At 72.8% G+C, this 47,962-nt stretch carries 45 protein-coding genes and 1 pseudogene; 34 read left to right on the top strand and 12 right to left on the bottom strand.

All coding sequences use genetic code 11. The features are described 5' to 3' along the window. Positions 1-189 precede the first annotated feature (189 nt). Complete coding sequence (locus ACXJKB_RS19595) at positions 190-1,026, bottom strand: alpha/beta fold hydrolase (RefSeq protein WP_457191353.1); 837 nt, start codon at positions 1,024-1,026, stop codon at positions 190-192. A 137-nt stretch (positions 1,027-1,163) separates the two neighbouring features. Here ACXJKB_RS19595 and ACXJKB_RS19590 point away from each other — a divergent pair, with 137 nt between their 5' ends. From ACXJKB_RS19590 to dxs, 7 genes are read left to right on the top strand one after another with little or no spacing between them, the layout of a single operon-like run. After that, the gene (locus ACXJKB_RS19590) at positions 1,164-1,469 is read left to right on the top strand and encodes a thiamine-binding protein (RefSeq protein ID WP_457191351.1); all 306 of its coding nucleotides are present in this window, start codon (positions 1,164-1,166) and stop codon (positions 1,467-1,469) included. Continuing rightward, positions 1,459-1,863: a YjbQ family protein gene (locus ACXJKB_RS19585; protein WP_457191349.1), complete on the top strand. Its 405-nt coding sequence runs from the start codon at positions 1,459-1,461 to the stop codon at positions 1,861-1,863. Before ACXJKB_RS19590 ends, ACXJKB_RS19585 begins: the two co-directional genes overlap by 11 nt. A gap of 2 nt (positions 1,864-1,865) precedes the next feature. After that, positions 1,866-2,444, top strand: a complete 579-nt coding sequence (locus ACXJKB_RS19580) for a GNAT family N-acetyltransferase (protein ID WP_457191348.1) — start codon at positions 1,866-1,868, stop codon at positions 2,442-2,444. Between the two features lie 32 nt (positions 2,445-2,476). Next, positions 2,477-2,893, top strand: a complete 417-nt coding sequence (locus ACXJKB_RS19575; protein ID WP_204811200.1) for a hypothetical protein — start codon at positions 2,477-2,479, stop codon at positions 2,891-2,893. Between the two features lie 20 nt (positions 2,894-2,913). Next, entirely contained in the window at positions 2,914-4,179 is a 1,266-nt protein-coding gene (locus tag ACXJKB_RS19570; protein WP_457191345.1) for an NUDIX domain-containing protein, read from the top strand. Beyond that, entirely contained in the window at positions 4,176-5,111 is a 936-nt protein-coding gene (locus ACXJKB_RS19565; protein WP_457191343.1) for an SMP-30/gluconolactonase/LRE family protein, read from the top strand. Before ACXJKB_RS19570 ends, ACXJKB_RS19565 begins: the two co-directional genes overlap by 4 nt. Positions 5,112-5,127: 16 nt before the next feature. Then, complete coding sequence (gene dxs, locus ACXJKB_RS19560; RefSeq protein WP_457191341.1) at positions 5,128-7,032, top strand: 1-deoxy-D-xylulose-5-phosphate synthase; 1,905 nt, start codon at positions 5,128-5,130, stop codon at positions 7,030-7,032. Between the two features lie 5 nt (positions 7,033-7,037). On the opposite strand, the gene ACXJKB_RS19555 is transcribed toward dxs, so the two are convergent. Together ACXJKB_RS19555 and ACXJKB_RS19550 are read right to left on the bottom strand one after the other, a co-directional pair. Further along, the gene (locus ACXJKB_RS19555) at positions 7,038-8,108 is read right to left on the bottom strand and encodes a hypothetical protein (RefSeq protein WP_457191339.1); all 1,071 of its coding nucleotides are present in this window, start codon (positions 8,106-8,108) and stop codon (positions 7,038-7,040) included. Beyond that, positions 8,105-8,641 (bottom strand): SigE family RNA polymerase sigma factor, encoded by a 537-nt coding sequence (locus ACXJKB_RS19550; protein ID WP_457191337.1) that lies wholly within the window; start codon positions 8,639-8,641, stop codon positions 8,105-8,107. Before ACXJKB_RS19550 ends, ACXJKB_RS19555 begins: the two co-directional genes overlap by 4 nt. A gap of 57 nt (positions 8,642-8,698) precedes the next feature. Here ACXJKB_RS19550 and ACXJKB_RS19545 point away from each other — a divergent pair, with 57 nt between their 5' ends. Beyond that, positions 8,699-10,288, top strand: coding sequence for an amino acid permease (locus ACXJKB_RS19545; RefSeq protein ID WP_457191355.1), 1,590 nt, complete (start codon positions 8,699-8,701; stop codon positions 10,286-10,288). 291 nt (positions 10,289-10,579) lie between these two features. On the opposite strand, the pseudogene ACXJKB_RS19540 reads toward ACXJKB_RS19545, so the two are convergent. Together ACXJKB_RS19540 and ACXJKB_RS19535 are read right to left on the bottom strand one after the other, a co-directional pair. Next, positions 10,580-12,316 (bottom strand): annotated as a pseudogene (locus ACXJKB_RS19540) (3-hydroxyacyl-CoA dehydrogenase NAD-binding domain-containing protein); the annotation flags it as partial. 35 nt (positions 12,317-12,351) lie between these two features. Beyond that, complete coding sequence (locus ACXJKB_RS19535; RefSeq protein ID WP_457191335.1) at positions 12,352-13,578, bottom strand: thiolase family protein; 1,227 nt, start codon at positions 13,576-13,578, stop codon at positions 12,352-12,354. Positions 13,579-13,697: 119 nt separating this feature from the next. Between ACXJKB_RS19535 and ACXJKB_RS19530 the strand changes: the two genes are divergently transcribed. From ACXJKB_RS19530 to ACXJKB_RS19520, 3 genes are all read left to right on the top strand, one after another. After that, on the top strand, positions 13,698-14,645 hold the full coding sequence (locus tag ACXJKB_RS19530) for a PAC2 family protein (protein ID WP_457191333.1): 948 nt from the start codon (positions 13,698-13,700) through the stop codon (positions 14,643-14,645). Further along, a complete protein-coding gene (locus ACXJKB_RS19525; protein WP_457191331.1) occupies positions 14,645-15,511 on the top strand; it encodes an acyl-CoA thioesterase in 867 nt (288 codons plus the stop codon). The genes ACXJKB_RS19530 and ACXJKB_RS19525 overlap by 1 nt, the downstream gene beginning before the upstream one ends. 171 nt (positions 15,512-15,682) lie before the next feature. Further along, complete coding sequence (locus tag ACXJKB_RS19520) at positions 15,683-16,885, top strand: M23 family metallopeptidase (protein WP_457191329.1); 1,203 nt, start codon at positions 15,683-15,685, stop codon at positions 16,883-16,885. 25 nt (positions 16,886-16,910) lie between these two features. Here the strand turns inward: ACXJKB_RS19520 and ACXJKB_RS19515 are convergent, their stop codons facing one another. Continuing rightward, positions 16,911-17,792, bottom strand: coding sequence for a MaoC family dehydratase (locus tag ACXJKB_RS19515; protein ID WP_457191327.1), 882 nt, complete (start codon positions 17,790-17,792; stop codon positions 16,911-16,913). After that, positions 17,792-19,126 carry a 3-oxoacyl-ACP reductase gene (locus ACXJKB_RS19510; protein WP_457191325.1) on the bottom strand — a complete coding sequence of 445 codons (1,335 nt, stop codon included), beginning with the start codon at positions 19,124-19,126 and terminating at the stop codon, positions 17,792-17,794. Before ACXJKB_RS19510 ends, ACXJKB_RS19515 begins: the two co-directional genes overlap by 1 nt. Positions 19,127-19,263: 137 nt before the next feature. Here ACXJKB_RS19510 and ACXJKB_RS19505 point away from each other — a divergent pair, with 137 nt between their 5' ends. Continuing rightward, the gene (locus ACXJKB_RS19505) at positions 19,264-20,559 is read left to right on the top strand and encodes an acetyl-CoA C-acetyltransferase (protein ID WP_457191323.1); all 1,296 of its coding nucleotides are present in this window, start codon (positions 19,264-19,266) and stop codon (positions 20,557-20,559) included. Positions 20,560-20,581: 22 nt separating this feature from the next. On the opposite strand, the gene ACXJKB_RS19500 is transcribed toward ACXJKB_RS19505, so the two are convergent. After that, positions 20,582-21,193: a class I SAM-dependent methyltransferase gene (locus tag ACXJKB_RS19500; RefSeq protein WP_457191321.1), complete on the bottom strand. Its 612-nt coding sequence runs from the start codon at positions 21,191-21,193 to the stop codon at positions 20,582-20,584. A 152-nt stretch (positions 21,194-21,345) separates the two neighbouring features. On the opposite strand from ACXJKB_RS19500, the gene pyrR reads away from it, so the two are divergent. From pyrR to ACXJKB_RS19485, 3 genes are read left to right on the top strand one after another with little or no spacing between them, the layout of a single operon-like run. Next, positions 21,346-21,912 (top strand): bifunctional pyr operon transcriptional regulator/uracil phosphoribosyltransferase PyrR, encoded by a 567-nt coding sequence (gene pyrR / locus ACXJKB_RS19495; RefSeq protein WP_457191319.1) that lies wholly within the window; start codon positions 21,346-21,348, stop codon positions 21,910-21,912. Further along, a complete protein-coding gene (locus ACXJKB_RS19490; RefSeq protein WP_457191317.1) occupies positions 21,909-22,847 on the top strand; it encodes an aspartate carbamoyltransferase catalytic subunit in 939 nt (312 codons plus the stop codon). Before pyrR ends, ACXJKB_RS19490 begins: the two co-directional genes overlap by 4 nt. Next, positions 22,847-24,115, top strand: a complete 1,269-nt coding sequence (locus tag ACXJKB_RS19485) for a dihydroorotase (RefSeq protein ID WP_457191315.1) — start codon at positions 22,847-22,849, stop codon at positions 24,113-24,115. The genes ACXJKB_RS19490 and ACXJKB_RS19485 overlap by 1 nt, the downstream gene beginning before the upstream one ends. 288 nt (positions 24,116-24,403) lie before the next feature. Here ACXJKB_RS19485 and ACXJKB_RS19480 read toward each other — a convergent pair whose 3' ends face one another. Both ACXJKB_RS19480 and ACXJKB_RS19475 read right to left on the bottom strand, forming a co-directional pair. Beyond that, positions 24,404-25,075, bottom strand: a complete 672-nt coding sequence (locus tag ACXJKB_RS19480) for a DUF3060 domain-containing protein (protein WP_457191313.1) — start codon at positions 25,073-25,075, stop codon at positions 24,404-24,406. A 46-nt stretch (positions 25,076-25,121) separates the two neighbouring features. Further along, positions 25,122-25,922, bottom strand: coding sequence for a VOC family protein (locus ACXJKB_RS19475; protein WP_457191311.1), 801 nt, complete (start codon positions 25,920-25,922; stop codon positions 25,122-25,124). Between the two features lie 32 nt (positions 25,923-25,954). Here ACXJKB_RS19475 and ACXJKB_RS19470 point away from each other — a divergent pair, with 32 nt between their 5' ends. Next, positions 25,955-26,407 carry a VOC family protein gene (locus tag ACXJKB_RS19470; RefSeq protein ID WP_457191309.1) on the top strand — a complete coding sequence of 151 codons (453 nt, stop codon included), beginning with the start codon at positions 25,955-25,957 and terminating at the stop codon, positions 26,405-26,407. A gap of 31 nt (positions 26,408-26,438) precedes the next feature. Here ACXJKB_RS19470 and ACXJKB_RS19465 read toward each other — a convergent pair whose 3' ends face one another. Together ACXJKB_RS19465 and ACXJKB_RS19460 are read right to left on the bottom strand one after the other, a co-directional pair. Then, on the bottom strand, positions 26,439-27,683 hold the full coding sequence (locus ACXJKB_RS19465; protein WP_457191307.1) for an acetyl-CoA hydrolase/transferase family protein: 1,245 nt from the start codon (positions 27,681-27,683) through the stop codon (positions 26,439-26,441). Between the two features lie 40 nt (positions 27,684-27,723). Beyond that, positions 27,724-28,428 (bottom strand): hypothetical protein, encoded by a 705-nt coding sequence (locus ACXJKB_RS19460; RefSeq protein WP_457191305.1) that lies wholly within the window; start codon positions 28,426-28,428, stop codon positions 27,724-27,726. 227 nt (positions 28,429-28,655) lie between these two features. Between ACXJKB_RS19460 and ACXJKB_RS19455 the strand changes: the two genes are divergently transcribed. The 18 genes from ACXJKB_RS19455 to ACXJKB_RS19370 form a co-directional block, all read left to right on the top strand. Next, positions 28,656-30,320 (top strand): ABC-F family ATP-binding cassette domain-containing protein, encoded by a 1,665-nt coding sequence (locus ACXJKB_RS19455; RefSeq protein WP_457191303.1) that lies wholly within the window; start codon positions 28,656-28,658, stop codon positions 30,318-30,320. Between the two features lie 128 nt (positions 30,321-30,448). Continuing rightward, positions 30,449-31,594 (top strand): glutamine-hydrolyzing carbamoyl-phosphate synthase small subunit, encoded by a 1,146-nt coding sequence (gene carA / locus ACXJKB_RS19450; RefSeq protein WP_457191301.1) that lies wholly within the window; start codon positions 30,449-30,451, stop codon positions 31,592-31,594. A 1-nt stretch (position 31,595) separates the two neighbouring features. Beyond that, the gene (carB, locus tag ACXJKB_RS19445) at positions 31,596-34,922 is read left to right on the top strand and encodes a carbamoyl-phosphate synthase large subunit (RefSeq protein WP_457191299.1); all 3,327 of its coding nucleotides are present in this window, start codon (positions 31,596-31,598) and stop codon (positions 34,920-34,922) included. Between the two features lie 2 nt (positions 34,923-34,924). Beyond that, positions 34,925-35,998 (top strand): quinone-dependent dihydroorotate dehydrogenase, encoded by a 1,074-nt coding sequence (locus ACXJKB_RS19440; protein ID WP_457191297.1) that lies wholly within the window; start codon positions 34,925-34,927, stop codon positions 35,996-35,998. After that, positions 35,991-36,848 (top strand): iron-sulfur cluster-binding protein, encoded by an 858-nt coding sequence (locus ACXJKB_RS19435; RefSeq protein WP_457191295.1) that lies wholly within the window; start codon positions 35,991-35,993, stop codon positions 36,846-36,848. Before ACXJKB_RS19440 ends, ACXJKB_RS19435 begins: the two co-directional genes overlap by 8 nt. Next, positions 36,845-37,684 (top strand): nitronate monooxygenase, encoded by an 840-nt coding sequence (locus ACXJKB_RS19430; RefSeq protein WP_457191293.1) that lies wholly within the window; start codon positions 36,845-36,847, stop codon positions 37,682-37,684. The genes ACXJKB_RS19435 and ACXJKB_RS19430 overlap by 4 nt, the downstream gene beginning before the upstream one ends. Further along, positions 37,681-38,505, top strand: a complete 825-nt coding sequence (gene pyrF, locus ACXJKB_RS19425) for an orotidine-5'-phosphate decarboxylase (RefSeq protein WP_457191291.1) — start codon at positions 37,681-37,683, stop codon at positions 38,503-38,505. The genes ACXJKB_RS19430 and pyrF overlap by 4 nt, the downstream gene beginning before the upstream one ends. Then, the gene (locus ACXJKB_RS19420; RefSeq protein ID WP_457191289.1) at positions 38,502-38,948 is read left to right on the top strand and encodes a hypothetical protein; all 447 of its coding nucleotides are present in this window, start codon (positions 38,502-38,504) and stop codon (positions 38,946-38,948) included. Before pyrF ends, ACXJKB_RS19420 begins: the two co-directional genes overlap by 4 nt. 142 nt (positions 38,949-39,090) lie before the next feature. Then, positions 39,091-39,414: an integration host factor, actinobacterial type gene (gene mihF, locus ACXJKB_RS19415; RefSeq protein ID WP_191195682.1), complete on the top strand. Its 324-nt coding sequence runs from the start codon at positions 39,091-39,093 to the stop codon at positions 39,412-39,414. Beyond that, positions 39,411-40,034 (top strand): guanylate kinase, encoded by a 624-nt coding sequence (gmk, locus tag ACXJKB_RS19410; RefSeq protein WP_457191287.1) that lies wholly within the window; start codon positions 39,411-39,413, stop codon positions 40,032-40,034. The genes mihF and gmk overlap by 4 nt, the downstream gene beginning before the upstream one ends. A gap of 15 nt (positions 40,035-40,049) precedes the next feature. Continuing rightward, entirely contained in the window at positions 40,050-40,361 is a 312-nt protein-coding gene (gene rpoZ / locus ACXJKB_RS19405; protein ID WP_172261153.1) for a DNA-directed RNA polymerase subunit omega, read from the top strand. A gap of 13 nt (positions 40,362-40,374) precedes the next feature. Beyond that, positions 40,375-41,592 carry a bifunctional phosphopantothenoylcysteine decarboxylase/phosphopantothenate--cysteine ligase CoaBC gene (gene coaBC, locus ACXJKB_RS19400; RefSeq protein ID WP_457191285.1) on the top strand — a complete coding sequence of 406 codons (1,218 nt, stop codon included), beginning with the start codon at positions 40,375-40,377 and terminating at the stop codon, positions 41,590-41,592. A gap of 70 nt (positions 41,593-41,662) precedes the next feature. Further along, positions 41,663-42,865, top strand: a complete 1,203-nt coding sequence (metK, locus tag ACXJKB_RS19395; RefSeq protein WP_457191283.1) for a methionine adenosyltransferase — start codon at positions 41,663-41,665, stop codon at positions 42,863-42,865. Between the two features lie 94 nt (positions 42,866-42,959). Next, entirely contained in the window at positions 42,960-44,969 is a 2,010-nt protein-coding gene (locus ACXJKB_RS19390) for a primosomal protein N' (protein WP_457191281.1), read from the top strand. 172 nt (positions 44,970-45,141) lie between these two features. Then, positions 45,142-45,687, top strand: coding sequence for a peptide deformylase (gene def, locus ACXJKB_RS19385; protein ID WP_457191279.1), 546 nt, complete (start codon positions 45,142-45,144; stop codon positions 45,685-45,687). Between the two features lie 13 nt (positions 45,688-45,700). Further along, the gene (fmt, locus tag ACXJKB_RS19380; RefSeq protein ID WP_457191277.1) at positions 45,701-46,642 is read left to right on the top strand and encodes a methionyl-tRNA formyltransferase; all 942 of its coding nucleotides are present in this window, start codon (positions 45,701-45,703) and stop codon (positions 46,640-46,642) included. Continuing rightward, complete coding sequence (locus ACXJKB_RS19375) at positions 46,639-47,052, top strand: MmcQ/YjbR family DNA-binding protein (RefSeq protein ID WP_457191275.1); 414 nt, start codon at positions 46,639-46,641, stop codon at positions 47,050-47,052. The genes fmt and ACXJKB_RS19375 overlap by 4 nt, the downstream gene beginning before the upstream one ends. Further along, positions 47,045-47,962, top strand: a 918-nt coding sequence (locus ACXJKB_RS19370) for a transcription antitermination factor NusB (protein WP_457191273.1), incomplete at its 3' end; no start/stop codon positions are given. The genes ACXJKB_RS19375 and ACXJKB_RS19370, both read left to right, overlap by 8 nt.

The following is a 47,962-nucleotide window of genomic DNA, read 5'->3' as shown; positions in this document are numbered from 1 at the left end:
ACCATCGCTGACGAGCTCAACGACCGTCCCCGCAAACGCCTGGGCTACTACACACCCCGCGAACGCCTGACTACGTTGATCCAAGAAGATCTCAACCGCGTTGCAACGACTCCCTGAATCTGCCGACTCGGATCTTCCACGTTGTGCGCGCGATCCCCGGATATCCGGGGATCCCGCCGGCGAGCGCCGTCAGCGCGCCAGGAAGTCCAGCAGCGCCCGGTTGAACTCGTCGGCGTGGCTCACGTTGAAGCCGTGGGGCGCGTCCCGGACGACGACCAGCTCCGAGCCGGAGATCGCCTCGTGGGTGCGCCTGCCCGAGCCCTCGAACGGGACCGTGGCGTCGCTGTCGCCGTGGATGACGAGCGTCGGCACGGTCACCTGGGTGAGGTCGTCGCGGAAGTCCGTCGTGCCGAAGGCCTCCATGCACCCCAGCGCGGCCTTCTGGTCGCTCTGGTGGCACATCGCGATTGCCTCCTGGCGCTGCTCCTCGGTGACCTTGAGGTCGCCGCCGGCGGAGAAGAAGTCGCGGGTGAACCCGTCGAAGAACGTCGTCCGGTCCTCCTCGAGGCCCTTCGTCATCTCCGCGGCGGCCTCCTCGGTCAGCGGGCCGTCCGGGTTGTCGTCGCCCTTCAACAGGTACGGCGGGACGGCGGCCGCGAAGACCACCGAGTGGAGCCGGTCCTGGCCGTGGCGGGCGACGTAGCGTGCCACCTCGCCGCCACCCATCGAGAAGCCGACGAGGGTGACGTCGGTGAGCTCGAGTTCGGAGAGGATCCCGTCGAGGTCGTCGGCCAGCGTGTCGTAGTCGTAGCCCTTGGACGGCTTGTCGCTGCGCCCGAAGCCGCGGCGGTCGTAGGCCACGACGCGGTAGCCGGCGGCGCTCAGGGGACCCACCTGCTCGCTCCACGACTCGCCGGACAGGGGCCAGCCGTGGATGAGGACGACCGGGCGGCCGGAGCCGCCGGAGTCCTCGACGTGGACCTTGGTGGAGCTCAGCAGGCCGGAGCTTGCGGTGACGTCAGGCACGCGGTGTCCCTTCGTTGGGGCCCTCCGGGGGAGGGCCGGTCACTGGTGCTTCGAACGTAGGCACGGTTCCGGATGGGTCGTTCCACCCGCCGGGGTGGCCCGGGCAGGCCGGGCGGCGGGTGCCCTAGCGTGGCGGCATGATCGTCGCCTTCTCCCTGTCACCGATGTCCAGCGACCCGACCGGTTCGGTCACCGACGCGGTGGCGGCCGCCGTCCGGGTCGTCCGCGAGTCCGGCCTGCCCCACGAGACCAACGCGATGTTCACCAACATCGAGGGGGGGTGGGACGAGGTGATGGCCGTGGTCAAGCGGGCCGTCGACGCGGTCTCGGCGGCCTCACCGCGCGTCGGCCTGGTGCTCAAGGCCGACATCCGACCCGGCTACGACGGCCAGCTGACCGCGAAGGTGGAGCGCATCGAGGAGGCGCTGCGCGATGCACAGTGAGACCCGCAGCTATCGCACCGGCAGCGACGAGGTCGTGCTCGACCTGACGCAGGACGCCGTCGAGTTCGTCGCCGACCGGGGGGACGGGCTGCTGCAGGTGTTCGTCCCGCACGCGACGGCCGGCATCGCGGTGATCGAGACCGGCGCCGGGTCGGACGACGACCTGCTGGCGGCCCTGCGCGACCTGCTGCCCCCTGACGACCGGTGGCGCCATCGCCACGGCTCCCCGGGCCACGGTCGCTCGCACGTGATGCCCGCGATCGTGCCGCCCCACTGCACGGTCCCGGTCCTGGGCGGGCGGCTCACGCTCGGGACCTGGCAGAGCATCTGCCTGGTCGACCTCAATGTCGACAACGACGAGCGCGAGGTGCGCTGGTCGTTCCTGGAGGGATGACCGTGGACGTCACTATCCGCGAGGCCGGCGACGTCGACACCCCGGCGGTGGAAGCGGTCGTCGAGGCCGCCTTCGGCGACCATGGTGCCTCGGTCAACGACGTGATGGCGCTGCTGCGCGGGGTCGAGGACATGGCGGTGGAGCTCGTCGCCGAGTCGGACGGCGAGGTCGTCGGCTGCGTCGCCCTCTCACGCGCGTGGCTGGACGCCCGGGAGCGGCTTGTCGACGTCCTGGTGCTGAGCCCCCTCGCCGTGGCGCCCGACCACCAGCGGCAGGGGATCGGCGGCCGCCTGCTCGCCCAGGTCCCCGACGTGGCCGAGCGGCTCGGTGCACCCCTGGTCTTCCTCGAGGGCGCCCCCGACTACTACGGCAGCCACGGCTGGAGCGCGGCCTCGGTCCACGGGCTCGAGCGCCCGTCCCGTCGCATTCCCGAGCCCGCCTGCCAGGTCCTCCTGCTGGGCAGGCACGAGCCGTGGATGACCGGTCGCCTGGTCTATCCCGACGTCTGGTGGCGGCTCGACCTGGTCGGGCTGCGCGACCCTGACCTCGCCGAGATCGAGAAGGCGCTGGGGTCAGGCTGAGAGATCGAACATCTGTTCGATATACTGGGGTGGTGTTCCCCGCCCCCCAACCCCGCCAGCGGCCGACGCCGCCGCAGGGCCACGCGGGCGTCGCGCCCCCGGGCTGGCCGCGGCAGGTGCGACCCCCCGATGCGCCCGACTGGGAGGTCACAGCGGCCAGCTGGCTGCTCGACCTGTGCCCGCCCGACTACCGCCGCTTCTCCGGCCTGCGCCGGCACGTCGTGGTCCTCGCTCGTTTCGCCGTGCTCCACGTCGAGGCACAGCAGCTGGCGACCCGCCGCGGGCTCAGCGAGATCCGCGGTGACCTGAAGGACGTGGCTGACGAGGCGGTCGTCCTGGCGGCGGTGCAGACCTTCCAGCTCGAGGACGCCCGCCTGCTCGGCGTACGACGCGAGGTGGGGCTGGTCGAGGACGCCCTGCGGGGGCGTCGCTACCGCGTGCGGATGTGAGCGGTCGCTAGGGTCGCCCGATGCACAGGTTCGCCGCCGTCGCCGTGATCGATCCGCGCGGGCGGCTGCTGATGCAGGAGCGCGGCGACGACGCGCTGCACGAGCCCGGTCGCTGGGGCTACCCCGGGGGCGACCTCGAGGCCGGCGAGGACTTCGTCGACGCGGCCGTCCGCGAGCTCACCGAGGAGACGGGTCTCGTCGTGGACGCCCGCGACCTGGAGTCGCTGGGGGTGCGGCAGTTCCGGAGCGACGGTTGCGGCGGGGACGACGAGTTCGAGCTGTTCGCCGTCCGCACCGCCGCCGCGGCGTCCGAGGTCACGTGCGGCGAGGGCGTCCGGATGGCCTTCGTCGACCTCGCTGACGTCGCCGACCGACCGCTCCACCGGGCGACGCGGCTGACCCTCGACGCGGTGCGCGAGTGGCACGCGGTGCCACCTCCCGTCGACTTCGTCCAGGTGGCCCTCGTCGACCCCCGCGGGCGCGTGCTCATGCAGGAGCGCGACGACCGTGCACCCGCGTGGCCGGACATGTGGTGCCTCCCGGGCGGCGGGCTCGAGCACGGTGAGCAGCCGGTCGACGGGGCGGCGCGCGAGCTGGCGGAGGAGACCGGCGTCGTGGTGGACCCTGCCGACCTCGACGACCTCGGCCGGTTCACCCAGTCGACCCACCGCTATGGCGTCTTCGCTGCGCGTACGACGCTGGGGGACGACGACGTCGAGTGCCACGAGGGCCGGCAGATGGTCTTCGTCGCCCCCGAGCGGCTGTCCGGGCTCGACGTCATCCCGGCCACCCGCCTGGTGGAGCCCCACCTTCGGGACTGGACAGCGGCCCATCCGTTCGACCGTGGACCCGACCCGAGGCGCTTCGCCGGGATCATCCTCGTCGACCGCCGCGGCTGGATCCTGCTGCAGGAGCGCGACGAGTTCCCGCGCATCGACCCGGAGAAGTGGGGCCTGGCCGGCGGCCACGTCGACCCGGGCGAGGACTTCGAGCCTGCCGCCCACCGTGAGCTCGAGGAGGAGACCGGCGTACGCCTGCCTGCGGGCGGGCTGCAGCTGTTCCGCGAGTTCGTGGTCGACCACCGCGAGGCCTACGGCACGTGGGACGTCATGCAGGTCTTCGTGGCCGCCACTGACCTGACCGACGCCGACATCGACTGCCGCGAGGGACGCCAGATCGTCTTCGTCGACCCGGCGGTGGCGCGCGGGCTCGACCTCAGCTCGGCGGCCACCGACATCGTCCCGGCCTTCCTCGACAGCGACGTCTACGCCAGCATGGCGCCATGACCGCCCAGACCCTCACCGTCCACCCCGTCCCGTCGATGGGGGCGGAGGACGTGCTCGTCGCGCCCGACGGCACCGTCTTCACCGGCACCGAGGACGGCGCGATCTGGGCGCTCGACCCCGCGACGGGAAGCACCCGCCGGGTCGCCGACACCGGCGGTCGCCCGCTCGGCATCGAGCTGCTGCCCGACGGCGACCTCCTCGTCTGCGACGCGAAGCGGGGCGTGCTGCGGGTGTCGCCCACGACCGGCGCCGTCGAGGTGCTCGTCGGCGAGGTCGGCGGTGAGCCGATGAGGTTCTGCAACAACGCCGCGGTCGCCGGTGACGGCACCGTGTGGTTCAGCGACTCCTCGCTGCACTACGGCGTGGAGCAGTGGAAGGACGACTTCGTCCAGCACACCCGCACCGGTCGGCTGCTGCGCCGCGACCCCGATGGCTCGGTCGAGGTGGTGCTCACGGGGCTGGCGTTCGCCAACGGCGTCGCCCTCGCCGCCGACGAGTCCTTCGTCGCCGTGGCCGAGTGCCGCGGCCGCACGGTCGTACGCCTCTGGCTGGCCGGCCCGCGCGCGGGGGAGCGCGACCACCTCGTCACGGACCTCCCGGGCTACCCCGACAACATCAGCCGGGGCAGCGACGGGCTGATCTGGGTCGCGGTCGCGAGCCCGGTCGACGGCCTCGTCGAGCGGCTCGGCACGGCCCCGATGCCGCTGCGCAAGGCGGTCACACGGATCCCCGAGGCGCTCCAGCCCAAGCCCGCGCGGACGATCCGGGTGCAGGCCTACGACGACGACGGCCGGCTCGTCCACGACCTCGACCTGCCGGGCCCCGAACGCGGCGCCGGCTACCACATGGTCACCGGCGTCCGGGAGCACGACGGCAGGCTCTGGCTGGGGAGCCTCCACGAGCCGGCGGTGGCGGTCCTCGACCGTCCATGAAATAGACTCTCGCCCCATGGCTCTCCTCGACTCGATCGGCTCCCCGAGCGACCTCCGCGGGCTCTCCGCGGAGCAGCTCGACGAGCTCGCTGCCGAGATCCGCGACCTGATGATCCGCACCGTCGCGACGAACTCTGGGCACCTCGGCCCCAACCTCGGCGTCGTCGAGCTGACGCTGGCCATCCACCGGGTCTTCGACTCCCCGCGCGACCGGGTCGTCTTCGACACCGGCCACCAGTCCTACGTGCACAAGCTCGTGACCGGTCGTCACGCCGACTTCGCCACCCTGCGCAAGGAGGGTGGAATCAGCGGCTACCCCAGCCAGGCCGAGTCCGACCACGACATCGTCGAGAACTCGCACGCCTCCACCGCGCTGTCCTACGCCGACGGGCTGGCCAAGGCCTACGCCATCCGCGGTGAGGACCGGCACGTCGTCGCGGTGATCGGCGACGGCGCCCTCACCGGCGGCATGGCGTGGGAGGCCCTCAACAACATCGCGATCGCGAAGAGGAGCCGCCTCGTCATCGTCGTCAACGACAACGAGCGCTCCTACACCCCGACCATCGGCGGGCTCGCCACCGCGCTCACCTCGCTGCGCACCAACCCGCGCTACGAGCAGGTCCTCGACCTGGTCAAGAAGCGGCTCAACGCCGTCCCCGGCGTCGGGCACGCGGCCTACGACGCGCTCCACGCCGTCAAGAAGGGGATGAAGGACGCGCTCGCCCCGCAGGGGCTGTTCGAGGACCTCGGCCTCAAGTACGTCGGACCCGTCGACGGCCACGACCGCGCCGCGATGGAGCAGGCGCTGACCAACGCGAAGCGCTTCGACGGCCCCGTCATCGTCCATGCGCTCACGCGCAAGGGCCAGGGCTACGACCCCGCCCTGCGGCACGAGGCCGACCAGTTCCACGCCCCCGGACCCTTCGACGTGCAGACCGGTGCGGAGAAGCCCAAGGGCAAGATCTGGACCGACCACTTCTCCGAGGCGATCGTCGACCTCGGCGCCCGCCGCGAGGACGTCGTGGCGATCACCGCGGCGATGATGCACCCCGTCGGTCTCGACGTGTTCGCCGAGAAGTACCCCGAGCGCACCTTCGACGTCGGCATCGCCGAGCAGCACGCCGTCACCTCTGCCGCCGGACTGGCGATGGGCGGCCTCCACCCCGTCTTCGCGGTCTACGCGACCTTCCTCAACCGCGCCTTCGACCAGGTCCTGATGGACGTCGCGCTGCACAAGTGCGGCGTCACGTTCGTGCTCGACCGCTCGGGTGTCACCGGCGACGACGGCGCGAGCCACAACGGCATGTGGGACATGTCCATCCTCCAGGTCGTCCCCGGCCTGCGGCTCGCCGCGCCCCGTGACGTCACGCGGCTGCACGAGCTGCTCGACGAGGCCGTCCTTGTCGACGACGCCCCGACGGTGGTCCGGTTCCCCAAGGGCCCGCCGCCCGCGGACGTGCCGGCGATCGACCGGGCCGGAGGCGCCGACGTGCTCGTCCGCTCGGGCGACCGCGACGTGCTCGTCGTCGCGGTCGGCTCGATGGCGACCACGGCCGTCGAGGTCGCCGCGCGGCTCACCGACCAGGGCATCGGCGTCACCGTCGTGGACCCGCGCTGGGTCAAGCCGGTCGACCCCGCCCTGATCGACCTCGCGCGCGAGCACCGGCTCGTGGTGAGCATCGAGGACAACGGGCGCGTCGGCGGCTGCGGCGCGACGCTCCTGCAGGCCCTCAACGACGCCGGCGTGCGTACGCCGTTCCGCCTGCACGGCATCCCGCAGGAGTTCCTCGACCACGCCAAGCGCGACGTGATCCTGGCGCGCATCGGCCTCGACGCGCAGACCCTCGCCCGGTCGATCGTGGAGGACGTCACCGCCCTCGACAGCAGGCCCAGCGTCGTCGAGGTCGACCACACCGCCTGATCAGCTCACGGAGCGGCGAAGTGCAGGCCGGCCGGCAGCTGGAACTCGCCGAGCGCCGGCAGGTGCTCGCCGGGTGCGCAGGCGCCGGTGAGCGCGTCGCAGGTCAGGAGCCAGCCGTCCATCGACGCCTCGTCGTCCATGCCGTCGAAGGCGAGCGTCGCCACGGTGGTCGGGTCGAGCCACTGGTAGCCGACCGCCCACTCGTGGCCGTGGTCCAGCGTGACTCCCCGGCCCGTCGTCGTGTCGACGACCTTGCCGATGTCCGCGTCGTCCAGCGACAGCAACCCGGCGTCGGGGGAGAGGTCGGCGAACTCGCGCGCTGACACGTGCAGGGTCGTGCCCTCGCGTTCGAGGAGCACCGTCCGGCCCGGGGCGGTGCGGACCAGGGTGCCGGACTCGGCGTCGAGGACCACCGCGCGCGGGTCCGTGTCGATGGTGCGGTAGCTGCTCGGCGTCGACGGCTGCCAGGCGTACACCCCGGCCGAGTCGGCGAGGTAGACCTCGGCGCCGTCGATCGCCGTCACCCGCGGCCGCTCACCGGGGAGGGCCGGCCCCCGGACGGTGGCCCCGTCGGACACGTCGTAGCGCTCGACCCGTCGGTCGGCCCCGACCCAGGCGACGAACGTGCCGTCGGACACGAGCTCGGCGAGGTCGGTGTCCGGCGCCATCGTCTCGCCGACGACCCGGTCGCGACCGTCCTGCCACAGGTGCACGCGGTGGCCGGGATCCGTGTAGACGACGTCGTCGCCGACCCAGACCCAGGCCCGGACCTCGGCGGCGAGGTCGACGGACTCCCCGCCGGCCGTGTGCAGCGTCCGCCCGGTCGTCCAGGTCAGGGGCTGGACAGCGGCCGGGGGACTGCCCGCGACCTGCCCGTCGTCCCCGCCCCGGGTGCCGAGCAGCGCGGCTCCGGAGACCACGGCCACGACGGAGGCCGCAGCTACGCCTCCGACGAGGGCGGCGCGCCGGCGGCGTACGACTCGCTCGCCGTCGCGGGCGATGGCGGCCAGGTCGACCTCCGGCGCCTCGAGGTGGTCGGCACGGTCGCGCATCAGGTCGTTCAGCAGCCCGGTCATCGGGTCACCTCCAGCGGGTCGGGGGGGAAGAGGTCGGGGTCGGCGATCCGGTCGCCGAGGCGCGTGCGGAGAGTGCGGAGGCCGGTGGAGACCTGGCTCTTGACGGTGCCGACGGCACAGCCGAGGACCGCCGCGGTCTGGACCTCGGTGAGGTCCTCGTAGAAGCGGAGCACGATCGCAGCACGCTGCCGCGGCGGCAGGGCCTGCAGCGCCTGCCAGAGCAGGTCCCTGGTGGCCACCTCGTCGTCGTGACCGGCCCCGACCCGCTCGGGCACGGTGTCGACGGGACGCTCGCCCCAGCTGCGGCGGCGGTACCAGGTGATCGCCGTGGTCGTGATCGCCTTGCGCGTGTAGGCGTCGGCCTTGCTCGGGTCGCGCAGTCTCGGCCACGCGACGTACGTCTTGGTGAGCGCCTCCTGGAGCAGGTCCTGGGCGAGGCCACGGTCACCGACCAGGAGGTACGCCGTGCGGTGCAGCGAGGCCGACCGGGCGGCGACGAACTCGGCGAAGGCTGCCGGATCTCGTCGTGGCATCGCTGGGTCCTGACTGCTCGGGGGTGCTCACCCCTACCGACGATCCCAGCACCCCGGATGGTTGGGTCACCCGCGACACGCGAGACCGGGAGGCGCGGGAGGGCCGGTCGGGTCTACCTTGCAAGGATGAGTCTCTTCCGGACCAAGTCAGTCGAGCAGTCGATCGCCGAGACCGAGGAGCCGGAGCACCGCCTCAAGAAGAACCTCGGTGCCCTCGACCTCACGATCTTCGGTGTCGGCGTCATCATCGGCGCCGGCATCTTCGTCTACACCGGCCTGGTCGCCGCGACCAACGCCGGACCGGCCATCTCGTTGTCGTTCCTCATCGCCGGCCTGGCCTGCGCGCTCGCGGCCCTCTGCTACGCCGAGTTCGCCTCGACGGTGCCCGTCGCGGGGAGCGCCTACACGTTCTCGTACGCCACCTTCGGCGAGCTGATCGCCTGGATCATCGGCTGGGACCTCGTGCTGGAGTTCACGGTCGGTGCCTCGGCGCTGGCCGTCGGCTTCTCCGGCTACCTCACGGCCCTGCTGGACGGCACTCCGCTCGAGATCCCGGCGACGTTGACCTCCGCCAGCGACGGCGTCGTCAACCTCCCGGCGATCGTGATCACCCTGGTCTGCGCCTCGGTCCTGATCGGCGGCATCAAGCTCTCCAGCCGGGTCAACCAGATCGTGGTGGCCATCAAGCTGAGCGTCGTCGCCCTCGTCATCATCGTCGGCATCGCGCACGTCAAGACGTCCAACTACACCCCCTTCATCCCGCCGAGCCAGCCCTCCTCGGGCGCGGACGCCTCCGCCTGGAAGACCCCGCTGATCACCTCGATCTTCGGCCTCGAGCCGGCGGTCTTCGGGATCGCCGGGGTGATCGCCGGTGCCGCCATCGTGTTCTTCGCGTTCATCGGGTTCGACGTCGTGGCGACCACCGCCGAGGAGACCAAGAACCCGCAGCGCGACGTCCCGATCGGGGTGCTGGCGTCGCTCGCCATCGTGACGGTCCTCTACATCGCGGTCTCCCTCGTCATCACCGGCATGCAGAACTACCGCGACATCGACCCCGATGACGCGGCACCCCTCGCGACGGCGTTCGAGAACGTCGGGTTGCACTGGATATCGGACCTGATCGCCATCGGGGCCACCATCGGGCTGACCGTCGTCGTGCTGATCCTGATGATGGGCCAGACGCGGGTCGCCTTCGCGATGGCGCGTGACGGTCTGCTGCCCGTCGGCCTGGCCAGGGTCCACCCGACGTTCGGTACGCCGTACCGCATCACCGCGGTGACCGCGGTCATGGTCTCGGTGCTGTCCGGCTTCGTGCCGTTCGAGACGCTGGGCGACCTGGTCAGCATCGGCACGCTGTTCGCCTTCATGCTCGTCAGCGTGGGTGTGCTGATCCTGCGCCGGACGCGCCCCGACCTGCACCGCTCGTTCCGGGTGCCGGGGATCTACGTCGTCGCCACCGCGTCGGTGCTGCTGTGCGGATACCTGATGCTCAACCTGATCGCCGAGACCTGGTTCCGCTTCCTGGTCTGGATGGCCATCGGGCTCGTCGTCTACTTCGCCTACGGCCGCTCCCACAGCCGGCTCGGACGCGGGGACTACGACAAGCACACGCGTCCTGCCGACGCCGCTGCCGACCCCAGCTCCTGACGTCGAGCCGGCGCGTCCTGGCGCCGAACTGACGTCGAGCATGAAGGTCAGCCCGCCGTTCCAGAACGAGAACCCGGCCCCGGTGATCATCGCCAGGTCGATGTCCTGCGGGGCGGCGACGACGCCCTCGTCGAGCATCAGGCGCGCCTCCTCGGCCAGGCCGGACAACGTCTGCTCCCGCACCTCCTCGGCGGTGAGCACGACGGGGGACGACGGCTTCTCGAGCAGCTCCTCCACCTCGGGGTCGAGGCGACCGTCGGGGCCGTAGTAGGCGCCCTTCCTGGCCGCGACGACCCTTTCGAGGGCGGGGGAGACGTAGAAGCGGTCGGGGAACGCACCCTTCAGCGTCTCCACGTTGTGCAGCGCGATCGCCGGCCCCACCAGACCGAGCAGCTGGTGAGGCGGCATCGGCGCGATGCCGGCGAAGGCGCTGTCGGCGACGCCGACGGAGGTGCCCTCGTCGACGATCCGGCCGACCTCGCTCATGAACCGGCCGAGCAGCCGGTTGACGATGAACGACGGGCTGTCCTTGACCAGGATCGTCGTCTTCTTCAGCGCCTTGCCGGTGGCGAACGCCGTGGCCAGCGTGGCGTCGTCGGTGGCGTCGCCCTTCACGATCTCCAGCAGCGGCATGACCGCGACGGGGTTGAAGAAGTGGAAGCCCACGACCCGCTCGGGGTGCTCGAGGTCGGCGGCCATCTCGGTGATCGACAGCGACGAGGTGTTGGTCGCCAGCACGCACTCGGCGCTCACGACCTTCTCGACGTCTGCGAAGACCGTCTTCTTGACCGACATCTCCTCGAAGACGGCCTCGATCACGAAGTCGGCGTCGCCGAAGGCGACCTGCTTGTCGGTCTCGCCGGAGACCAGCGCCTTGTGGCGGTTGGCCTTGTCCTGGTTGATCCGGCCCTTGGCGAGCAGCTTGTCGATCTCGGCGTGGACGTAGGCCACGCCCTTGTCGGCGCGCTCCTGGTCGAGGTCGGTCAGCACGACGGGCACCTCGAGGCGTCGTACGAAGAGCAGCGCGAGCTGGCTCGCCATCAGGCCGGCACCCACGACGCCCACCTTGGTCACCGGGCGGGCGAGCGACCTGTCGGGCGCTCCCGCCGGCCGCTTGGCCCGCTTCTGGACGAGGTCGAACGAGTAGAGCGAGGCCAGCAGCTCGGCGGTCTGCGACATCGCCTCGAGGGCGTCGTCCTCGGCCGCGAAGCCGGTGTCGCGGTCGGTGTCACGCGCTGCCGCGATGAGCTCGACCGCCTTGGCCGCGGCGGGGGAGCCGCCGCCGGTCTTGGCCGCGACGATGCCGCGGGCGCGCTCGATCGCCGCGTCCCACGCCTCGCCCCGGTCGACCTCGGCGCGCTCGACGACGGTCTCGCCGCGGAGCACGGAGGCCGCCCAGAGCAGGGACTGCTCGAGGAAGTCGGCACCGTTGAAGACCGCGTCGGCCAGCCCGAAGTCGTACGCCGCCTGCCCGCCCAGCGTCCTGCCCTGGTTGAGCGGGTTCTCGACGATCAGCGTCACGGCCTTGTCGGCACCGACGAGGTTGGGCACCAGCCACGCGCCGCCCCAGCCGGGGACCAGGCCGAGCATGACCTCGGGCAGGCCGAGGGCCGGCGCGGAGTCCATCACGGTGCGGTAGGTGCAGTGCAGCGCCACCTCGAGGCCGCCGCCGAGGGCGAGGCCGTTGACGAGGCCGAACGACGGCTTGCCGCCGTCCTGCAGCTTGCGGAAGACCGCGTGCCCGAGCTCGGCGACCGTTCGCACGGCGTCGGGGCCGCCGCCCTGGATCGCGTTGAGGTCGGCGCCGGCAGCCAGGATGAATGGCTTGCCCGTGACCGCGATCGCGTCGATCGTGTCGTCGGCCAGCGCCGCGTCGATCGCGGTGTTGAGCGCGAGCAGCGAGGCCGGTCCGAACGTGTTGGGCCTGGTGTGGTCCTCGCCGTTGTCGAGGGTGATCAGGCCGATGGACGCGCCCGGCAGGCTGACGGTCCGCAGGTGGGCCTGCGTGACGCGCTCGGCGTCGGACACGATCGCCTGCGCGCGCTCGAAGATGCTGACGTCGTTCACTTGGACTCTCCCATCGAGTCGGGGGTCGCGGCCGCACCGGTCCAGTGGGGGTTCTCCCAGATCACCGTGCCGCCCATGCCGATGCCGATGCACATGGTGGTGAGGCCGTAGCGGACCTCGGGACGCTCCTCGAACTGGCGCGCCAGCTGGTTCATCAGGCGTACGCCGGACGAGGCGAGCGGGTGCCCCATCGCGATCGCGCCGCCGTAGGGGTTCACCCGCAAGTCGTCGTCGGCGATGCCGTAGTGCTCGAGGAAGGCGAGCACCTGCACGGCGAACGCCTCGTTGACCTCGAAGGCCCCGATGTCGTCGATCGTGAGGCCGGCGAGCCGCAGCGCCTTCTCGGTCGCCGGGATCGGGCCCGCGCCCATCACCTCGGGCTCGACGCCGACGAAGGCGTAGGTGACCAGGCGCATCTTCACGGGGAGGCCGAGCTCGCGCGCGGTCTCCTCGTCGGCCAGCAGCGCGGCGGTGGCGCCGTCGTTGATGCCCGCGGCGTTGCCGGCGGTGACGTTGCCGTGCGAGCGGAAGGGGGTCTTGAGGCTCGCGAGGGACTCCATCGTCGTCTCGGGGCGCATCGGCTCGTCGGTCGTGGCCAGCCCCCAGCCGGCGTCGGCCGAGCGGGTCGCGACCGGCACCAGGTCGGGCTGGATCTTCCCGGCGTCGTAGGCGGCCTTCGTCTTCTGCTGGCTGCGGACGGCGTACGCGTCGACGCGCTGCTTGGTGATCGTGGGGTAGCGGTCGTGGAGGTTCTCCGCGGTCTTGCCCATGACGAGCGCGTCGGGGTTGACGATGCGCTCGGACAGGATGCGCGGGTTGGGGTCGACGCCCTCGCCCATCGGGTGGCGGCCCATGTGCTCGACGCCGCCGGCGATGGCGACGTCGTAGGCGCCGAACGCGATGCCCGAGGCGGTGTTGGTCACGGCCGTCATCGCGCCGGCGCACATGCGGTCGATGGAGTAGCCGGGGACGCTCTGCGGCAGGCCCGCGAGCAGCGCGGCGGTGCGACCGATGGTGAGGCCCTGGTCGCCGATCTGGGTGGTGGCGGCGATGGCCACCTCGTCCACCCGCTCGGGCGGCAGGGACGGGTTGCGCCGGAGCAGCTCGCGGATGCTCTTGATGACGAGGTCGTCGGCGCGCGTCTCGGCGTACTGGCCCTTGGCCTTGCCGAACGGGGTGCGTACGCCGTCGACGAAGACGACCTCACGCTGTGGTCGGGACACTGGCTACTCCCAGGCTATGAGGGGGACAGGGTGCGCTCACGTTACCCCTGAGTAACAATGCCTGCCCACCAGGGCGGGTGTGTGTCGGGTCACGGACGGCGACTCACTAGGCTCTAGCCATGGCCGACCGACTCGTGCACATCGTCGACGACGCCGAGGTGCTCGCCGATGCCGGTGACCTCACCCTCGTCGTCGTCCTCACCGGCTTCCTCGACGCGGGCAAGTCCGCGGAGCTGGCTGCTCGGCACCTGTCCGACCTGGCGGAGGGCAAGGTGGTGGCCACCTTCGACGTCGACGCGCTGCACGACTACCGCGCCCGCCGGCCCCCGGTGACCTTCGTCCGCGACCACTACACCGACTACGAGGCGCCCCGGCTGGTCGTCCGCGCGCTGCGCGACACCGGCGGTACGCCGTTCCTGCTGCTCGCCGGCCCCGAGCCCGACATCCGGTGGGAGGCCTTCGCCCGCGCCGTCCGCGAGGTCGTCGAGCGCTTCGACGTCAGTCGGGTCGTGAGCATGGGCGCCGTGCCGATGGCCGTGCCGCACACCCGGCCGATCGCCATCACGCCCCACGCCAACCGCCCCGACCTCGTCCCCGGCGAGAGCCCGTGGCAGGGCGAGCTCCGTGTCCCGGCGAGCGCGCAGGCGCTGCTGGAGATCCGGCTGGGGGAGTGGGGCATCGATGCCCTGGGGTTCGTCGCCCACATCCCGCACTACCTGGCGCAGATGGAGTACCCGCAGGCCGCGCTCGTGCTGCTCGAGCACCTCGAGATCGGCGGCCACCTCACCATCGACCTCGGCGAGCTCCGGGAGGCGGCCGAGATCACCGAGGCCGAGGTCGACCGCTACCTCTCGACCCACGACGAGGTCGGCGACGTCGTCCGAGGGCTCGAGCAGCAGTACGACTCCTTCCGCGAGGCGGAGGCCGCCGGCAGCTCGCTGCTGGCCAGCGACGGCACCCTGCCCACCGGCGAGGAGATCGGCCGCGACTTCGAGGCGTTCCTCGCCGACCTCGACGACCAGTCCAAGGACAACGGCGACGACGCCGGCGGCTGGGACGGCCGCTGATGGCGGGCAGCGCCGACGAGCTGGCGACCCTGCTCGACCTCGAGCGCCTCGAGGTCGACCTCTACCGCGGTGCGCAGGCGCGCACCGAGCGCCAGCGGGTGTTCGGCGGACAGGTGGCTGCGCAGGCGGTCGTCGCCGCCACCCGCAGCGTCGAGAGCCAGTACGTGCTGCACTCGCTGCACTCCTACTTCCTGCGCCCCGGTGACACGACCGTGCCGATCGTCTACGACGTCGAGCGGATCCGCGACGGGCGCTCGTTCGTGACCCGGCGGGTGTCGGCGCGCCAGCACGGCCGGCCGATCTACTACATGACCGCCAACTTCCAGATCCCCGAGCCGGGCCTCGAGCACCAGGACCGGATGCCGGAGGTTCCCAGCCCCGAGCAGGGGATGCCGCTGGTGGAGCTCGCGCGCTCGCGCGGCCCCGAGGCCGCCGAGCAATGGGAGCGGGAATGGTCGGCGCTCGACATTCGCTACGTGGGGATCACCGGCCAGGGGCTCCCCGAGGATCCCGATCAGCCGGCCCGGGCCCGGCTCTGGATCAAGGTCGACGGTGAGCTCTCCGACGATCCGACGGTCCAGCAGGCGGCGTTCACCTACGCCAGCGACCTCACGCTGCTGGGCGCCGCCCTGGTGCCGCACGGCATCCACATCGCCTCGCCGCGGCTCCAGCCCGCGTCGCTCGACCACACGATCTGGTTCCACCGGCCGTTCCGCGCCGACGAGTGGTGGCTCTACGACCAGTTCTCGCCGTTCGCCGGTGGCGCTCGCGGCCTGGCGCTGGCCCGGGTGTTCTCGCAGTCGGGCGAGCTCGTCGCGACGGTGGCCCAGGAGGGCCTGATCCGGCTGCGCGACGACCGCGCATAGCATTACATCCATGTAGTTCTCGGCATTTCGCTGACGGGCGTGTCGCGCGCCCATAACCTGTGATCGCTCGTGTGGCGTCTGGGACTGCGGTGAACCCATGCAACTGGTGGGACAACGGCACGGACCGGTGGCGCCCGTCCCATCCCTCCGCCGTGTCGAGGACGCTCACCCATGGGTCCGACCCCCCGAACGACCGCGCTCGTGGCAGCCGCCGCAGCGCTGTCGCTGCTCGCCCCGCTGGCCCCGGCTGCCGCGCGGCGCTCGCCGGTCACGGCGTACCAGATGCCCTTCCCGTGCGGGGAGACGTGGAGCGGTGCCACCCGGGTCGGCCACAGCCCCAGCCGCTACGCCATCGACTGGAACCGCAACCCGGACCTCGGCGCCCCGGTCGTGGCGGCCGCCGCCGGGGTCGTGACGACGGCGCAGGCCACGCCCACGGGCGGCTACGGCCGCTGGGTGGTGGTCGACCACGGCAACGGGGAGACCTCGCTCTACGCCCACCTCGCCAGCGTCGTGGTCGCCCTCGGCCAACGCGTCGACCAGGGCGCGATGATCGGCACGCTCGGCGACAGCGGCAACTCCTCGGGCTCGCACCTGCACTTCGAGGAGAAGGTCGGCCGCAGCGTGGTCCCGGCCGTGCTGAACGGCGCCGCCTACCGCGACGGCGCCCAGACGTCGGTCAACTGCGTCGACGTGCCGCTCGCCGGGGACTACACCGGCGGCCGGGTGTCCGAGGTCGCCGTCTTCCGCCGCGCGAAGAAGTCGTCGTTCGTCTTCAACTCGGGCGCGACGGTGCGGTTCGGCAAGGCGTACGACGAGCCGCTGCTCGGCGACTGGAACGGAGACGGGCAGCTCGACGTCGGGGTGCGCACGCCGAAGGTGAGCAGGTTCAAGCTCAAGACCCCGACCGGCATCGTGAAGATCAGGTGGGGGCTGCCCTCGGACATGCCGGTCAGCGGCGACTGGGACGGCAACGGCACCACCGAGATCGGCGTGCGCCGGCCCTCCGAGGGCACGTTCCACCCGCGGATGGCGGACGGGACCTCGACCCCGGTCTGGCTCGGCGACGCCGACGACCTGCCCGTCACCGGCGACTGGGACGGCAACGGCACGACCGACCTGGGTGTCTTCGACCAGGCGACTGCCACCTTCACGCTGCGCAGCGTCAACGCCTCGGGGCTCTCCGTGCTCGAGGTCGTCCAGTTCGGCGCGGCGGGCGACCTGCCGGTGACCGGCGACTGGAACGGTGACGGGGTGACCGACCTCGGGGTCTGGTCGCCGGGGTCGGCGACGTTCACCCAGGGCCTCGGCCGCGCGCCCACCTCGGCCCGCGGGGTGCTGAGGACGATCCGGTTCGGCAACCCCCGCCGCTGACGCGCGCGGCGGAGGAGCGTCGGCCTCAGGCCGGTGTCGTCCGACCGAGCAGGTGCGGCGAGCCGTCCCTCGGGTTGGTCATCGCGAAGGCCCAGCCCGGGCCGTCCTGGTGGGCGGAGTAGCGCACCGTGCTCGGCAGGAGCACCGGCTTCTTGAACGCCACCTCGACGGTGACGGCGTCGGGCAGCCGGTTCTCGATCGCGGCGACCGAGCGTGCCAGGGTCCACATGCCGTGGGCGATCTGGCGCGGGAACCCCAGCGCCCTCGCGGTCAGCGGGTGGAGATGGATCGGGTTCGCGTCGCCCGACACGGCGGCGTACGTGCGCCCGAGGTCGGCGGGCAGGCTCCACTCGACGCCGCCGGTCGGCGGGTCCGGCAGCTCGAGGCCCGGCTTCGCATCGCCGTCGACGGACCGCCCGCGCCGCAGGTAGGTCGAGGTCGACTCCCACGCGGTCTCGCCGCCACCCGACACGGTGGTGGTGAAGTCCAGCAGGACGCCCCTGGCGTGCGGGCGCGGCGTGGCGACCGAGGTGGTGACGTCGAGCGCCTCGCCGACGCCGATGGCGCGGTGCGCCGTGATCGCGTTCTCGACGTGGACCATCCCGATCGCGGCGTAGGGGAAGTCCGCGTCGCTCATGATCGCCATGTGGAGCGGGAACGCCAGCAGGTGCGGGAAGGTCACGGGTACGACGTCGCGGCGGGGGAAGCCGCAGGCGGCGGCGTAGGCGTCCACGCGGGCACGCTCGACGACGACCGCCTCGCGGGAGTAGGCGAGACCGGTGAAGTCGCGCGCGGCCCCCTTGCGGATCCCCGGCAGCCGATTGACGCCCGGCACCGCCGGCAGCGCCGCGCGGACGAGCGTGGTCAGCCCGCCCGGCTCGCCGGTGAGGGTCTTCGGCGCCGTCATCAGGCGCCCAGCATCATCTGGCCGCAGACGCGCACGACGTTGCCGTTGACCGCGCCTGAGCCGGCGCTCGCGAACCACGCGATGGTCTCGGCGACGTCGGCCGGCAGGCCGCCCTGCGACATGGCGTTGAGGCGCTGGCCGACCTCACGGGTCGCGAACGGGACGGCGGCGGTCATCTGCGTGATGATGAAGCCGGGCGCGACGGCGTTGACGGTGATCCCGTCGGGGAGCTCGTCGCGCAGGCTGTCGACGAGGCCGATGACCCCGGCCTTGGAGGTCGCGTAGTTGGTCTGGCCGACGTTGCCGGCAATGCCCGCGATCGAGGCGACGCCCACGATGCGGCCGCCGGCGTTGACGACGCCCTGGTCGAGCAGCTCGCGGGTGATCAGCTCGGGTGCGGTGAGGTTGACGGCGACGACGCTGCTCCAGCGGTCCTCGGCCATGTTGGCCAGCTTCTTGTCGCGGGTGATGCCGGCGTTGTGGACCACCACGTCGACGCCGCCGTGGTGCTCGCGCAGGTGGTGGACGATGCGCTGCGGGGCGTCCTTGGCGGTGATGTCGAGGACGAGGTGGTCGCCGTCGAGCTCCCCCATGAGGGTCTGCAGCTCGCTGGCGGCCTGCGGCACGTCGACCCCGACGACCGTCGCGCCGTCGCGGTGCAGGACCCGGGCGATCTCCTCGCCGATGCCGCGGCTCGCGCCGGTCACGAGCGCGACCTTGCCGGCCAGGGGGCGGGTCCAGTCGGTCACCTCGTCGGTGGTCACGGAGCCGTGGGCACCGATGCGGACGACCTGGCCCGAGACGTAGGCCGACTTGGGGGACAGGAGGAAGGCGAGAGTCGAGGCGATCGCCCCGTCGGCGGCAGGAGCGACGTACACGAGCTGGACGGTGCCGCCGCGGCCGATCTCCTTGCCGAGGGAGCGGGTGAAGCCCTCGAGCGCGCGCTGGGCGATCCGCTCGGACCCGGTGCGCTGCTCGGGCGGCGTGCCGATCACGACCACGCGCGGGCAGGACTCGAGGCGGCGCATGAGCGGGGTGAAGAACTCCTGCAGGGCGACGAGACCGGCGGTGTCGGTGATGCCGGTGGCATCGAAGACCAGAGCCTTGGCGCGCGTGCCCTCCTCGAGCGTGGTGGCGGACGCGATGCCCAGCCCGTCGAGGGTGGTCGGGAGGGTCTCCGCCAGGCGTCCTTCGCCGCCGAGAACGACGAGCCCGTCCACGAGCGGCGACCCGTCGGACCAGCGCTCGAGCCGGGTGGGGTCGGGCAGCCCGAGGTTCTTGACGAGCAGCTTGCCGATCGGGGTGGACACGAAGCCCTGGTAGCGGTCGCTCATGGTCGCGGTGTTCCCTTTCGCTGGTGGGACGGGACGGTGGTGTCGATGTGTAACGCGTGTTGTAACTCCGAGTCCACTTTTCGTGACGTGCCCCTCAGGTCGTTGGCCGGGGGCGACTCTCCGGCAAGGATAGGAACATGCAGCCCACCACCCGCCCCGTCGCCGTCGTCGGCGGCAACCGCATCCCGTTCGCCCGGTCCAACACCGTCTACGCCGGCGTCTCCAACCAGGAGATGCTGACCGCCGCCATCGACGGCCTCGTCGACCGGTTCGAGCTGCGCGGCGAGCGGCTCGGCGAGGTCGTGGCCGGGGCGGTGCTCAAGCACTCGCGCGACTTCAACCTCACCCGCGAGTGCGTGCTCGGCTCCCGACTCGCGCCCGAGACTCCCGCCACGGACATCCAGCAGGCCTGCGGCACGGGGCTGCAGGCGGCGATCCAGGTGGCCAACAAGATCGCGCTCGGCGTCATCGACGCGGGCGTCGCCGGCGGCACCGACACCACCTCCGACGCGCCCGTCGCGATCAGCGACAAGCTGCGCCGCAAGCTGATGAAGGTCAACTCGGCCAAGGACACCGCGAGCCGGCTCAAGGCGCTCGGCGCGATCCGTCCCGGCGACATCGGCCTCGACATCCCCCAGAACGGCGAGCCCCGCACGAAGCTCTCGATGGGCGAGCACGCCGCGCTCACGGCGCTGGAGTGGCGCATCACCCGCGAGGCGCAGGACGAGCTGGCCGCCCGCTCCCACCACAACCTCGCGCGCTCCTACGAGGAGGGCTTCCACGACGACCTCGTCACCGCGTTCCGCGGCGTCGAGCGCGACAACAACCTGCGCCCGGACTCCACGGTCGAGAAGCTCGCCACCCTCAAGCCGGTCTTCGGCAAGGGCGCAGCCGCGACGATGACCGCGGGCAACAGCACCCCGCTTTCCGATGGCGCCTCGGCGGTGCTGCTGTCCAGCGACGAGTGGGCGCAGGAGCGGGGGCTGCCGGTGCTCGCCCACCTCGTCGACGCGGAGACCGCAGCGGTCGACTACGTCAACGGCCACGAGGGCCTGCTGATGGCGCCGGCGTACGCCGTCCCGCGGATGCTGGAGCGCAACGGGCTCACGCTCCAGGACTTCGACTACTACGAGATCCACGAGGCGTTCGCCTCGCAGGTGCTGTCCACGCTCGCGGCGTGGGAGGACCCGGTGTTCTGCAAGGAGCGGCTCGGCCTCGCGGCACCGCTCGGCTCGATCGACCGCGAGAAGCTCAACGTCAACGGTTCGTCGCTCGCGGCCGCACACCCCTTCGCCGCGACCGGCGGGCGGATCATCCCCGTCGCGGCCAAGCTGCTCGCGCAGAAGGCTGAGTCCACCGGTACGGGGGGCCGGGCGCTGATCTCGATCTGCGCCGCCGGCGGGCAGGGCGTCGTCGCCATCCTGGAGCGCTGAGGTCGCGGTCGGCCCCGTCGGATCAGGTGCGGGTGAGCCGGAACCACTCACCGCTCCTGGCGTTCGACGCTCGGGTGGGTGAGGTCGCGTCGGTTGATCCGACGCCCGACACAGCGGTCACGGTCCAGCCTCGGTAGGCCCGCTCGATGTCGTGACGCACGGCCTGCTTCGGGCGCACGGGAAAGGCCCGCGGTCCGCCCGTGCGCATCAGGACGGTGGCGTCCGGCGCGGCGAGCTCGGTGACGCCGCCCGCCACGAGGGTGCGACCTGCGTCGTCGAGGCTCTGGAAGCAGCCGATGTCCAGGAAGAGGTCGAACCGGCTGCCGACCCCGGAGTGGACCAGGTGACGCACGTCGCCGATGACGAAGCGCGCGTCGTCGAGGCCGTTGCGGCGCACGGCGGTGTCGATGGCCTGACGCACGTTGTCGACCCCCATGGCGTCCCAGCCGCGATCGAGAAGGAGCTTGGTGTTGGCGCCGCGGCCACAGCCGAGGTCGATGGCCCGACGGACCCGGTCGGGCCGCAAGGCCTCCTCACGGTCGAGGAGGTGCTCGAGGGTGGGCCGGTCCTGGCGGCTCGCCTTCTCCCACGGGATGATCCCGGCGCGATATGCGGTGGCGTAGCCGATGCTCATGTGGAGTTCCTGACCTGCGTGAGCGGAAAGTGCCGCTCCCTTCGAGCGTACTCCCGTCACGGCTCCGGACCCGCCCGGCTGCTAGGGTCACCAGCGATCGACATCCTTTAACGAGCCGTCCCGTGAGGCGGAGAAGGAGGTCCGGAGCGCAGATGCCTGCCCCCGACGACACCGTCCCTGACATCAGTGGGAGGACGGAGCGCACCGTCCTCGACGCCCGTGACATCTCCCGGGCGCTGACCCGCATCTCGCACGAGCTGCTCGAGCGCAACAAGGGCGCTGCCGACCTGGTGCTGCTCGGCCTGCACACCCGCGGCGTGCCGCTCGCGAAGCGCGTCGCGGAGAAGATCGCGGCCGTCGAGGGCGCTCCGGTCGCTGTCGGCGAGCTCGACGTCACGATGTACCGCGACGACCTGCGCTCGCAGCCGACCCGGCGCGCCCACAAGACGGCGCTGCCGCCCGGTGGGATCGACGGGAAGGTCGTCGTCCTCGTCGACGACGTCCTCTTCTCCGGCCGCACCATCCGCGCCGCGCTCGACGCCCTCGCCGACCTCGGCCGGCCCGGCGCCGTACGCCTCGCCGTGCTCGTCGATCGCGGGCACCGCGAGCTGCCCATCCGCGCCGACCACGTCGGCAAGAACCTGCCCAGCGCCCTGGCCGAACGCGTCAGCGTGCGCCTGGCCGAGGTAGACGGCACCGACGAGGTGACCATCTCGTGAAGCACCTGCTCTCCATCGACGACCTCTCCACCGACGAAATCCTGCAGCTCTTCGAGACCGCCGCCGACATGCACGACGTGCAGAGCCGCGAGGTCAAGAAGCTGCCGGCGCTGCGGGGCCGCACGGTCGTCAACATGTTCTTCGAGGACTCCACCCGCACGCGGTCGTCGTTCGAGATCGCCGGCAAGTGGCTCTCCGCCGACGTCATCAACGTCAGCGCCAAGGGGTCGAGCACGTCCAAGGGCGAGAGCCTGCGCGACACGGTGCTGACCGTCTGCGCGATGGGCGTCGACGGTCTCGTCATCCGCCACCCGGCCAGCGGGGCCGCCGTCCAGGTCAGCCAGTGGGTCGACGCCGCGGTGGTCAACGCCGGCGACGGGATGCACGAGCACCCGACCCAGGCGCTCCTCGACGCCTACACGCTCCAGCGCCACCTCGGCTCGCTCGAGGGCCGCCACGTCGCGATCATCGGCGACCTGACCCACAGCCGGGTCTTCCGGTCCAACGTGCAGTGCCTGACCCGCCTCGGCGCTCGCGTGACCGTCGTCGCGCCGCCGACGCTGATGCCCAGCGGGATCGGCGCGTGGTCGGCCGCGGCCGGCTTCGAGACGTCGTACGACATCGACGCGGTCCTGCCGGAGGCCGACGCGGTGATGATGCTGCGCGTCCAGCGCGAGCGGATGTCCGGTGCGTTCTTCCCGAGCGCGCGGGAGTACACGGTCGGCTACGGCCTGACCCGCAACCGGTTGGCCCTGCTCAAGCCGGACGTCCCGATCTGCCACCCGGGACCGATGAATCGCGGCCTCGAGATCGCCGCCGACGCCGCCGACGCGGCGCAGTCGGTCGTGCTGGAGCAGGTCTCCGGCGGCCTGGCGATCCGGATGGCCGTGCTCTACCACCTGCTGGCCGGGGACACCCGGGGAGGAATTGCCTGATGTCGCTGGTGATCAAGGGAGCCTCGCTGCTCGGCGAGCAGACCTGGGACCTGTACGTCGACGACGCGGGCGTCCTCGTCGACGAGGCGCCGTCCGGCGCGGAGACCATCGACGCCGACGGCCTGGTCGCCCTGCCCGGGCTCGTCGACCTGCACACCCACCTGCGCGAGCCCGGCCGTGAGGACGCCGAGACCATCCTCACCGGCTCGCAGGCCGCCGCGCTCGGCGGCTACACCGCGGTGTTGGCGATGGCGAACACCTCGCCCGTCACCGACACCGCCGAGGCCGCCACCCGCGTCTGGGAGCTCGGCCGCGAGGCGGGGCTGGTGCACGTGCAGCCGGTCGGCGCAGTGACCCGTGGCCTGGCCGGCGAGGAGCTGGCCGAGCTCGGGCTGATGCACCGCTCGCGCGCGGCCGTGAAGGTCTTCTCCGACGACGGGAAGTGCGTCCACGACGCGCGGGTGATGCGCCGAGCGCTGGAGTACGTCAAGGCGTTCGGCGGCGTCGTCTCGCAGCACTCGCAGGACCCGACGCTCGCCGGTCCGGCCGCCTGCTGCCACGAGGGCGAGCTGTCCGGCCGGCTCGGGCTGCCCGGCTGGCCGGGGATCGCCGAGGAGGTGGTCGTCGCCCGCGACGTGATGCTCGCCCGGCACACCGGCTCGCGGGTCCACGTGGCCCACGTGTCCACCGCCGGCTCGGTCGAGGTGCTGCGGTGGGCGAAGGCGCAGGGCATCGCGGTCACCGCCGAGGTCACCCCGCACCACCTGCTGCTCACGACCGACCTGCTCACCGGCTACGACCCGACCTACAAGGTCAACCCGCCGCTGCGCCCGCAGGAGGACGTCGACGCGCTCCGCGAGGCGCTCACCGACGGCACGATCGACGCCGTCGCGACCGACCACGCGCCGCACGCTCGCCACGATAAGGAGCACGCGTTCGTCGACGCGGCCTTCGGGATGCTCGGGATCGAGACCGCGCTCGGCGTGGTCCGCACGGCGCTGCCCGACCTGTCCTGGACCGACGTCGCCCGGGTGATGTCGACGGCTCCCGCGCGGATCGCGGGACTGACCGACCAGGGGCGGCCGCTCGAGCCCGGCTCGCCGGCCCACGTCGTGCTCGTCGATCCCGACACCGCCGTCACCGTCGACCGCGACGCCTCCGCGTCGCTCTCGCGCAACAACCCCTGGCACGGGCGCAGCCTCACCTCTCGGGTCGTGCACACCGTGTACGGCGGGCGGGTGACCGTTCGCGACGGCGCGCTGGCCTGACCCGGCGTACGTCCGCCTTTGCCGGTGAGTCGCCCAGAGACTCAACGTGCATCCCGGGCGTGTCGGGGTCGGGGTCGCGTCCCCTGGCCGGTGAGTCGCCCACAGACTCAGGGGCCATTGCGGGTGTGGGTGGCGGCAGATGACGTGGTCGGGGGTCGCGCACCTGCGATGTGCCGCCACCCTCGGGGGACGGGCGGCGATACGCCGCCACCCTCGGGGACGGGCGGCGATGTGCCGCCACCCTCGCGGCTGGGCCGCGGCCGGGCAGCGTGCCGGCGCCGCCCAGGCTCAGCGGCGGCGCCGGGGGCGGAGGTCGAGGACGTTGGCGTCGCCGCGGTCACGGAGCGTCGTACGACCGCGCGTGACCGTGACGGCGTTGCGGTCGCCGGTGAGCACGAGCTTGTCGGCACGTCGCAGCCCGACGACGTTGTCCGAGCCCGTGATCCGCGTGCGGTAGGCCTTGCGGGCGGTCACGGCGTCGGCGCCGCGCAGGCGGGCCAGGTTGACGACGTCGGCGGTCAGCGTCGACGAGGTGCTGGACAGCTCCGCCAGCTCCACGAGGCCCGCGACGGTCACCGTCGTGCCGGGGCCGCTGACGACCAGCGACCGCACGGACGGGGTGGCGAGGCTGTTGCCCGCACCGGTCACCTCGACGTCGAGGAGTGGCTTCGCGGTCACCGCGGTGCCCGTGCCCTCGAGGACGAGCCGGGTGGCTGCCGGCATCGTGATGGTCGCGTGGTCGGCGCTCACCCGGACGACGCCGCATGTGCCGCGCAGGTCGTAGGCCACGTCGTCCCAGGCCAGCACCGTCTCGGCGCCGACCTCGCACTGGACCGGCAGGACGGGCGCGACGGCCTGCGCGGGGGCTGCGCCCGTCGCGGCGGCGGGCCCGAAGGTGGGCGCGGCGACGAGCCCGGCGGCGAGCGCGAGGACGGGCAGGACGCGGTGGGGGGAATTCACATACCGACAGTACGCACGGCGGAGTCAGCGTGGGCCGTGGGGTCTGTCACACGCCGGCGACGCGCCCGGTGGCCGGGTCGCGGTCGGTCAGGCAGTAGACCTGGCCGCCCGGCGCGGTGAGCACGGTCCAGAACGCGTTCACCGAGACGACCTTCGCGCCCAGGCGTACGTGCTCCTGGGCGTCGGTCTCGCGGTGAGCCGTCGCGAGGTCGGGGTGCGCGCGGACCGGGCCGTCGGGCTCGTCGAGGCGCTGGAGGAGGAGACGCACCCGCCCGTCCTCGACCAGCCGGACGAAGTGGGGGAGGCTCTCGACCTGCGGCTCGCGGCCCGTCAGCTCGGACCAGAACGCCACCTCGGACTCCCAGTGGACGGCCGGGACGTCGAGGCACACCTGGTCGAGGACCGTCGTCCCGTCGCGGACCAGGGTCGGCTCCCCGTCGAGCAGCGTGTGGCAGAAGACCAGGCCGCCGGGGGAGCGCACCACCTCGACGTCGTGGTAGCGCCAGGCTGCGGTGGCACCGAGGTCGCCGGCCCGCGCGACGGTCGCCGGGCGATCGGTCGAGTCGAGGTCGAGGTGCACACCGGCCGGGCCGTCCACGGCCTGCAGCTTGACGTACGCCGATCCCGCCGGCGGCAGCAGCGTCAGGAACTGGCCCTCCTCGCCGCGCCGCGCGGACGGCGGCCAGCCGGTCACGGCCGACCAGAACGCGACGGCCTCCTCGTAGGCGTCCGCGGGCGTGTCGAGGAAGACCTGGATCCACTCGGGTCTGGCGCTCGTCCCGGGGTCCCCGCGGCCTTGTCCGGGGGAGCGGAGCGGGGGAGAAGAAGGTCGTGGGGTGTTGCTCATCCCGGGATCCTCACACGTCGTAGGGTCGGATGATGGCCACCCCTCCAGCCAGCCACGCCCATCCCGCCGACTTCCCGCCGGTCGTCCCGCAGCTGCTGCACGTCGTGCTCGACGCCCGCGACGCGCGCCGGGAGGCCGAGTTCTGGCGGATGCTCCTGGGGCTGGTCTACCGAGCGGTCGACGAGGAGCCAGAGGACGGCGACGACGACGCGGACTGGCTGGTGCTCACCCACCCGGACGGCCGGCGGGCGCTGGCGGTGCAGGAGGTCGAGCAGCTGACAGCGAGCCGCTGGCCCGAGCCCGGGCACCCGTCGGTGTCGCACCTCGACACCACGGTCCCGTCGCGGTCCGCGCTGGACGCCGTGCACGACCTGGTGCTGGAGCTGGGCGGCGAGCTGCGCCTGGACCGCACCGACGACCCGGAGGAGCCGCTGCGGGCCTACGCCAGCCCGGAGGGGCACATCTTCTGCGTGTTCGTCGCCTGAGGCCGGGCGAGCCGGCCACCGGGACGCGTGGTCAGGCCAGCCCGAGCCCGCGTGCCTCCTCCCAGAGGTCGTCGCGGACGCTCGGGTGGGCGGCGTGCTCGATGAGGTTGCGGGCCTGCTCGCGCTCGCTGCGGCCCCACATCCAGGCGATGCCCTGCTCGGTGACCACCGCGCCGTGCTGGAACGACGTCACCGGCTCGTCGACGAGCGGCACGATCGTGGAGACGTCTGCTCGGGGGTGCCAGCTGCGCAGGGCGAGGAACGCCCGCCCGCCGGGTGAGTGGCTGGCGCCGACGGTGAAGTCGGTCTGTCCGCCGAAGCCGCTGTAGATGCGGGTGCCGATCCGGGACGCGTTGGCCTGGTCGAACAGGTCGACCTGCAGGGCGGTGTTGATCGACGTCATCGCCGGTTGCTGGGCGATCGCGGCGGGGGAGTTGGTCGTCTCCGTGCGCAGCATCCGCACGCGGGGGTTGTCGTCGACCCAGTCGTAGAGCTGCTGGCTGCCGAACACGAACGACGTACGCAGTGGGGTGCCACGGTCGAGCGCACCCGCCTGCTCGAGGACGAGGACCCCGTCGCTGAACATCTCGGTCCACACCTTCAGCCCCCGCCGCTCGAGCACGCCGGCGATCGTGGCGTCCGGCACCTCGCCGATCCCGGCCTGCAGGGTCGCCCCGTCGCCGATCTCGGCGGCGACGCGGGAGCCGATCAGCCGTGCGTCGTCGCTCGGCGGGCGCGCGACGTGGGTGGTCAGCGGGGCGTCCACCTCCACCCCGAGGTCGACCGCGTCGAGCGGCAGCACCGCGTCGCCGAAGGTCCACGGCATCCGCGGGTTGAGCTGGGCGACCACGAGCGCACCCCGCTCCCGGGCCGCCTCGATGGCAGCCGGCAGGACGTTGACCTCGAGCCCGAGCGACACCTGGCCGTCGCGCGGGGTCGTGGTGTGCACGACGACGACGTCGGGGGCCAGCGGCCCGTGGAAGAGCCGCGGAACCATCGACAGCCGGCAGGGGACGTAGGCCAGCCGCGGGTGCCGCCGGAAGCCGGGACCCACGAACGTCGTCTCCGGGACGACGCCGTCGTGGATCGGCAGGTCGGACTGGGCGTTGAGGGCGTGGAGGCGGGCCGCCGGGAGCTCGGCCAGCACGGGCCCGAGCACGGTGACCGGTGAGGCGAAGTTGCCGCTGGTGACGACGCGCGGCACGTGGCCCGCCGCGAGGCCGGTGCAGTGCTCGGCAACGGAACGGACGGCCTGATCGAGGTCGACGACGCGCATGTCCCCAGAGTGGCAGCCCGCCCCGTGCAGGGGGTGCGGATCAGGCGCGCTTCTTGAGGCGTACGACGTTGTTGGCGCCGCGCACCGAGACCTTGGTCCGACCCTTCGTGACGACGGCCTTGTTGTTGCTGCCGACGATCTTCAGGACGGGGAGCCTCGCCAGCCTGACGCTGTTGTTGGCGCCGCGCACCAGCACCTTCGACGCCGTGGTCGCGGAGAACGTCGCGTTGCTGCCCTTGATGGTGACGGGGCCGACCTCAGTGGCCTTCACGACGTGGTTGCCGCCCTTGACCAGCAGGCGGTCGATCGAGTCGGCCCGGACCGAGTTGTTGCCCTCGACGACGGAGGTCCGCCCGATCTGGCCGGCGAAGGTCGCCTCGTTGTTGCCCCCGGTCATGGCGACGTCGCCGGCACTCGGAGCCACGAGCGTGTTGTTGCCGCCGGCGTAGGTGACCGTGCCGACAGGGCCGGTGGCGGTGATCTCCAGGTTGGCGCCGCTGACGGCGAGGGAGGTGGCGGCTGGCAGCGCGACCGTGATGTTGGACGCCTCGATGCGCACGTCGGTGCACACCCCAGTGAGCGTCACGTCGTCGAGGGTCGGGGCGATCGTCACGGGCCCTCCCGCACAGTCGAGCACCACCGACGCGGCGCGCGCGGGGGAGGTGGCGCCGACGAGCGCGGCGGAGACGACGAGGGCGGAGGCCGCTGCAGCGGCGCGGGACAGGACGGGCGTCATGGTCTTCACGGGCGCGATCTGCCCCGCGACGCCGTGCGGGAAACGAGGGGGCAGGCAAAATCCCGTCTGCTGGGCAGGGGCCGGCCGACGATCAATTCGGTTGGCCGTCCAGGGTGGGACCGCCTAGGCTGGTCCGCATCATGTGGATCCAGGACTGACCCGACTCGCGTCCGCGGCGGCGCAACAGTGCGCCCGAGGCCCGGCGAGTCCTCCCTGATCCTCCGAAGGACGTCCGCATGCCTGCCTCCCACTCCTCGTCAGCCGCCGCTCGCCAGCCGGACGCTGCCACCCCCTCAGGTCTCGCGCCGCTCGTGGTCTCCGGACTGTCGGTCACCTACCCCGACCGCACGGTCCTGTCCGGGGTCGACCTGCTCGCCCAGCCGGGCCGCCGCATCGGGCTCGTCGGGGAGAACGGCGTCGGCAAGTCGACGCTCCTGCGCGCGGTCGCCGGGCGGCTGCCCGCCCAGGCCCGGGTGTCGGGATCGGTCACCGCCCCCGACGACCTCGTGCTGCTCGGCCAGGAGCCCCCGTTCCGCGACACCGCCACGGTCGCCGAGGTGCTCGCGATGACCCTGGCGCCGCTGCGGACGGCCGTCGCTGACGTCGAGCGGCTCGCCGCCCTGGTGGGCACCCCCGACGGCGACGCGGCGTACGGGCGCGCGCTCGAGGTGGCGATCGCGCACGACGCCTGGGACGCCGACCGGCGCGCCGAGGTTGCAGCGGCGCGCCTCGGGCTCGCCGACATCGGGGTCGACCGGGTCGTGGGGACCCTCTCGGGCGGCCAGCGCACCCGGCTCGCGCTGGCCACGATCATGACCACGCGCCCGTCCTGCCTGCTGCTCGACGAGCCCACCAACCACCTCGACGACGGCGCGATCGAGGTCCTCACGGGCTTCCTGCGCGAGCTGCCCGGCGTCGTGGTGCTGGCCAGCCACGACCGGGTGCTGCTCGACGACGTGTGCACCGACCTGGTCGACCTCGACGCGGGCGAGCTGGGCACCGACGGCATGGGCGGGCGCCGCTTCGGCGGCGGGTGGTCGGCCTACGAGGCCGCGCGCGCCGACGCCCGCCGCCGCTGGGAGGAGACCTGGGCCGCGCAGCAGGAGGAGATCGCGCGGCTGCGCGACGCCACCCGCATCGGCACGTCGTCGATCGCCCACGACCGCGGCCCGACCGACGGTGACAAGTTCATCTACTCCTTCAAGGGCGGGCGCGTGGAGCAGACCCTCGCCCGGCGCAAGAAGGACGCCCAGCGACGGCTCGAGGTCGCCGAGCGCGAGCAGGTGCGCAAGCCGCCCGCGCCGCTCGCCTTCCGCGGCCACCTGACGGCCGCGGCGACCGGGCGGCTGGTGCAGGCCCGCGGGCTCGAGGTCTCCGGGCGGTTGCGGGTGGAGCGCCTCGACCTCGCGGCAGGGGAGCACCTGCTGCTGACCGGGCCCAACGGGTCGGGCAAGTCGACGCTGCTGGGTGTGCTGTCCGGCCGGCTGGTGCCCACGGGCGGCACCCTCGACGTCTCGGCCCGCACCGTTCGCGAGCTCACCCAGGACCCGGAGGCGACCGACCGCAACCGCTCCGCGCTGGCGACGTACGACGACGCGGTGCGGCACCTGCCCGACGCCCCGGCGTTGCGGGAGCTGGGCCTGCTGCACCCGCGCGACCACCGCACGCCCGTCGGCAGCCTGTCGGTCGGGCAGCGGCGGCGGCTCGGCCTGGCGGTCGCGATCGCCGCCGCCCCCGACCTCCTGCTGCTCGACGAGCCGACCAACCACGTCTCGCTCGCCCTGGCCGGGGAGCTGGAGGAGGCGCTCGCCACCGCGCCGGGAGGTGTCGTCCTCGCCTCGCACGACCGCTGGCTGCGCCGCCGGTGGGACGGCCCGGAGCTGGCGCTCACGCCGTGGTGAGGCCGCCCGGGCACGCCGTCTCGACAGGCCGACACGATGCCGGAGCGGAGCGGCGTCGCTGGTAGGGTCGGCGACGGCTCGAACATCCTTTAACGATCCGTCCCGTGAGGCGGAGAAGGAGGTACGGCATGGCTCTGCCTGCCAGGAATCAGACCGCAGCGATCATGGTCCTCGAGGACGGTCGCACCTTTCGCGGTGAGTCGTTCGGAGCCGAGGGCGAGACCTTCGGCGAGGCGGTCTTCTCCACCGGCATGTCCGGCTACCAGGAGACGCTGACCGACCCCAGCTACCACCGCCAGGTCGTCGTGATGACGGCCCCGCACGTCGGCAACACCGGCATGAACGACGAGGACACCGAATCCTCCCGCATCTGGGTCGCCGGCTACGTCGTGCGCGACCCGGCCCGCGTCCCGTCCAGCTGGCGCAGCGTGCGCAGCCTGGACGACGACCTGCGCGACCAGGGCGTCGTCGGCATCAGCGGCGTCGACACCCGTGCGCTGACCCGTCACCTGCGCGAGCGCGGTGCGATGCGCGTCGGCATCTCCACGACGGAGACCGACCCCCAGCGCCTGCTGGCGCGGGTGCTGCAGTCGGGCGAGATGGCCGGCGCCAACCTCAGCGAGGCCGTCAGCACGCAGGAGGCCTACGTCGTCCCCGCCGTCGGCGACAGGCGCTTCACCGTCGCCGCCGTGGACCTCGGCATCAAGTCGAACACCCCGCGGATGATGAGCGAGCGCGGCATCGAGGTGCACGTCCTCCCGGCGACCTCGACCATCGAGGACGTCCGGGCGGTCAGCCCCGACGGGCTGTTCTTCTCCAACGGTCCGGGTGACCCCGCGGCCACCACGGGACAGGTGCAGCTGCTGCAGGACGCGCTTCGCGCGGGCATCCCCTACTTCGGCATCTGCTTCGGCAACCAGCTCTTCGGCCGCGCCCTCGGCTTCGGCACCTACAAGCTGAAGTACGGCCACCGCGGCATCAACCAGCCGGTGATGGACCGCACCACCGGCAAGGTCGAGATCACCGCCCACAACCACGGCTTCGCGGTCGATGCCCCGCTCGAGGGCTCGACGACGACCGAGTTCGGCGAGGCGTCCGTCAGCCACATGTGCCTTAACGACGACGTCGTCGAGGGACTCGAGCTCCGCGACGCCGACGGCCGGCTGACGAGCTTCTCGGTCCAGTACCACCCCGAGGCGGCAGCCGGCCCGCACGATGCGGCGTACCTCTTCGACCGGTTCAGCGATCTCATGTCCGACAGGAAGGACGCCTGACATGCCCAAGCGCACCGACATCCAGAGCGTCCTGGTCATCGGGTCCGGGCCGATCATCATCGGCCAGGCCTGCGAGTTCGACTACTCCGGCACCCAGGCGTGCCGGGTGCTGCGTCAGGAGGGCCTGCGGGTCGTCCTGGTCAACTCGAACCCGGCCACGATCATGACCGACCCGGAGTTCGCCGACGCGACCTACGTCGAGCCGATCACGCCCGACTACGTCGAGAAGGTCATTGCCAAGGAGCGCCCCGACGCGCTGCTCGCCACCCTCGGCGGCCAGACCGCGCTCAACTGCGCGATGGCCCTCGACAAGGCCGGCGTCCTCGAGAAGTACGGCGTCGAGCTGATCGGCGCGTCCATCGAGGCGATCGAGCGCGGCGAGAACCGCCAGCAGTTCAAGAAGATCGTCGAGCAGCTCGGCGGCGAGTCCGCCCGCAGCGTCATCTGCCACTCGGTGGACGACCTGCTCGCGGCGGCCGACGACCTCGGCTACCCGATGGTGGTCCGCCCGTCGTTCACGATGGGCGGCACCGGGTCCGGCATGGCCTACGACGAGGCGGACCTGCGCCGCATCGGCGGGTCAGGCCTCGACGCCAGCCCCACCACCGAGGTGCTCCTCGAGGAGTCGATCCTCGGCTGGAAGGAGTACGAGCTCGAGGTGATGCGCGACAGCGCCGACAACAGCGTGATCGTGTGCTCGATCGAGAACCTCGACCCGATGGGCGTGCACACGGGTGACTCGATCACCGTTGCGCCCGCGATGACGCTCACCGACCGCGAGTACCAGAAGATGCGCGACCTCGCGATCGACATCATCCGCGCCGTCGGTGTCGACACGGGTGGCTGCAACATCCAGTACGCCGTCAACCCGGCGGACGGACGGCTGATCGTCATCGAGATGAACCCGCGCGTCTCGCGGTCGTCGGCGCTCGCCTCGAAGGCCACGGGCTTCCCGATCGCCAAGATCGCCGCGAAGGTCGCCATCGGCTACACCCTCGACGAGATCGAGAACGACATCACGCAGGAGACACCGGCGTCGTTCGAGCCGTCGCTCGACTACGTCGTGGTCAAGGTGCCGCGCTTCGCCTTCGAGAAGTTCCCCGAGGCCGACCCGACGCTGACCACGCACATGAAGTCGGTCGGCGAGGCGATGGCCATCGGCCGCAACTTCACCGAGGCGCTGCAGAAGTCGCTGCGCTCGCTGGAGAGCAAGCACGCGCCGTTCGACTGGCACAAGGAGTACGTCGAGCTCGACAAGGCGTCGCTCCTCGAGGAGATCAAGGTCCCGCACGACGGCCGCCTCAAGAAGGTCATGGACGCCATCCGGGCCGGGGCGACGCCGGAGGAGATCTTCGACGCCACCGCCATCGACCCGTGGTTCGTCGACCAGCTCGCGCTGATCAACGAGGTCGCCGTCCAGCTCATCGAGGCGACCGAGCTGACCCCCGACCTGCTCCGCCTCGCCAAGCGCCACGGCTTCTCCGACGAGCAGGTGGGCAAGATCCGCGGCCTGCCCGCCGACGTCGTCCGCGGCGTCCGGCACGCGCTGGGCATCCGGCCGGTCTACAAGACCGTCGACACCTGCGCCGCCGAGTTCGCCGCCCAGACGCCCTACCACTACTCGTCCTACGACGAGGAGACCGAGGTGCGACCCCGCGCCGAGGGCAAGGAGGCCGTGATCATCCTCGGCTCCGGGCCCAACCGCATCGGCCAGGGCATCGAGTTCGACTACAGCTGCGTCCACGCGTCGCTCGCGCTGGCCGAGGCCGGCTACGAGACGATCATGGTCAACTGCAACCCGGAGACGGTGAGCACCGACTACGACACCTCCGACCGGCTCTACTTCGAGCCGCTCACGCTGGAGGACGTCCTCGAGATCGTCCACGCCGAGCAGCAGGCCGGCCCCGTGGCCGGCGTCGTGTGCCAGCTCGGCGGTCAGACGCCGCTCGGTCTCGCGCAGGGCCTCGCCGACGCAGGCGTGCCGATCGTCGGCACCACCCCCGAGGCGATCCACCTCGCGGAGGAGCGGGGCGCGTTCGGTCGCGTCCTCGCCGACGCCGGCCTGCCGGCGCCCAAGCACGGCACCGCGACGTCGTACCCCCAGGCGCAGCGGATCGCCCACGAGATCGGCTACCCGGTCCTGGTGCGGCCGTCCTACGTCCTCGGCGGGCGCGGCATGGAGATCGTCTACGACGACGCCGCGCTGGAGGCGTACCTCGAGAAGTACGTCGCCAACGGGCTCATCAACGAGCGCCAGCCGGTGCTGGTCGACCGGTTCCTCGACGACGCGGTGGAGATCGACGTCGACGCCCTCTTCGACGGCGAGGAGCTCTTCCTGGGCGGCGTGATGGAGCACATCGAGGAGGCCGGCATCCACTCCGGCGACTCCTCGTGCGCGTTGCCGCCGATCACCCTCGGCCGCGAGGAGATCGACCGGATCCGTCGCTCCACCGAGGCGATCGCCCGCGGGCTCGGGGTGCTCGGGCTGCTCAACATCCAGTTCGCCCTCGCCTCCGACGTGCTCTACGTCCTCGAGGCCAACCCGCGCGCGTCGCGGACCGTGCCGTTCGTGTCCAAGGCCACCGCGACGCCGCTGGCCAAGGCCGCGGCCCGGGTGATGCTGGGGGAGTCGATCGCCGACCTGCGCGTCGCCGGCGTGCTGCCCGCGGAGGGCGACGGCGGGCACCTGCCCGACGGCTCGCCGATCGCGGTCAAGGAGGCGGTCATGCCCTTCGACCGCTTCAAGACCGCCGACGGCCGCACCGTCGACGCGCTGCTCGGTCCCGAGATGCGCTCGACCGGTGAGGTGATGGGCTTCGACGCCTTCTTCGGCACCGCCTTCGCCAAGGCGCAGGCCGCGGCCTACGGGTCGCTGCCGCTGTCGGGGAAGGTCTTCGTGTCGGTCGCCAACCGCGACAAGCGGCACATGATCTTCCCGGTCAAGCAGATCGCCGACATGGGCTTCGAGATCCTCGCGACCGCGGGCACAGCGGAGGTGCTGCGCCGCAACGGCGTCCAGTCGACGGTCGTGCGCAAGCACTCCGAGGGCGAGGGACCCAACGGCGAGCCGACGATCGTCGGCCTGATCTGGGCTCGCGAGGTCGACCTCGTGATCAACACGCCTCACGGCGCCACCAGCGGCGGCTCGCCCCGCGCGGACGGCTACGACATCCGCACTGCGGCCGTGTCGACGGACATCCCGTGCATCACCACCATCCAGGGACTCGGCGCCGCCGTGCAGGGGCTCGAGGCGATGCGCCGCGGCGACATCGGCGTCCGCTCGCTGCAGGACTGGGCGGCGCTCGCGAGCAACGGCGGGGACGCCTGACGGTGCGGCCCTACGACGTCCTCTTCGAGCAGGCCCTCACCCGGGTCGACCCCGAGCGCATCCACCACGCCGCGTTCCGGGCGATCCGGGCGGCGGCACCCGTCACGACCCGGGCCGTGCGCGTGCCGTCCGCGCCGGTGCACGCCCTCGGCCTGACGTTCCCGCACCCGCTCGGCCTCGCCGCCGGCTTCGACAAGAACGCCGTCGGGATCGACGGGCTCGCCGCCCTCGGCTTCGGGCACGTCGAGATCGGGACCGTCACCGGCGAGGCCCAGCCGGGCAACCCGCAGCCGCGGTTGTTCCGGCTCACCGACGACCGCGCCATCGTCAACCGGATGGGCTTCAACAACGACGGCGCCGAGGTGGTCGCCCGGCGGCTGGCTGCGCGAGCGCGGGGTCGGCAGCATCAGGTCAGAGAACAGGAAGGCGCCACCTCGTTCCTCGGTGGCCCCATCCTGGGCGTCAACATCGGCAAGACCAAGGTCGTGCCGGAGGACGAGGCGGCCCGCGACTACGAGAAGTCGGCGGGGCTCCTCGCCCCCTTCGCCGACTACCTCGTCGTCAACGTCTCCTCGCCCAACACCCCCGGCCTCCGCGACCTGCAGGCGGTCGAGAAGCTCGAGCCGATCCTCGCGGCCGTACGCCGTCGCGCCGACGAGGCGCGTCCCGACCACCGGGTGCCGCTGCTGGTCAAGATCGCCCCCGACCTCAGCGACGACGACGTGCTCGCCGTGGCCGACCTCGCGCTCGCCACCGGGCTCGACGGCGTGATCGCCACCAACACGACCATCAGCCGCGACGGGCTCGCCACACCGAGGTCCCGGGTGGAGCAGGTCGGAGCCGGCGGCCTGAGCGGGCGCCCGCTCACCCAGCGGTCGGAGGACGTCGTACGCCTGCTGCGTGACCGGGTCGGACCCGACCTCACCCTCGTCGGCGTCGGCGGCATCACCACCGTCGACGACGCGCGGCGGCGGCTCGCGGCTGGTGCCGACCTCCTGCAGGGCTACACCGCCTTCGTCTACGAGGGCCCGCTGTGGCCTCGGCGCATCGTGCGGGGTCTCGCCAGGGATGGCTGACGAGCGTGGACCGGTCCACTCCAGCGTCCACCCGAGCGTGCACGTCGACGGCGAGGTGGTCGCCACCAAGCGCGTCGGTGGCTACCGCCACCTGACCCTGACCGCGCCGGGCGTCCCCGAGCGGTTCCGGGCGGGCAACTTCGTCGCGGTCACCGTCGCCGGGCACGTGGCCCGGCGGGCCCTGTGGGTGCACCGGGTCCGGGCGTCCAGCGCGTTCGGTCCCACGCTCGACGTCGTCGTCGAGGCGCGGGGGAGCGGCACCGAGTGGCTCGCGGCCCAGCCGGTCGGCGCGCGGATCGCGATCACCGGTCCGCTCGGCCGCCCGTTCGCCCTGCCCAAGGACGCCGTGTCGTGCCTGCTCGTCGGGGAGGGCTACGCCGCGGCCCCGCTCTTCCCGCTCGCCGAGCGGCTCCGTGAGCGCGGGTGCGCCGTCTCGCTCGTCGTCTCCGCGCCCGACGAGGCGCACCTGCTGTCCGCCCTGGAGGCGAGGCGCTCGGCCCGGTCGGTCACCGTCCTCACCGCCGACGGCTCCGTCGGCCAGCGCGGCACCGTCGCCGACCACGTCGACGACCTCGTCCGCCGCAGCGACGCCGACGTCGTCTACGCGGCCGGACCCCACCCCGTGCTCCGCAGCGCCGCGGCCGCCGCCGAGCGCGCCGGCGCGTGGAGCCAGGTCGCGGTCGAGACGCCGACCCCGTGCGGAACCGGCCTCTGCCACGGGTGCCCCCTGCCGGTCATCGGCGAGGACGGCGTCGAGCGCGTCGTCCGGGCCTGCGCCGAGGGCCCCGTCGTGCGGGGCGACCGGATCCGGTGGGACGCCCTGCCGGACGCCCTGGGGCACGCTCAGTGAGCGCGCAGCTGCCGGGCCCCGTGATGGTCGCCGCCGGCTGCGGCGGCACCGGGCGCGAGCTCGAGCCGTACGCCGGACCCGACGGGCTGGCCGGGCTCGACCTCGTCACCCGCTCGATCACCCTCGACGCCCGCAGTGGCGGCCCGGGGCCACGGGTCGTCGAGGTGCCCGGCGGGCTGGTCAACGCCGTCGGCCTGCCCAACCCAGGTCTGGAGCACTTCCTCGCCACCGAGCTGCCGTGGCTCGTGCGAGCCGGCGTGCGCGTCCACGTGTCGATCGCCGGCTCGACGATGGGGGAGTACGCCGACCTCGCCCGCCGCCTCAGCCGCGCGCCCGGCGTCGCCGGGCTCGAGGTCAACGTGGGTGCACCCGACGAGGTGGGCGCCGGCCTGTTCGAGGTGCGCGAGCCTTACCACTCGGCCAGCGTGATCGCGGCCGTGCGCCGCGAGTTCCCCACCGACCGGCCCGTCCTCGCCAAGCTGCGCCCCGACGTCTCCCGGATCGTCGAGGGCGCCCGCTCCTGCCACGAGGCCGGCGCCACCGCGATCGTCATCGGCAACGCCGTCCCCGCGGCGTTCCCCGACGGACGGGCCGGTGGCCTCAGCGGCCCCGCCGTCGCCCCCGTCTCGCTGCGCTGCGTCGCCGAGGTGCACCGGGCCCTGCCCGACGTCCCGGTCATCGGGTGCGGCGGCGTGCACGACCTGCGCTCGGCCAACGCCTACCTCGACGCCGGCGCGAGCGCCGTGCAGGTCGGCACCGCGCTGCTCCACGACCCGACCACCGTGGCCCGCCTGCGGGTCGCTCTCTCGCCCCGAGCCCACCAGGAGGACGCATGACCCCCTTCGGCACCCGACTCGCCCAGGCCATCGAGGAGCGCGGGCGCTTCTGCGTCGGCATCGACCCGCACGCGGCGCTGCTGCACGAGTGGGGCCTCGGCGACGACGTGGCGTCGCTGGAGCGGTTCGCTCTCACCGTGGTGGAGGCGGTCGCGCCGGTCGTCGGCGTCGTGAAGCCGCAGAGCGCGTTCTACGAGCGCTTCGGCAGCCGCGGGATCGCCGTCCTCGAGCGGGTCGTGGCCGAGTCCCGCGCCGCCGGGGCGCTGGTGCTGATGGACGCCAAGCGGGGCGACATCGGCTCGACCAGCCAGGCCTACGCCGACGCCTACCTCGACCCCACGTCGCCGCTCGGCTGCGACGCGGTCACCGCCAGCCCCTACCTCGGCTTCGGCTCGCTCGACCCGATGCTCGAGGCCTGCCGGCGCCACGGCGGCGGCCTCTTCGTCCTCGCCCTGACCTCCAACAAGGAGGGTCCCGAGGTCCAGCACGCCCGCACCGGCGACGGCACGGTCGCCGGGACGGTGCTGGCGCACCTGCGCGCCGCCAACGCGGGGGCCGAGCCGGTCGGGTCCTTCGGCGCGGTCGTCGGCGCCACGATCGGCGACACCGAGGAGGACCTCGACGTCAACGGCCCGCTGCTCGTGCCGGGCTTCGGAGCCCAGGGCGGCACGGTCGACGACATGGCGCGCATCTTCGGGCGCGCCTCCCGGTGGGCGCTCCCCAGCTCCTCGCGCGACGTGCTGCGGGCCGGGCCCGACGTGGGAGCGCTCCGCGACGCCGCCCGGCGCGGCAACGACGCCGTGCGAGGCTTGGGGGCGTGAAGCTCCTCGCCCCGGCGGCCCTCCTGCTCGGGGTGGTGTGCCTGGCGGTGACGGGGTGCTCCAGCGACCCGCAGGCCGACTACTGCACGGCGGTCGAGGAGCACCAGGCCGACCTCAGCGACGTGGCCGCCTCCGACGACGCCGGCGCGGTCTTCGACGCCCTCGACGACTACGAGGAGCTCGCCGAGCAGGCACCACGCGACATCGCCGACGACTGGTCGGCCGTGGTCGGACCGCTGCGCGCGCTCGAGGAGGCGCTCGACGCGCACGACGTCGACCCGTCGACGTACCGGGCCGACAAGCCCCCTGCCGGGCTCGCCGCCGACGCGCGAGAGGAGATCGAGGCGGCCGCTCGCGCGGTCGGGGCGCAGCGCACGGTCGACGCGATGTCCGCGGTCGAGCAGCACGCGCTCGACGTGTGCGGGACCCCGCTGTCGCGCTGACCATGGTGAAGGTCACGTCGGCGGCCTCCGCCGCGGGCCCGATTGCCCCACCCGACGCGACCTGACTAGATTGATCCGCACCGTCGGGATCCCCGTCCGACGCCCCGTCCGACCCTCGTCCKACCCCAGAAGGATCGCTTTCGTGGCCTTGCCCCCTCTGACGCCCGAGCAGCGCCAGGCAGCCCTCGACAAGGCTGCGGCCTCCCGACGCGAGCGGGCCGAGGTGAAGAACCGCCTCAAGAACTCCGGCGGCTCGATCGTCGACGTGCTGCACGAGGGCCAGACCAACGAGGTCATCGGCAAGATGCGCGTCGTCGAGCTCCTCCAGTCGGTGCCCGGCCTGGGCCGGGTGCGAGCCCGCCAGGTGATGGAGCGGCTCAACATCGCCGAGAGCCGCCGCGTGCGCGGGCTGGGCGTCAAGCAGGTCGCTGCGCTCGAGCGTGAGTTCGGCCCCGACGCCTCGTGACCCACACCGCTGAGACTCCTGCGGCCGGCTCGACCGGCAGCACCCCCACCCGCTCCCGGCTGATCGTCCTGGCCGGCCCTACGGCCGTGGGCAAGGGCACCGTCGCCGCCGCCGTCCGCGAGACGCACCCGGAGGTGTGGCTCTCGGTCTCCGCCACCACGCGCAGGCCGCGACCGGGCGAGGAGAACGGCGTCCACTACTGGTTCGTCTCCGACGAGGAGTTCGACGCCATGGTCGAGAAGGGCGACCTGCTCGAGTGGGCCGTGGTCCACAAGGCCGCGCGGTACGGCACCCCCCGCGGCCCCGTCGACCTCGCCCTCGCGTCCGGCCAGCCGGCGATGCTGGAGATCGACCTGCAGGGCGCCCGGCAGGTGCGCGAGACGATGCCCGAGGCGTTGTTCGTCTTCCTCAAGCCGCCGTCGTGGGAGGAGCTCGTACGCCGTCTCGTCGGCCGCGGCACCGAGACCGAGGCCGAGCGGGAGCGCCGCCTCGAGACCGCGCGGGCCGAGCTGGCCGCCGAGAGCGAGTTCGACGTCACCATCGTCAACCACGAAGTTCACGCCGCTGCCGACGAGTTGGTAACCTTGATGGTTGGACCTGCTCCATCCACATCTGACTAGCGAGGCACCCACACCGTGGCTTCTCCCACCATCGCCGCCGAGGGCGTGACCAACCCCTCGATCGACGACCTGCTCACCAAGACCGACAGCAAGTACAAGCTGGTGCTCTACAGCGCCCAGCGTGCCCGCCAGATCAACGCCTACTACTCCCAGCTCGGCGAGGGCCTGCTGGAGTACGTCGGCCCGCTCGTCGACACCCACGTCCAGGAGAAGCCGCTCTCGATCGCGCTCCGCGAGATCAACGACGACCTCCTGACCTGCGAGGACATCGACCCCGCCGCCGAGGCCGCCGCCGCTGAGGCTGCTGCCGGCGACGCCACGGAGTGACGCGAGCCTCCCGATGACCGTGAGGGTCGTCCTGGGGGTCTCCGGCGGCATCGCGGCCTACAAGGCCTGTGAGCTCCTCCGCCGGTTCACCGAGTCGGGGCACGACGTCACCGTCGTGCCCACGGCGTCGGCGCTGAAGTTCATCGGCGCCCCGACGTGGTCCGCCCTGTCGGGCAAGCCCGTCGCCACCGACGTGTGGACCGACGTCCACGCCGTGCCCCACGTCCACATCGGCCAGCAGGCCGACGTGGTCGTGGTGGCACCGGCGACCGCCGACCTGCTCGCCCGCGCGGCGCACGGCCTGGCCGACGACCTCCTCACCAACACGCTCCTCACGGCGCGCTGCCCGGTGGTCTTCGCCCCGGCGATGCACACCGAGATGTGGGAGCACCCGGCCACGCAGGCCAACGTGGCCACCCTCCGCGACCGCGGGGCGATCGTCATCGAGCCCGCCGTCGGCCGCCTCACCGGCGCCGACACGGGCAAGGGCCGCCTGCCGGAGCCCGCCGAGATCTACGAGCTGGTGCGCGGGCTGCTCGACCGCGGCCCCGACATGACCCAGGACCTCGCCGGTCGCAAGGTGGTCGTCTCCGCCGGCGGCACCCGGGAGTACCTCGACCCGGTCCGGTTCCTCGGCAACCGGTCCTCCGGGCTCCAGGGCTACGCCCTCGCCCGGGCCGCGGCCTCGCGGGGCGCCCACGTCACCCTCGTCAGCGCCAACGTGACCCTGCCCGACCCGGCCGGCGTCAACGTCGTACGCGTCGAGACGACCCAGCAGCTGCGCGAGGCGGTCGTCGGCGCGACCGCCACCGCCGACGCGGTCGTGATGGCCGCGGCGCCCGCCGACTTCCGGCCCACGGCGGTCAGCGAGGCCAAGATCAAGAAGGCGGACGACGGGTCCGCGCCGGCCATCGAGCTGGCGCAGAACCCCGACATCCTCGCCGAGATATCCCACGACCGGGCCCGCGAGGACGCCGTCATCGTGGGCTTCGCCGCCGAGACCGGCGACGCCACCGGCTCGGTGCTCGACCTCGGGCGCGCCAAGCTGGCCCGCAAGGGCTGCGACCTCCTCGTCGTCAACGACGTCAGCGGGGGAGCGGTCTTCGGCAGCGCCGACAACGAGGCGGTCGTCCTGGCCGCCGACGGAGGCGCCGTCGAGGTCCCGCGCGGGTCCAAGACCGCGCTCGCCCACGTCATCTGGGACGAGGTCGCCCGGCGATTCGCCGGCTGAGACACGCGTCCCGGATGCTGGTCGACAGGTACGTTTCATCCGACCGTTCCAAAGAAGAATCGAGAGCACCGTGGCTGGACGACTGTTCACCTCCGAGTCCGTGACCGAGGGGCACCCCGACAAGATCGCCGACCGGATCAGCGACTCGGTCCTCGACCACCTGATGGCCGAGGACGCCGACAAGGCCAACCTGCGCGTGGCCGTCGAGACGCTGCTGACCACCGGCCTCGTCGTGGTCGCCGGTGAGGTGCGCACGACGGCCTACGCCCCCGTCGCCGACATCGTCCGCAAGGCGATCCTCGAGATCGGCTACGACTCCTCCGACAAGGGCTTCGACGGTCACACCTGCGGCGTCCAGGTCGCCATCGGCGCCCAGTCCACCGACATCGCCGCGGGTGTCGACGCCGGCCACGAGTCGCGGGTCGGCTCCTCCGAGGACGAGCTCGACAAGCGCGGCGCCGGCGACCAGGGCCTGATGTTCGGCTATGCCTGCGACGACACCCCGGAGCTGATGCCGCTCCCGATCACCATCGCCCAGCGGCTCGCGCAGCGCCTCACCGAGGTCCGCAAGGACGGCACGCTCGGCTACCTGCGTCCCGACGGCAAGACCCAGGTCACCATCGAGTACGACGAGAACGACCGCCCGCTGCGCATCGACACCGTCGTGCTCTCCACCCAGCACGACCCCGACGTCGAGCACGCCGCGCTCGAGGCCGACATCAAGCAGCACGTCATCGACCACGTGCTCGCCGGCTTCGACCTGCCCTCCGAGGGCTACCGGATGCTGGTCAACCCCACGGGAACGTTCGTCATCGGCGGCCCGATGGGCGACGCCGGCCTGACCGGCCGCAAGATCATCGTCGACACCTACGGCGGCATGGCCCGCCACGGCGGCGGCGCGTTCTCCGGCAAGGACCCGTCGAAGGTGGACCGCTCGGCCGCCTACGCGATGCGCTGGGTCGCCAAGAACGTCGTGGCCGCCGGACTGGCCAGCCGCTGCGAGGCGCAGGTCGCCTACGCCATCGGCAAGGCCGCTCCCGTCGGCGTGTTCATCGAGACCTTCGGCACCGGCGTCGTCCCGGACGAGAAGATCCAGGCCGCCGTCCTCGAGGTCTTCGACCTCCGCCCCGCCGCGATCATCCGCGACCTCGACCTGCTCCGCCCGATCTACGCCCAGACCTCGGCCTACGGCCACTTCGGTCGCGAGCTCCCCGAGTTCACCTGGGAGAACACCGACCGCGCCGACAAGCTGAAGGCCGCCGCCGGCATCTGATCCCGCGCTGACCGGGGATCGCCGACGAGGGGGCCACTCCACAGACACGCCCGCGAGGTCCGGAGCGTCGGATGCCGCTGACACAATCTCCGGCATGACGTCCCACGAAGCCCCGGAAGCCGAGATGCTTCCGGGGCTTCGTGCTGCCGTCGACGACGCCAGGGCCAAGGCGGCCGCCACCCGACGGCGCACAGCGGCGCAGTGGCAGGCCGCCGAGACCGACCCCGTCGCGCGGGTCCTCGTCGACATCGCGCTGGCCCACCTCGACCGGCCGTTCGACTATGCCGTCCCGACGGCGGTGGCGGAGACCGCGGTCCCGGGCGCGCGGGTCAAGGTGCGCTTCGCCGGCCAGGACGTCGACGGCTACGTCGTCGAGCGCACGAGCCACACCGACCACACCGGCAGCCTCCAGCCGCTGCGGCGTGTGGTGAGCCCCGAGCCGGTGCTCGCGCCGGAGGTGGTCGAGCTGAGCGAGACCCTGGCCCGGAGGTACGCCGGTGCGCGGTCCGACGTGCTCCGCCTCGCCGTCCCGCCCCGCCACGCGGCCACGGAGAAGGTCGCGTCCGAGCGCGCACCCGAGGCGCAGGCGGTCGAGGCGCCCACGACCTGGTCCGAGGTCGCGCACGCCGACGCCTACCTCCGCCACCTCGCTTCCGGCGGATCGCCGCGCGCGGTGTGGGCGGCCGCCCCGGGCGACGACTGGCCCGCGATGGTCGCCGAGGCCGTGGCGACGACGTACGCCGCCGGGCGGGGCGCGCTCGTCTGCGTCCCGGACCGACGTGACGTCGCCCGGGTCGACGCCGCCCTGGCTGACCGCCTGGGGGAGGGACACCACGTGTGCCTGACCGCGGAGGGCGGCCCGGCTGCGCGCTACCGCGACTTCCTGGCCGTGTCCCGTGGAGCGCGACGGATCGTCGTCGGCACCCGCTCCGCCGCCTTCGCGCCCGTGCACGACCTCGGGCTCGTGGTGCTGTGGGACGACGGCGACGACCTCCACGCCGAGCCGCGCGCGCCCTACCCGCACACCCGCGAGGTGCTCCTCGTCCGCGCCGAGCAGCAGGGGACGGCGGCGCTCCTCGGTGGCGTGGCCCGCACCCCGGAGGCGGAGCAGCTGGTCGCCACCGGGTGGGCGCACGAGCTGGCGGTGCCCCGCGACGTGCTGCGGCGCCGGGCCCGCGTCGAGGCGGTGCCGGCCGAGGACCGGTCCGTCGGCACCCGCATCCCGCGCGCCGCCTACGACGCCATCCGGCGCGGTCTCACGACCGGGCCGGTGCTGGTGCAGACGCCGCGTGCCGGCTATGCCGCGTCGCTGGCCTGCGACACCTGCCGGGCACCTGCCCGCTGCACCGTCTGCACCGGACCGCTCGTGGTGGACGGACCGGCGGTGCCGCCGCACTGCCGGTGGTGCGGCCACGTCGAGGCGGCCTGGGCGTGCCCCACCTGCGGTGGCCACGGCCTGCGCGCGCCGGTGCGGGGCGAGGCCCGCACCGCGGAGGAGCTGGGCCGGATGTTTCCCGGCACCACCGTCCGCAGCTCCAGCGGCGAGCGGGTCGTCGACCGGGTCGGCGAGTCGGCCGACCTCGTGGTCGCGACCGTCGGGGCCGAGCCCGTCGCCAACGCGGGTTACGCCGCCGTCATCGTCCTCGACACCTGGTTGAGCCTGGCGCGCGACGACCTGCGGGCGGCCGAGGAGGCCCTGCGCCGATGGCTCAACGCAGCAGCCCTCGTGCGGCCCGGCGGCCACGTCGTGGCCGTGGGCGACCCGGCCCACCCCGCGCTGCAGGCCCTCGTGCGGTGGGACCCGACCGGCTTCGCCCGTCGGGAGGCCCAGGAGCGCTCGCAGGCCCACCTCCCGCCGGCGGCCCGGCTCGCGACGGTCACGGGTGACCTCGGGGCGCTCGACGACGTCCTCCACCTGGTCGACCTCCCTGCCGGTGCCGAGGTGCTCGGTCCGGTCCCGGTCGACGACGAGCACCGGGTCCTGCTGCGCGTGCCGCGGTCCAGCGGAGAGGCGCTCTCCCGCTCGCTCGGCGACCTCCAACGGGTGCGCTCGGCCCGCAAGCTCGACCCCGTCCGGATCCAGGTCGACCCCCTGACCATCTGAGCGGGCCGCCCCGGCGCCTGTGCGGCGAGCAGACGTCGTACGTCATGGCCAGCGGTTGCCCCGGCGACCGGCCGCCATGACGTCACCGCGGGCGCCTCCCTAGACTTGGCCACTGCCCGATCGACCCGCCCAGACCTGACCCAGACCGCGTCCAGCCGAGCGAAGGAGCTCCGTGGCCGTCCAGCCCATCCGTCTCTTCGGTGACCCCGTGCTCCGCCAGCGAGCAGTGGAGGTCGACGACTTCGACCGCGAGGTCCGCCAGCTCGTCACCGACCTGACCGACACGATGCTCGCCGCTCCCGGCGCCGGCCTCGCGGCGCCGCAGATCGGCGTGGGCCTGCGGGTCTTCACCTGGAACGTCCACGGCGAGGTCGGCCACCTGGTCAACCCCTCCCTCGAGCTCTCCGACGAGACCCAGGACGGGGCGGAGGGCTGCCTCTCGCTACCGGAGCTGACCTACGACTGCCTCCGGGCGCTGTCGGTCGTCGCGACCGGCTTCGACATGTACGGCGAGCCGCAGCGGATCGAGGCGTCGGAGCTGCTGGCCCGAGCCATGCAGCACGAGACCGACCACCTCGACGGCGTCCTCTTCATCGACAAGCTCGACACGGCCGCGCGGAAGGCGGCGATGAAGGAGATCCGGGAGTCCGAGTGGTTCGGTCTCGAGCAGCCGACGGTCCGGTTCAGCCCCCACCCGACGAACGGATTCGCCCGATGAAGGTCCCCAGCTGATGCGCGTCGTCTTCGCCGGCACCCCCGAGGTCGCCGTGCCCGCGCTCGACGCGATCGCCGAGAGCCGCCACGAGCTCGTCGGCGTCGTCACCCGACCCGACGCCCCGAGCGGCCGGGGCCGCAAGCTGGTCGCCAGCCCGGTCGCCCAGCGCGCGGAGGAGCTCGGCGTACCCGTCCTCAAGCCCGTGCACCCACGCGACCCGGACTTCCAGCAGGAGCTCGCCGCCCTGCGACCCGACGCCTGCCCGGTCGTGGCGTACGGCGCCCTGCTCCCGCAGTCGGCGCTCGACCTGGTGCCGCACGGCTGGATCAACCTGCACTTCTCGGTGCTCCCGTCCTGGCGCGGCGCCGCCCCCGTGCAGCACTCGCTCTGGGCCGGCGACGAGGTCACCGGCGCGACGACGTTCCGGATCGTCAAGGCCCTCGACGCCGGACCGGTCTTCGCGGTGATGACCGAGCGGGTGCGGCCCACCGACACCGCCGGTGACCTGCTCGCCCGCCTGGCCGAAGGCGGCGCGGGCCTGCTGGTGCAGACCCTCGACGGGATCGAGGACGGCACCCTCGAGGCGCGCGAGCAGCAGGCGGAGGGCGTCTCGTTCGCGCCGAAGATCCTGGTCGAGGACGCCCGCATCGACTGGAGCCTCCCGGCGGTCGCCATCGACCGGCAGGTCCGTGCCTGCGATCCGGCCCCCGGCGCGTGGAGCACCTTCGAGGGCGAGCGGATCAAGATCGGGCCGCTGCGCCCGGTCGACCGCGAGTCGCTCGACCCGGGGGTGCTCGAGGTCGCCAAGAACGCCGTCTACGTCGGCACCGCCACCACGCCCGTCGAGCTCGGCCAGGTCAAGGCCTTCGGCAAGAAGCAGATGGGTGCGGCCGACTGGGCCCGCGGGGTGCGCCTGGAGTCGGGCGTCCGCCTCGGCGGGCAGGACGCCCCCTCGTGAGCCGGCCCGCTCGTCCGGAGGACGTCGACGAGATCTGCGGCAGCCTGCCGGAGACCGAGCTCGGGATCTCCTGGGGCGACCGGCCGACCTGGAAGGTGCCCCGCGGCGACAAGGGCAAGGGGTTCGTCCTCTACCGCGCGCCGCACAAGTCGGCCGTCGACCCGGACACGGGGGACATGTACGACGACCTGGTCGTGATCTCCACGCCGACCGAGGTGGAGAAGCACGCGCTGGTCGCGGACGAGTCGACGCCGTTCTTCACCATCGACCACTTCAAGGGCTACGCCGCCGTGCTCGTGCAGCAGTCGCGGCTCGGCGAGATCGGCCGCGACGAGCTGGAGGAGATCATCACCGACGCCTGGGCGGCGAAGGCGCCGAAGAAGCTCGTGCGGGAGCACCTCGGTGAGTGACCGCCGGCCGCCGGTCGACAAGGCCCGTCGCGCGGCGCTCGACGTGCTCACCGCCGTGCGCACCGACGACGCCTACGCCAACCTCGTGCTCCCGCAGGTCATCCGCAAGCACGGGCTCACCGGCCGCGACGCCGCGCTGGCCACCGAGCTCTCGTCCGGGGCGATCCGGATGCACGGGCTGTACGACGCCGTGATCGACGCCTGCCTCACCAAGCCGCGCCTCCAGCCGGAGGTGCGCGACGTGCTGCGTCTGGGGACCCACCAGCTCCTCTCCATGCGGGTGCCCGACCACGCCGCGATCTCGACGAGCGTCGACCTCGTCCGCGCCACCGTCGGCCGGGGACCGGCCGGCCTGGTCAACGCCGTCCTGCGGACGATCAGCCGGCGCGACCTCGCCGGATGGGTCGACGAGGTCGCACCCGACCAGCAGGCCGACCCGTACGCCCACCTCGCCGTCGCCCGGTCGCACCCCCGCTGGGTCGTCGCGGCGCTGGGGGAGGCGCTGGCCGCGTCCGTCGGCAGCGACGAGGAGCTCGACGCGCTGCTGGAGGCCGACAACGCCCCGCCGCGGGTCACGCTGGTGGCCCGCCCCGGCTTGTCGACCGTGGAGGAGCTCGAGGCCGCCGGCGGCACCCGCACCGGCCGGTCGCCGTACGCCGTGACCCTGGCCGGTGGCGACCCGGCCGCCGTCCCGGCGGTCGCCGAGGGACGCGCCGGGGTCCAGGACGAGGGTTCGCAGGTCGTCGCGCTCGCGCTCGCCGACGCCCCGCTGGACGGTCGTGACGAGCGGTGGCTCGACCTGTGCGCCGGGCCCGGGGGCAAGGCCGCCCTGCTGGCGGCGCTCGCCGCCCAGCGCGGGGCCGTGCTCGTCGCCAACGAGCGGCAGCCGCACCGGGCCGCGCTGGTCGCG

This window comes from Nocardioides sp. P5_E3 (genome assembly GCF_054049275.1).
Note: the sequence above shows the minus strand (reverse complement) of the source record. Positions and strands in the feature narration are given on the sequence as shown.

What these genes read in the sequence shown, in the direction of transcription:
- ACXJKB_RS19590 (WP_457191351.1), top strand. Translation starts at nt 1,164, where the DNA reads ATGATCGTCGCCTTCTCCCTGTCACCGATGTCCAGCGACCCGACCGGT.
- ACXJKB_RS19585 (WP_457191349.1), top strand. Translation starts at nt 1,459, where the DNA reads ATGCACAGTGAGACCCGCAGCTATCGCACCGGCAGCGACGAGGTCGTG.
- ACXJKB_RS19570 (WP_457191345.1), top strand. Translation starts at nt 2,914, where the DNA reads ATGCACAGGTTCGCCGCCGTCGCCGTGATCGATCCGCGCGGGCGGCTG.
- ACXJKB_RS19565 (WP_457191343.1), top strand. Translation starts at nt 4,176, where the DNA reads ATGACCGCCCAGACCCTCACCGTCCACCCCGTCCCGTCGATGGGGGCG.
- dxs (WP_457191341.1), top strand. Translation starts at nt 5,128, where the DNA reads ATGGCTCTCCTCGACTCGATCGGCTCCCCGAGCGACCTCCGCGGGCTC.
- ACXJKB_RS19555 (WP_457191339.1), bottom strand. Translation starts at nt 8,108, where the DNA reads ATGACCGGGCTGCTGAACGACCTGATGCGCGACCGTGCCGACCACCTC.
- ACXJKB_RS19550 (WP_457191337.1), bottom strand. Translation starts at nt 8,641, where the DNA reads ATGCCACGACGAGATCCGGCAGCCTTCGCCGAGTTCGTCGCCGCCCGG.
- ACXJKB_RS19545 (WP_457191355.1), top strand. Translation starts at nt 8,699, where the DNA reads ATGGTTGGGTCACCCGCGACACGCGAGACCGGGAGGCGCGGGAGGGCC.
- ACXJKB_RS19530 (WP_457191333.1), top strand. Translation starts at nt 13,698, where the DNA reads ATGGCCGACCGACTCGTGCACATCGTCGACGACGCCGAGGTGCTCGCC.
- ACXJKB_RS19525 (WP_457191331.1), top strand. Translation starts at nt 14,645, where the DNA reads ATGGCGGGCAGCGCCGACGAGCTGGCGACCCTGCTCGACCTCGAGCGC.
- ACXJKB_RS19520 (WP_457191329.1), top strand. Translation starts at nt 15,683, where the DNA reads ATGGGTCCGACCCCCCGAACGACCGCGCTCGTGGCAGCCGCCGCAGCG.
- ACXJKB_RS19515 (WP_457191327.1), bottom strand. Translation starts at nt 17,792, where the DNA reads ATGACGGCGCCGAAGACCCTCACCGGCGAGCCGGGCGGGCTGACCACG.
- ACXJKB_RS19510 (WP_457191325.1), bottom strand. Translation starts at nt 19,126, where the DNA reads ATGAGCGACCGCTACCAGGGCTTCGTGTCCACCCCGATCGGCAAGCTG.
- ACXJKB_RS19505 (WP_457191323.1), top strand. Translation starts at nt 19,264, where the DNA reads ATGCAGCCCACCACCCGCCCCGTCGCCGTCGTCGGCGGCAACCGCATC.
- ACXJKB_RS19500 (WP_457191321.1), bottom strand. Translation starts at nt 21,193, where the DNA reads ATGAGCATCGGCTACGCCACCGCATATCGCGCCGGGATCATCCCGTGG.
- pyrR (WP_457191319.1), top strand. Translation starts at nt 21,346, where the DNA reads ATGCCTGCCCCCGACGACACCGTCCCTGACATCAGTGGGAGGACGGAG.
- ACXJKB_RS19485 (WP_457191315.1), top strand. Translation starts at nt 22,847, where the DNA reads ATGTCGCTGGTGATCAAGGGAGCCTCGCTGCTCGGCGAGCAGACCTGG.
- ACXJKB_RS19475 (WP_457191311.1), bottom strand. Translation starts at nt 25,922, where the DNA reads ATGAGCAACACCCCACGACCTTCTTCTCCCCCGCTCCGCTCCCCCGGA.
- ACXJKB_RS19470 (WP_457191309.1), top strand. Translation starts at nt 25,955, where the DNA reads ATGGCCACCCCTCCAGCCAGCCACGCCCATCCCGCCGACTTCCCGCCG.
- ACXJKB_RS19465 (WP_457191307.1), bottom strand. Translation starts at nt 27,683, where the DNA reads ATGCGCGTCGTCGACCTCGATCAGGCCGTCCGTTCCGTTGCCGAGCAC.
- ACXJKB_RS19455 (WP_457191303.1), top strand. Translation starts at nt 28,656, where the DNA reads ATGCCTGCCTCCCACTCCTCGTCAGCCGCCGCTCGCCAGCCGGACGCT.
- carA (WP_457191301.1), top strand. Translation starts at nt 30,449, where the DNA reads ATGGCTCTGCCTGCCAGGAATCAGACCGCAGCGATCATGGTCCTCGAG.
- carB (WP_457191299.1), top strand. Translation starts at nt 31,596, where the DNA reads ATGCCCAAGCGCACCGACATCCAGAGCGTCCTGGTCATCGGGTCCGGG.
- ACXJKB_RS19435 (WP_457191295.1), top strand. Translation starts at nt 35,991, where the DNA reads ATGGCTGACGAGCGTGGACCGGTCCACTCCAGCGTCCACCCGAGCGTG.
- pyrF (WP_457191291.1), top strand. Translation starts at nt 37,681, where the DNA reads ATGACCCCCTTCGGCACCCGACTCGCCCAGGCCATCGAGGAGCGCGGG.
- coaBC (WP_457191285.1), top strand. Translation starts at nt 40,375, where the DNA reads ATGACCGTGAGGGTCGTCCTGGGGGTCTCCGGCGGCATCGCGGCCTAC.
- ACXJKB_RS19390 (WP_457191281.1), top strand. Translation starts at nt 42,960, where the DNA reads ATGACGTCCCACGAAGCCCCGGAAGCCGAGATGCTTCCGGGGCTTCGT.
- fmt (WP_457191277.1), top strand. Translation starts at nt 45,701, where the DNA reads ATGCGCGTCGTCTTCGCCGGCACCCCCGAGGTCGCCGTGCCCGCGCTC.